We start from the raw sequence: 55,565 nt of genomic DNA, 5'->3' as shown, positions 1-55,565 counted from the left end.
CCGGTACCACCGGACACGACGATCCCAACGCCAGCCTGCCGTACGCATCCTCGCTGTGCGGCGCGTGCTTCGACGCCTGCCCCGTGAAGATCGACATCCCCTCGATTCTGGTGCACCTGCGGGCCGAGCAGGTCGATCAGGATCGCGGCGGGCTCCCCGGTGGCCAGGACCTGGCGATGAAGGCGGCGGGCTGGGCGATGTCCTCCCCCGGCCGATTCGCGCTGGCGGAGAAGGCACTCGGCGCGGGGCGGTTGATCGCGGGCAAGGATCACCGCATCGGCGCACTGCCCTGGCCGGCATCCAAATGGACCGGCAGCCGCGACCTCCCCGAGCCCCCGAAGGAGACCTTCCGGCAATGGTGGGAACGCACCCGCGGGAGCCAGAAATGACCGACCCCCGCACCGTGGTGCTCGGCCGGATCCGATCGGCACTGGCCGCTGCGCCACCCGAACCCGTTGTGGTGCCGCGGGATTACGCACACGGCCCGCTGAACGGCCCCGCCGACGTCGACCGCTTCGCCGAGGCGGTCGCCGAATACCGGGCGCGGGTGCACCGGGTCACCGACGTCGCCGCGGCGGTGCGTGAGTTGGTCGGCCAGGACGCCACCGTGGCGGTGCCGGCCGATCTTCCCGCCGACTGGACCGCCGGCCTCCGGACGCTGATCGACGAGCCACGGCTCAGCGTCGATGCGCTCGACCGCGCCGACGCCGTACTGACGGGCGCCGCGATCGGCATCGCCGCGACCGGCACCATCGTGCTGGACGCCGGTGTGGCACAGGGCAGGCGCGCGCTGACCCTGGTGCCCGATCACCACATCTGCGTGGTGCGCGCGGATCAGATCGTGGACACCGTGCCGCAGGGCTTCGCGGCGCTCGATCCCACCAGGCCGTTGACGTTCATCTCCGGGCCGAGTGCCACCAGCGACATCGAACTCCAGCGGGTCGAGGGCGTGCACGGCCCCCGCACGCTCGACGTGCTGATCGTGTCGTAGTCCCCAAGAGTTCGCCAAGCGCTCTGCCCCACGCTGAGCCACATGAACCTGTCACGCATCGCGACGACCGCCCTGATCGCCTGTGGCCTGGCCGCGGGCGGCTTCGGCCTGCCCACCGTCACCGCCCAGGCCCGACCCGCTGCGCCGGTGCCGCTGAGCGCCTGGCCCGGCTGCCCGGAAGACCATCCCGAAGGGCCGTGCCGCTGGTGCCCCGGGGACCCGCCGGTGCAGACCGGCAATCTCCGCGTCAATCCGGTGATCTGGGATGCCAACATCTGCCACACCTACTGGTACGTCTACCACGGGCAGGGCAACGTCGCGCAGAACATCTTCGAGGGCGAATTGCCGCCGCCTCCGCCCCCACCGCCACCGCCGGGTCTCATCACCCGGGAGAACTGCGCGCAGATTCTCGGGCCGTTCTGCCCCCGTTGACGGATTACCCGGTCGACGCCCGGATCACCAATTCAGGTTGGAACACCACATGTTTCGGCTCTCGGCCGCCGCCCTCCTCGGAGGCCGCCACCAGCAGATCTACCGCCCTGGAACCGATCTCGGTGGTGGGCTGGCGCACCGAGGTCAGCGGAACCACGGCCGACCGGGCGAAGTCGATGTCGTCATAGCCGACGAGCGCGATCTCCTCGGGTACCCGGACATCGCCCATCAACGTCAGCGCCTGCAGCACACCGATGGCCACCAGGTCGTTGGCGCAGAACACCGCGTCGGGCCGCCGAGCCGCCGGTCGTTCACGCAGCCGCTCTCCCACGGCGCGACCCGCGAGCACACTGAGCGCGGGGGTGTCGATGCTCTCCAGTTGCGCCCCAGGGGTTTCGGCGACCGCCTCGGCCGCGCCGCGGCGACGATCGCGGATCTGGCGCAGGGTGTCCGGGCCGCCCACGAACGCTATCCGGCGCCGACCCGTCGAACACAGATGGGCCACCGCCAGGCGCGCGCCCGCGACGTCGTCGACGGCGACGGAATCGAACGGCGTGCCGCTGCCGTCCCGGTCGACGAGCACCACCGGCGTACCCCGGTCACGCAGCGCGCGCAGGCGCGCCAGGTCCTCGCCGACCGGTGACACCAGGAGCCCGTAGACGCGCTGCTCGTCGAAGGCGTCGACATACGCCCGTTCGCGGCTGTCGTCGTCGTCGGAGGTGCCGAGCAGGACGGTGAGGTTGTGTTCCCCGGCGCGGCGTTCGGCCGCTCTGGCGATGTCGGTGAAGAACGGGTTGCCGATGTCGAGCACCACCAGACCGACGCTGCGGGACCGGCCCGCCTTGAGTTGGCGGGCCGCGTCGTTGCGCACGAAGCCGAGGTAGTCGATGGCCGCCTGAACGCGCGCCACCGTCGCGGGCGCCACCTTGTCCGGCGCGTTGAGGACGTTGGACACCGTGCCCACCGACACCGAGGCCGCGGCCGCGACTTCCCGCATGCTCACCACGAGACCATCACACCATCACGGCGGTCCGATCCGTGCGCGGAACGTACCGGCGCGGCGGAAACCACTGGGCGACCCGCTGCCGCAGCCCGTCGAGATCACCGCGCAGCAGGCCCTGCGCACGCGCGGTCAGCAGGATGTTCCCCAGTGCGGTCGCCTCGACGGGTCCAGCTAGCAGTGGCAGGCCGAGTCGGTCGGCGGTCAGTTGGCACAGCAGTTCGTTCTGCGATCCACCACCGACGATGTGCACCGCACGGACGTCGGTGCCGGACAGTTCGGCGGCCGTACGCACCGCGGAAGCGAAGGCGGCGGCCAGGCTTTCGAGGATGGCCCGCACCGTCGCGCCGGGACCGCCCGGTACCCGCAGGCCCCGCTCGCGATACCAGTCGCCGATCCGGCCGGGCATGTCGCCCGGCGCCAGGAACCGCGGGTCGTCGGTGTCGAAGACGTGCGCGGGCGCCGGCGCCTGCGCGGCCTGGGCCAGCAGCGCGGCGAGATCGGCGCGCACACCGTCGCGTTCATATTGACGCAGGGTCTCGGTGAGCAGCCACAGTCCCATCACGTTGTGCAGGAACCGGTTCCGGCCGTCCGCGCCCGCCTCGTTGGTGAAGTTCGCGGCCCGGCTCGCCTCGGTGACCACCGGGCCGGGTACTTCCAGTCCGACCAGGCCCCAGGTGCCGCAGGAGATGTAGGCGGCGTGTTCGGCGTCCATCGGGATGGCGGCGACGGCCGACGCGGTGTCGTGGGAGGCCACCGACACCACCTCGGCATCGAATCCCAGCCCGGGCAGCACCCGACCGCGGGTTGTCCCCGCCTCCACCACGTCGGGAAACAGGCTGGGCGACAACCCGAGCCGGGTCATCAGTTCGGTGTCCCAGGCGCCGTCGAGGCCCAGCAGGCCGGTGGTCGACGCGTTGGTGCGTTCGGCGACCCGCTGTCCGGTCAGCCAGTACGTCAGCAGATCGGGGATCAGCAGCACCGTGTCGGCCATGTCCAGCAGCGGCTCCACGGCCAGTTGGTACACCGTGTTGAACGGCAGGAATTGCAAGCCGTTACGGGCATACAGTTCGGCGGGGCCGATCTTCGCGTGCACCAATTCGGCCGCCCGTTCGGTGCGGGCATCGCGGTAGTGCTGCGGGACCGACAGCAGCCGGCCGTCGTGCAGCAGCCCGTAGTCCACCGCCCACGAATCCACCCCGATGCCGGCGAGGTGGTCGGATTCCTTTGCGGCGCGGGTCAACCCGTCGAGCACATGACCGTACAGTCCGGGCAGGTCCCAGTGCAGCGCGTGCCGCTCGCCGTTCCAGATGGTCACCGGGTCATTGCTGAACCGGGCCACCGTATGCATCTGAAACCGGTCCAGGTCCGCCACGATCACCCGGCCGCTGGTGGCGCCGAGGTCGACGGCCGCGACCTGACCGGACCCGCTCACCGGAGGAAAGCCGCGGCGACACCCGCGTCCACCGGCACGTGCAGACCGGTGGTGTGCGAGAAGTCCGACGTGCACAGAGCGAACGCGGCGTTGGCGATGTTCTCCGGCAACACTTCCCGCTTGAGCAGGGTGCGCTGCGCGTAGAACTCCCCGAGATCCTCCTCGGCCACGCCGTACACGGCGGCCCGCTTGGCACCCCAGCCGCCGGCGAAGATGCCGGAACCGCGCACCACGCCGTCGGGGTTGATGCCGTTGACCTTGACGCCGTGCTCGCCCAGTTCGGCGGCCAGCAGCCGGACCTGGTGCGCCTGATCGGCTTTCGTCGCGGAGTAGGCGATGTTGTTGGGACCGGCGAACACCGAGTTCTTCGACGAGATGTAGATGATGTCACCGCCGAGCTTCTGGTCGATCAACGCGCGCGCGGCGGCCTTGGACACCAGGAAGGACCCGCGGGCCATCACGTTGTGCTGCAGGTCCCAGTCGGCAACCGTGGTGTCCAGCAGCGATTTGGACAGCGACAGCCCGGCATTGTTGACGACGATGTCGACACCGCCGAAGGCCAGCACGCATGCATCCACCGCGGCCTGTACGGCGGCCTCGTCGGTGACGTCGGCGGCGATACCCACGGCCACATCGGAACCCCCGATCTCGGCAGCCGCTTCGGCAGCCTTCTCGGCATTGAGATCCGCGATCACCACGCACGCACCCTCGGCGGCCAGCCGGGTGGCGATGGCCTTGCCGATACCCGAGGCCGCGCCGGTGACCAGCGCGATGCGGGTGGCCAGCGGTTTGGGCCTGGGCATCCGGGCCAGCTTGGCTTCTTCCAGCGCCCAGTATTCGATGCGGAACTTCTCCGACTCGTCGATGGGCGCGTAGCTGGAGATGGCCTCGGCGCCGCGCATGACGTTGATGGCGTTGAGGTAGAACTCGCCCGCCACCCGCGCGGTCTGCTTGTCCTTGCCGTAGCTGAACATGCCGACGCCGGGGATCAGCACGATGGCCGGGTCCGCGCCGCGCAGGGCGGGGCTGTCGGGGCCGGCGTGCCGGTCGTAGTAGGCCTGGTAGTCGGCGCGGTAGGCCTGGTGCAGTTCGGCCAGCCGGGTCTTGCAGTCCTCCAGCGGTGCGTCGGTGGGCAGGTCCAGCACCATGGGCTTGACCTTGGTGCGCAGGAAGTGGTCCGGGCAGCTGGTGCCCAGCGCGGCGAGGCGCGGATGTTCGTCACCAGCAAGGAATTCCAGCACCCGCGGGTCATCGGTGAAGTGGCCCACCTGGGCCCGGTCGGCCGATGCCAGGCCGCGCAGGAACGGGGCCAGCGCGGCGGCCTTGGCCCGGCGCTCGTCGGCGGGTAGCGCACCGAAGCCCGGCAGCTCCCCGCCGAACGGGGCAGGCCGGCCGTTCTCGGCGATGTAGCGTTCGGCGGTCTCGATGATCTCCAGCGAATGTGCCTGCGCCTCGGCCGACGTGGCGCCCCACGCGGTGATTCCGTGGCCACCCAGGATGGTGCCGATGGCCTGCGGATTGCGCTTCTTGATCTCGGCGATGTCCAGTCCCAGCTGGAACCCGGGACGGCGCCACGGCACCCACACCACCCGGTCACCGAAGATCTGCTTGGTCAGTGCCTCGCCCTCGGCGGCGGTGGCCAGGGCGATCCCGGAGTCGGGGTGCAGGTGGTCGACGTGCTCGGCGTCGACGAGGCCGTGCATGGCGGTGTCGATCGACGGTGCCGCCCCGCCGCGCCCGTGCAGGCAGTAGTCGAAGGCCGCGACCATCTCGTCCTCGCGGTCGACGCCGGGGTACACGTCCACCAGCGCGCGCATCCGGTCCAGCCGCAACACGGCCAGTCCGTTCTCGGTCAGGGTACCCAGATCGCCACCGGAGCCCTTGACCCACAACAGTTCCACCGGCGCACCGGTGACAGGATCGGTCTCCGTGCCCTTGGCCGAGGTGTTCCCGCCCGCGTAGTTGGTGTTCTTCGGGTCCGAGCCCAACGCGTTGGAACGCGCGATCAGCTCGTTGACAGTCGTGTTCATCATGCTCCCCACGAGGATTGGGTGCCGCCGACGCGGGCGGCATTGATGGTGTCCTGATAGCCAGAGGCAGCGAACGCCGCCATCGGGTCACCGGGCAGGCCGCGGTCGGCGCGCCACTGCGCCAGGGCGGGCCGCACATCGGTGTAGAAGGCGTCCATGAAGATGGCGTTGGCGCCCAGCACGTCGCCGTCCTCCTGAGCGACGGCCAGCGCCTCGGTGTCGACGAGCAGTGCGCGGGCGGTCATCTCCTGCACGTTGAGGACCGACCGGATCTGGCCGGGGATCTTGGCTTCCACGTTGTGGCACTGGTCGAGCATCAGCGCGACGGGAGAATTCGAATCCAGGCCGCCGCCGCGGATCACCTCGAACATGATGCGGAACAACTGGAACGGGTCGGCCGCACCGACGATCAGATCGTCATCGGCGTAGAACCGGGAATTGAAATCGAAGGAGCCCAGCTTCCCCAGCCGCAGCAGTTGGGCGACGATGAACTCGATGTTGGTGCCCGGCGCGTGGTGCCCGGTGTCCAGGCAGACCATCGCCCGCTCCCCCAGCGCGCTCACCTGGGCGTAGGACGTGCCCCAGTCCGGCACATCGGTCATGTACATGGCTGGCTCGAAGAACTTGTATTCCAGCACCATTCGCTGGCCTTCGCCGATGTGCTGGTAGATGGTGGCCAGCGATTCGGCGAGCCGGTCCTGCCTGCCGCGGATGTCGCCCTGGCCGGGGTAGTTGGTGCCGTCGGCCAGCCAGATCTTCAGGTCGCGCGACCCGGTGGCACTCATGATCTCGATACACGTCAGGTGGTGGTCGATCGCCTTCTGCCGCACCGTCTTGTCGATGTGGGTGAGGCTGCCGAACTTGTAGTCGTCATCCTGGAAGGTGTTGGAGTTGACGGTGCCCAGCGCCACGCCGTGGTCGGCGGCATACGTGCCCAGCGCGGTGTAATCGTCGACGGTGTCCCACGGGATGTGCAGTGCCACCGCGGGTGCCAGGCCGGTCATCCGCTGCACCGTCGCGGCGTCGGCGATCTTCTCCTCGATGGTGCGCGGGGTGCCCGGCGTTCCGAACACCTTGAAGCGGGTACCGGAGTTGCCGAATGCCCAGGAGGGCAGTTCGATGGCCAGGTTGTCCAGCAGCGGGTGCAGGTTCATGCCGCGGTCCTCTCGACGGGGTTGGACGGGGAGATGGCTGCGCCGTAGCGCTCGACCTCGATCTGCTGCAGGGTCTTGCCCTGGGTCGACGGTGCCCAGACGGCGCCGATCACCAGGGCAATGGTCAGCAGGGCGACGAGCAGGATGCCCACGGTGGTCAGCCCGGTGGCCGCCAGCAGCGTCGGGAAGAAGTAGCTCAGCAGCCCGGTGGCCGTGCGCACCACGAAGAACATCACGCCTTGGGCGCTGGCCCGGTACGGGGTGGCGAAAAGCTCACTGGCCCAGAGGCTGTAGAAAGCCTGCGCACCGATACCCGCGGAGATCCCCCACAGCACGGCGAACACCAGCATGGTCGGGACGCCGCTGTCGGTGAAGGCCACCAGCACGATCCAGCCCAAGATGCCCAGTGCCGCACCGATGACGTACAGCAGACGCTGACTCATCCGGTCGGCGTAACGCATGAAGCCGAAGTAGGTGGCGGCCACGGTGCAGCCCCAGACCAGCACCTGCAGCAGGTTTTGGGCGACGGGGCTGTGCAGGCCTGCGGTGTCATAGACCCGGGGCATGAAGATGCCGGCCTGTCCGGCGACGGTGTTCCAGAACAGGTAGATGCCGCCGAGGAACAGCAGGGCGCTGATGTTGACCTTGCGGGAGAACAGGCCGCGCAGCCCGCGGTTGCCGACAGATGTTGTCAGCGAGGCTGATTCGTGCTGACCCTCGTCCTTCCAGATCTGCGATTCGGCCAGACCCTGCCGGACCCACCAGACCACCGCGGCCACGACGAACAGGTGCAGGAAGATCAGGCGTGAGCCGAGCAGACCCATCGGGGCGAGCGCGGCGGCCAGCGCGAACCCGATGAGGGGACCCACCGACCATGCGAGCTGGGCGGTGCCGACGTGCTTGGCGCGCTCCTGCGACGGCGCCTGTTCGGCGATATAGGTCCAGGAGGCGGGTACCCCGGCGCCGACCGCTATGCCGGTGATGATGAAGGCGGTCAGCAGCATCGCGAAGTTCACGGCGAAGGCGGCCAGCAGCACGCCGGCCATGTACACCAGCAGGTCGTAGGTGTAGATCGCCTTGCGGCCGAAGCGGTCACACAGCGGGCCACCCAGCATGGCGCCGATGGCCGCTCCGAAAGCGTTGGCGCTCAACGCCGCCAGCAGTCCGACGGCGAAATTGCTGATACCGAAGGCCGTCTGCCAGAAGCCCAGGCTGGTCGCGATGGCGATGATCGATCCGGCCTCGATGTAGTTGGACATGGCGACCGAGATGGTCGCGCGCCAGCCGGTGGTGGACCGTGCTCCGATTTTCATGTGACTCCTGTGTCAGACGAGGTGGAAGTAGTGGGTGAGCGGTGTGATGCCCGCGTCGGGCGTGCCGGCCTCGAAGTACTCGGCCATGCCGGCCTGCCAGCGCGCGTTGACATCGGTGCGGGCCATCTGCTCCTGGGCCGCCGCGAAATCGTCGGTCTCGAGGTAGCCGACCACCAGACCGTCCTCGGGACGGACGAACAGCGAGTAGTTGCGCCAGCCGGCCGCGCTGAGCGCTTCGAGCATCTCGGGCCACACCACCTGGTGGGCGTCGAGATAGTCGGCCACCCGGTCCTTGCGCAGCTGTAGCAGGAAGCACACCCGCTCCGGCACCGGCGCCGTCTCGCTCGTCGTCATCGTCCATCCCGTTTTGAAACGTTTCAATTTGTGATGGCGGCAACAATACGGTTGCCGCCGCCACCCCGTCAAGACATCTGTTCCGGCCAGCTGTTCGCGCGGATGATCTCGACGAAGTCCGCACGCACATATGCCGGGTCGTAGTGCGCCAGCACGTCGGCGTTCACGTTCCCGAAGGTGCTCGCCGGCCGGTGCACGTTGCCGTCGGCGAAGGCCTGCAAGATCCGGTTCTTGAAATCGGGGCGCGGATGCGCTGCGGTCACCGCAGCAATCTGTTTCTCCGACAACAGCTCCCGGCCGATTCCGAGCACGTCGGTCTCCACGCCCGCGGTGACGGAGGCGACCTCCGGGTCCAGGAACTCGGGCACCCCCGGCGTCGTGTGCAGGGCGATACCCAGCCACACCAGCTTCGCGGACGCCTCGTCGATGCCGCGTTGCAGCAGGAACTCGCGCGCGGCGTTGGCGCCGTCGACCTCGAAGCGCAGCTGGGAGTCCCGGTAGCCGTCGGTGAGTCCGATGTCGTGGAACATGGCGCCGGTGTAGAGCAGCTCGAGGTCGGGCGTCAGCCCGCGGCGACGGGCGTGCAGCGCGCCGAACAGGTACACCCGGCGCGAGTGGTGGTACAGCAGATCGTCCTCGGTGTCCCGGATGTAGGCCGTGACATCACGCACCAGCGCGGTGTCCGGGATGACGATGTCGGCGATCGACTCGGCGGTCGAACTGGTCATGATCGAAACTCCTTGGTCGGTAAGCCCTTTTGGCTCGCTGACACCAGTCTCGGCCTGCCGGCCGCGCACCGGCCATGGCCGATCGGCCGTCTTTCCCACAGAATGCGACACAATGAGGAGGTGGCAGTACGAGAGATCGTCATCGTCGTCTTCGACGGCGTGAAGCTGCTCGACGTCGCCGGCCCGGCGGAGGTGTTCGCCGAGGCGAACCGGTTCGGGGCGCAGTACCGGCTGCGGATCGCGTCGCCGGACGGACGCGATGTGCGTACCTCCATCGGGACCCCGTTCGCGGTCACCGACCGGCTCGCCGCCGTCGAGTCCGCCGATACCGTGCTCGTCGCGGGCGGGGACAACCTGACCGCCCATGCGATCGACCGCGCGCTCGTCGACGCGGTACGCGAGATGCCGCCCCGCACCGGCCGGCTGGCGTCCATCTGCACCGGTGCGTTCATCCTTGCCACCGCCGGACTGCTGAACGGCCGGCGGGCGACCACGCACTGGCGTCATGTCACCCTGCTCGCCCATGCATTCCCGGAGATCAGCGTCGAACCGGATGCGATCTACGTGCGCGACGGCGAGGTCTACACGTCCGCGGGCGTCACCGCGGGGATCGACCTGGCGCTCGCGCTGGTCGAACAGGACCACGGGGCCGACCTGGTGCGCTCGGTTGCGCGATCCCTGGTGGTCTACCTCAAACGCGCCGGCGGCCAGTCACAGTTCTCGGCGTTGGTCGAGGCCGACCCCCCGCAGGAGTCGGCGCTGCGTGCCGTTACCGCCGCCATCGCCGCTCACCCAGGTGCGGACCACAGCGTGAAACACCTTGCGGCAGTGGCGGCTTTGAGCACCCGGCAGTTGACCCGGTTGTTCCACACCGAGCTCGGTACCACCCCGGCCCGCTATGTGGAAAAGGTGCGCATCGACACCGCGCGGGGTGCGCTGGACGCCGGCCACAGCGTGGCCGACGCCGCACAGATCGCCGGGTTCGGCAGTGCCGAGACGCTGCGCCGGGTGTTCGTCACCCAACTCGGGCTGTCCCCCAAGGCGTATCGCGACAGGTTCCGCACTGCCGCACCCTCCTGACTGCGATAGTGAACCGGTGGAGCTGACCTACCCCGAGATCGGCGCGACCAGGGGCCCGCTGCCCGACGGATACCACCATGTACACGTGGTGGCGCCGATCGGGCACGGGCGGGCGCGGTTCGATGCCGCTGCCGACGCCGTCATGCACTGGGGCATGCAGCGCGGCGCCGGGGTGCTCATCCGTGCCGACGGCGATGTCGCGGCGGTGGGTCGCGAGGTCGTGGTCGGCTTCGGTCCGCTGCGCGCGCCGTGCCGGGTGGTGTATCTGCTCGAGGAGGACAACCGTCGCGGATTCGCCTACGGCACCCTGCCCGGGCACCCGGAGACCGGCGAGGAATTGTTCAGCGTCCGCTACGACCCGGCCACCGACATCGTGTACGCGGAGGTCATCGCGTTCTCCCGGCACGGCACGTGGTGGAGCAGGCTGGGGGCGCCGATCACCGCTGCGGCCCAACGCATCATCACCCGCCGCTATCTCAGGGCCGTGTGATCGTCAGGTACAGCCGCCCACGCTGACCCGCCCGCGCGGACCGCCCACGTTGCCGCAGACGCTGACGTTCGAGCCGATCGGCGGTGGCGGTGGCGGCGGCGCGAAGTCCTCGGGAAGCGGCGCGTAGTCGGACGGTGGCGGCACCCAGTCCGAGATCACCCCGGCGAGATCGGTACACCCGCCGACGCTGACATGACCGCGTCGTCCACCGACACTGCCGCAGACATCGGCGTGCGCCGGTACGGCGATCACCAACGGAGCCACGGTCATTCCCAGGACACCGGCGGCCACCGTCAACCACACTCTGCTGCTCATCGCGCGAGTATAGGTCTCGCCGAAAGCGCCCGGCGCTACTTGCTTTCCAGCAGTTTGGCGATGTTCGCCTTCAGCTCGGGGGTACCGAAGGTGAGCTCTTCCGCTGTGGTCGCGTAGTCCAGGGTGATCTGAACCTGGCTCTCCAGCTGCATGTTGAGGATGCGCTTGGTGCTCTCGACCGCTTTTTGCGGCAGTTCCAGGATCTTCTTGGCCGCGGCCAGCGCCTCGGCGAACGGGTCGGCCACCACGTGGTTGGCCAGTCCGAGTTCGACCGCCTTCTGCGCGGGGATGCGCGCGCCGGTGAGCGCGTACTCCTTGGCCTGCAGGATGCTCATCTGCATGGGCCACACCAGAGGTCCACCGTCCGCGGCCACCAATCCGACCTGGACGTGCGGGTCGGCCAGGAAGGCCTTCTCCCCCATGTACACGATGTCCGAGAGGGCGACCACGCTGCAGCCCAGACCCACCGCCGGGCCGTTCACCGCGGCGATCACCGGGATGCGGCACCGCACCATGCCCATCACGATCTCGCGACCGTCGATGATGGTCTTGGTGCGCAGGTCGACGTCCTCGCTGAGTTCCTTGATGTAGTTGAAGTCGCCGCCGGCGGAGAACGCCTTACCGGCACCGGTGATCACGGCGACGCGGGCGGTGGGATCGAGGCTCAGCCGGTTCCAGATCCGCGCCAGGCCGACATGCAGGTCGTCGTTGACGGCGTTGAGTTCCTCGGGCCGGTTCAGGGTGATGATGCGCAGCGGGCCGTCGGCCTCGACCTGGATCTCGTTGGGCATGTCGTACATGTCAAACCGCCATTCTCAGGATTCGGCCAGCGATGATGTTCTTCTGGATCTGGGAGGTGCCGCCCATGACACTCTGGGAGCGGCTGTACAGGTAGGTGCTGAAGAGGTCGGCGTCGGCGGTGCCGGTCTGCGCCAGCACGGCATGCCCCACCGACTGCTCGACCCAGGTCATGAGCAGTTTGTCGATGGATCCTTCCGGGCCGTGTGAGATGCCGTCCAGCTGTTCGGACAGCCGGCGGCGCACATGCTGGCGTAGCACCTGCACCTGCACCGTCGCCCAGGCCAATTCATCGCTGTGCTCGCCGGTTCCCTTGCGGGCCAGCTGATTCACGGTCTTCTCGTAGCGCGCCGCATATCCCAGCGTGGACGGCTCGCGTTCGTGGCCGACGACGGTCATCGCCAGCGCCCAGCCGTCGCCGGGGTTGCCGACCATCTGGCTGGCGGGCACCCGCGCGCCGTCGAAGAGGACCTGACCGAACTCGTTGCTGACACCGTTGATCATCTGCAGCGGCCGTTGTTCGATGCCGGGCTGGTGCATGTTGACCAGGAACGCCGAAATACCCTTGTGCCGCTTGACGTCTTTGTCGGTGCGGGCCAGCAGTAGGCACCAGTCGGCGACGTCGGAGTAGCTGGTCCAGATCTTGTGCCCGTTGATGACGTACTCGTCACCGTCCAGGGTGGCCGTGGTGGTCAGCGAGGCGAGGTCTGACCCGGCGCCGGGCTCGGAGAAGCCCTGGCACCACCGTTCGGTGCCGTCGATCATGCCGGGCAGGAAGCGCTGCTGCACCTCCTTGCTCGCGTGCCGTCCCAGTCCGGTCACCAGGTAGCCCAGGCTGGGCCGCGGCGGCGCGCCGGCGCGGGCCAGCTCCTCGTCGACTATCACGTCGTAGACCGGGGGCAGCTCGAGGCCGCCGAATTCCTTGGGCCAGGTGGCACCGAAAAAGCCTGCAGCATGCAGGGATTGGTGCCATTCGCCTTGGCGTGCCCAGTACTCCTGCGTCGACTTGGGGAAGTTCGGGGCCTGTTCGGTCAGCCAGGCCCGCAGCCGCTCACGGAACGCCGACTCCGGCGCCGAGTCACGAAAGTCCAACGGAGATCTCCTTCAACGACACCGGCCACAGGCCGGTGGACACCAGCACCCGGCGCAGGTAGACGTGCGCCAGGCATTCCCAGGTGTTGCCGATACCGCCGTGCACCTGGATGGAGGTCTCGCACACGGTGTGTGCGGATTTGGCGCAGTACACCTTGGCCACCCGGGCGGCCTCCAGTGCGACGGCCGGCTCTTCTTCGTCGACCGCCCAGGCGGCGTAGCGCAGGATGCTGATCGAGCCTTCGATGAGAACGAGGCTCTCGGCGAGCAGGTGCGCGATGGCCTGATATGACCCGATCGCCTTGCCGTACTGCTCGCGCATCTTCGCGTAGTCCGCCGCCAGATCGAGGGTGCCGCGAGCGGCGCCGAGGATGTCGGCGGCGGTGACCACCAGGGCCAGGGCGTGCGCGCGGGTGGCCCTGTCGGCGTCCAACTCGCCGGCCGCAGTGCTCGACCCGGCCACCGCGGCCTGCCGCCGGCTCAGGTCCACGCTCTCGACAGCCGCCTCAAGCTCGACGGTCGCCACGGCCGTCCCGTCCAGAACCGCACCGGCGGTGATGCCGCGGGCGTCGGGGGCGATGTCTCCGAAGACGATGGTGGCTCCCGAAACACCCAGATCGTCGGCCAGCACCGGACCCAGGAACGGCACGTCGACGAGCCTGCGGCCGAACTCCTCGGCCACCAGGGCGACCTCCACGCCGGAGGCGCCGTCGGAGCGCAGCGAACGCCAACCGGTGGCTGCGACCGTCTTCTCCAGGCGCGCGATCCGCGACGTGTCGTCGAGCTCACCGACCGCGCCAGGGCCGAGATCGTCGGCCAGTTTCGCGGCCGCGTCCCGCAGTTGTTGCTGCTCACTGGTCAGCCGAACGTCCATGAGAGGACCCTATCCTTTCTGGAGAATCCGATTCTCTTCAGGCCAGAACTTTACTACCAGGTGGTCCGATTTCACAGCCCGCCGGGCGCCGTTCCAGCCAGAGCCCATGCACGTTCGGCCAGGCCGCGGTAGCGGCTGCGGAACAGATCGGTGCCCGCCCTCGCGTCGGCGGCGTTGCCGTCCAGCCCGCGCCTCCACACCCCGGCCACGATCGAGGCCAGCCGGAACATCGAGAAGACGACATAGATGTTGAGGTCCTGCGGGACGTCCACGCCGGCGTGGCGGCAATAACTGGCGACGAACTCGCTCTCGGTCGGGATGCCGGTGCCGGTCAGATCCTCACCGGCCACCCCGGTCAGCGGATCACCGTCGCCGGGCAGGTGATAGGTCATGGCCGCATAGCCCAGATCGGCCAGCGGATGGCCGATGGTGGCCAGTTCCCAATCCAGCACCGCCACGATCCGCGGTTCGGTGGGGTGCAGCAGCACGTTGCCCAGTCGGTAGTCGCCGTGTGCGATCGTCGCCCGGCCGTCGGACGGCAGATGCGCGGGAAGCCAGGCCGCCAACCGCTCCATGTCCGGGCATTCCTCCACCTTGACCGCCGCCCAGGACCGGGTCCACAGCGCCACCTGACGGGCCAGGTAGCCGTCGGGCCTGCCGAAGTCCGCGAGTCCGGCCGCGCGCCAGTCCACGCCGTGCAATCGGGCCAGCACGCGGGCCAGGTCCTCATAGACCGCGGCCCGCTCGGCCGGCGTGCCGTCCCGCAGCACCCGGTCCGGGAAGATCCGGCCCTGCACGTGGTCCATCACGAAGAACGGCGTGCCGATGACGGTGTCGTCCTCGCACATCAATCGCATGCCCGGCACCGGTACCCCGGACCCGGCCAGCGCCGCCATCACCCGGTACTCGCGGCCGACGTCATGGGCGCGCGGCAACAAGACCCCGGGCGGCTTCTTGCGAAGCACGAATTCTCCTGCGCCCGTGCGCAAGTGGAAGGTCGGATTGCTCTGCCCGCCCTGGAACTGGTGGATGTCCAGCGGGCCGCCGATCCCGTGCGCATTCAGATACCGGCCGAGGGCGTCCTCGTCGATGCGGTGCTGCGGCAGGACGTCGACGAGCTCGGGTACACCGGACATGCCCGCAGCGTCTCATATCCGTTCACCCGTCCGACGCTCATTGCGCGCGCGATGTGCACGCTCCCCTGCGAGACTTCTTCCATGACCGATCTTGACGCGCCCTCCCCCACCTCCGAGCGTGCCCGCACCGGCCTGTCGTCCGATGCCCTGCGCCGCGCGATCATCGACCACGTGCGGTACTCGATCGGTCGTCCCGCCGCCGCGCTGCGTCCCGAGCACTACTACCGGGCGCTGGCGCTCGCCGTGCGGGACCGCATGCAGGACAATCGGGTTGCCTCCACCCAGACGTCCCTTGACCTGGGCAGCAAGGTCACCTGCTACCTGTCCGCGGAATTCCTGATGGGCCCGCAGCTGGGCGCCAATCTGCTCAACCTCGGCATCGAGAGCGCCGCCCGCGACGCACTCGCCGAACTCGGGCAGGACATCGACGAGGTCCTGGCATGTGAAGAGGAGCCCGGCCTGGGCAACGGCGGACTCGGCCGCCTGGCTGCCTGCTACCTGGACTCGCTGGCCACCCTGTCGCGCCCCGCCATCGGCTACGGCATCCGCTACGAGTTCGGCATCTTCGACCAGGAGATCCACGACGGCTGGCAGGTCGAGAAGACCGACAACTGGCTGGTCAACGGAAACCCTTGGGAGATCGCCAAACCCGATGTGCACTACCCGGTGTTGTGGGGCGGGCACAGCGAGCGCTACGCCGACGACGCCGGCGTGCAGCGCGTGCGCTGGATCCCCAGCCGCATCATCCAGGGCGTCGCCTACGACACCCCGATCCAGGGCTACGGCGTCAAGACGTGCAACGTGCTCACCCTCTGGAGCGCGCGGGCCGTGCAGTCGTTCGCGCTGGAAGCCTTCAACACCGGTGACTACTACAAGGCGGTCGAGGAGGAGGTCACCTCCGAGACCGTCACCAAGGTGCTGTACCCGAACGACGAGCCCGAGGTGGGCAAGCGGCTGCGCCTGCTGCAGCAGTACTTCTTCGTGTCCTGCTCGCTGCAGCATGTGCTGCACATCATGGACGACCTGGCCGATGCGTCGGTCCTGGACCTTCCCAAGCGGTTCGCCCTCCAGCTCAACGACACCCACCCCTCGATCGGTGTCGCCGAGCTGATGCGCCTGCTGGTCGACGAGCGCCGGCTGGACTGGGATCAGGCCTGGGCCATCACTGTCGCCACCTTCGGTTACACCAACCACACCCTGCTGCCCGAGGCGCTGGAGAAGTGGTCGCTGGGACTTTTCGGCGAGAGCCTGCCGCGCCATCTGGAGATCATCTACGAGATCAACCGCCGTTTCCTGGACGAGGTACGGGCGAAGTTCCCCGGCGACGAGGACCGGGTGCGCCGGATGTCGCTGATCGGCGAAGAGGGCGGCCAGACCGTCAAGATGGCCTACCTCGCCACCGTCGGCAGCCACGCGATCAACGGCGTCGCCGCGCTGCACTCCGAGCTGCTCAAGGAGAGCGTGCTCAAGGACTTCTTCGAGCTGTGGCCGGAGCGCTTCTCCAACAAGACCAACGGCGTCACGCCCCGGCGCTTCGTGGCACTGTCCAACCCGGGACTGCGTGCGCTGCTGGATCGCACCGTCGGTGACGGGTGGCTGACCCACCTGGACCGGCTGCGCGGCCTGGAGCCCTTCGCCGACGACGCCGGCTTCCGGCAGGAATGGCGCGATGTCAAGCGCGCCAACAAGGCTCGGCTCGCCGAGTTCGTCCTCGCCGAGACGGGCGTCGAGCTGGACCCAGCCTGGTTGTTCGACATCCAGGTCAAGCGGATCCACGAGTACAAGCGCCAGCACCTCAACGTGCTCAACATCGTCACCCAGTACCTGCGCCTCAAGAAGAATCCGGGGATGGAGATCGCGCCACGGGCATTCATCTTCGGGGGCAAGGCCGCGCCGGGCTACTTCCTGGCCAAGCGGATCATCAAGCTGATCACCGCCGTCGGCGACATGGTCAACTACGACCCGGACGTCAACCGCTACATGAAGGTGGTGTTCCTGCCCAACTTCAACGTGCAGAACGCCCACTTGATCTACCCGGCCGCCAACCTCTCCGAGCAGATCTCCACCGCCGGCAAGGAAGCCTCGGGCACCGGCAACATGAAGTTCATGATGAACGGCGCGCTGACCATCGGCACCCTCGACGGCGCCAACGTCGAGATCCGCGAAGAGGCGGGCGCGGAGAACTTCTTCCTGTTCGGGCTCACCGTGGATGAGGTCGAGGCGCTCCAGCGCGAGGGCTACCGGCCGTCGGACTACGTCGAGGGCAACCCGGAACTGGCCGCCGTGCTCGATCTGATTGCCGGGGGCCACTTCTCACACGGTGACGCCGAGGTGTTCCGCCCGCTGGTCGACAACCTGCGCTACGACGATCCTTTCCTCGTGCTCGCGGATTACGCGTCCTATGTCGAGTGCCAGGACCGCGTGAGTGCCGCGTGGAAGGACCGCGACGCGTGGTCACGCATGTCCATCCTGAACACCGCCCGCAGCGGTAAGTTCTCCTCGGACCGGGCCATCGAGGAATACTGCGACGACATCTGGGGTGTCCGTCCGGTCAACGTGGGGTAAGCCGGTATCCATGACCACCATCACCGCCCCACTCTCGGATGCCGAGCTCGCTCGGCTGGATGCGTACTGGCGGGCCGCCAACTACCTGTCGGTCGGCCAGATCTATCTGCTGGACAACCCGCTGCTGCGTGAACCCCTGCAGCCCGAACACGTCAAACCGCGACTGTTGGGGCATTGGGGCACCACCCCGGGGCTGAACCTGCTCTACGCGCACCTGAACCGGGTGATCCGGCACCGCGACTCCGATGTCGTGTTCATCACCGGGCCGGGGCACGGCGGTCCGGGTCTGGTGGCCAACACCTACCTGGAGGGCACCTACAGCGAGGTGTACACCAGCATCGGCCAGGACGCCGACGGGCTGCGAAAGCTGTTCCGCCAGTTCTCGTTTCCGGGTGGCATCCCGAGTCACGTCGCGGCCGAGACCCCGGGGTCGATCCACGAGGGCGGGGAGCTCGGCTACGCCCTGGTGCATGCGTTCGGGGCGGCCTTCGACAATCCCGATCTGGTGGTGGCGGCTGTGGTCGGCGACGGCGAGGCCGAGACGGGACCCCTGGCGGCCAGTTGGCATTCGAACAAGTTCCTCGATCCGGTCCGTGACGGCGCGGTGTTGCCGATTCTGCACCTCAACGGCTACAAGATCGCCAATCCCACTGTGCTGGCACGAATTCCACAGCAGGAGCTGGAGTCGCTGTTCACCGGCTACGGTTACATGCCGATCACCGTGTCCGGTGATGATCCGGCCGCCGTGCACCAGGAGTTGGCCGCGGCCCTGGACGACGCGTTCGACCAGATCGCCGCCATCCAGCGGGCCGCGCGGATCGACGGTGAGACCGGCCGGCCGCTGTGGCCGATGATCATCCTGCGCACCCCGAAAGGCTGGACCGGTCCGGCGACGGTGGACGGCGTCAAGGTGGAGGGCACCTGGCGGGCCCACCAGGTGCCGCTGGCCGAGACACGGACCAACGCCGAGCATCTGGCGGCCCTGGAAACCTGGTTGCGCAGTTACCGTCCCGAGGAACTGTTCGACGACGGCGGGGCGCTGCTACCCGAACTGCGCGCGCTGGCCCCCGAGGGAACCCGCCGGATGGGCGCCAACCCGCACGCCAACGGCGGCGTCCTGCTGCGTGATCTCGACCTGCCCTCGTTGCACGACTATGCGGTCGAGGTCGACGCGCCGGCCACCGAGTCCGCGGAGGCCACCCGGGTGCTCGGCACCTTCCTGCGGGATGTGATCGCGCGCAATCCGGACAACTTCCGCCTGATGGGGCCCGACGAGACCGCGTCCAATCGGTTGTCGGCGGTGTTCGAGACCACCGACAAGGCCTGGCTGGCGGAGATCTCGGAGGACGACGAGCACCTCGCGCCGAACGGGCGGGTCATGGAGGTGCTGTCCGAACATCTGTGCCAGGGTTGGCTGGAGGGCTACCTGCTCACCGGGCGGCACGGATTGTTCAGCTGCTACGAGGCCTTCGTGCACATCGTCGATTCGATGGTCAACCAGCACGCGAAGTGGCTGACCAGCAGCTCGCACCTGGAGTGGCGGCGGCCGGTCGCTTCGCTGAATTACCTTCTGACATCCCATGTCTGGCGCCAGGATCACAACGGGGCGTCGCATCAGGACCCCGGGTTCATCGACCATGTCGCCAACAAGCGACCCGAGGTGGTCCGGGTGTATCTGCCGCCGGACGCGAACACGCTGCTGTCCATCGGTGATCACTGCCTGCGCAGCCGCCACTATGTCAATGTCATCGTGGCGGGCAAGCAGCCCGCACCGACCTACCTGACCATGGACGAGGCAATCGCGCACTGCACGCGCGGGGCCGGTATCTGGGAGTGGGCCAGCACCTGCAGAACCGGGGCGCCGGACGTGGTGCTGGCCTGCGCCGGTGACGTGCCCACGCTGGAGACCCTGGCCGCCGCCGACATCCTGCGCCGCCGGTTGCCCGACCTCGGGGTGCGGGTGGTCAACGTCGTCGACATCATGCGGCTGCAGCCCGAATCCGAACATCCGCACGGGCTGCCGGATCACGAGTTCGACGCGCTGTTCACCACGGACAAGCCGATCATCTTCGCCTACCACGGTTATCCGTGGCTGATCCACCGCCTCACCTACCGGCACGCCAACCACGATCAGCTGCACGTACGCGGGTTCAAGGAGCGCGGCACCACCACCACGCCGTTCGACATGGTGATGCTCAACGACCTTGATCGCTTCCATCTTGTGATGGACGTCATAGACCGCGTTCCGGGGTTGGGCAGCTCGGCGGCTGGGCTGCGTCAGGAGATGGTCGACGCACGTCTGGCGGCGAAACGCTATACCCGCGAACACGGCGAGGACGACCCGGCGATCACCGGCTGGACCTGGGCACGCGACATCTGACGTTTCCCTCTCCGTGGGCCCGGGTAGTCGACTGTGGTCCGAACCCCCAAGGAGAGGAAAATTTATGCGTGCCAAAACGATCGCCGGGGCCGCCGGTACCACCTTCGCCACCGTGTCGCTGGCAGTACTGACAGCGGCGGCGGCAGGAGCCGCGCCGGCCAGCGAAAGTTACGGCAACCAGCAGAAGGTCGACGGTGCAGGCGGCGCAGTGACCGCGTGGACGGTCGACCAACTGCACCCGAGCACCGACACCCTGTCGGTCCCGGTCAGCGGCACCCTCTATGAGGCCACCGCCACCGTGCAGGCTGTCCAGGGCACCGCGACACCGGTGGTGACCGACTTCAATGCGCGCACCGCCGCCGGCGCCGATTACCGCGCCGTGCCCGCACCGACCGCGACAGGGGTCAACCCGACGCCGTTGCAGACCGGGGCGAGCAACACCGGCAAGATCTACTTCGACGTCACCGGACCCGCGCCCGAGAGCGTGGTCTACAACAACGGTGGCCAGGATCTGTTGATCTGGAAGTGATCTGAGTAATGAATAGGGAGGTTGCCATGGCGTCATCCGGTTCGTCGGCGTCGCACAGATCGGCGGTCGTGAACTGGGTGCTCGCCGTGGCAACCATCCCCGCTGCGGCCGCGGTGGTCGGGTTTGCCTACATGCAGGTACTCGGCACCGCGGGCTGCACCCAACCCGACTGCACCAGTCTCAACTCGCTCGGATTCAGCCTGATTCAGTACGGAGTGCCCGCCGTCGCGGGCTTGGCCGTGGTGTTGTCGTTCATCACCGCGCGCCGGCGCGGCGGTGTGCTGGTCCCCCTGGCAGCGTTCGCTGTCATCGCGGTCGCGGTGATCGTCCTGATCCTCACGTTCCCGCACTAGCGCCCGAACCGCTCAGATCGCCGACGTGCCACCGTCGACAACCAGTTCCACACCATTGACGTAGCTCGAGTCGTCCGAGGCCAGGAACAACGCTGTCGACGCGATCTCCTCTGGGCGGCCCATCTCGCCTCGTGGGATCAGCGCCTCGAACTGCGCCTTCGTCGCCTCGTCGAACAACTCCTCCTGCTTCTTCGTGGCGACCTGGCCCGGGGTCAGCACGTTGACCCGGATCTTCCTGTCCTTCAACTCGGACACCCACACCCGGGCGTAAGCGACCAGCACGGCCTTACTCGCCGCGTAGACGCTCCACTCGGGATACCCCTTGAGCGACGCGTTCGACCCGGTCATGAAGATCGAACCGCCGTCATTGAACAGCGGCAGCGCCTTCTGCACCGTGAACAGGGTGCCACGCGCGTTCAGCCCGAACGTGGCGTCGAAGTGTTCCTCGGTGATCTCGCCGAGCCTGCCCTGCTCACCGGTCCCCGCGCTTGCCCACAACACATCGATAGCCCCCTTATCCCGTCGGACCGTGTCGAACAAGCGATCCAGATCGTCCAGGTTGGCCGAATCACCCTGCACGCCAGTCGCATTCCGGCCGATCTGCGCGACGGCGTCGTCCACCGCATCAAGGCTGCGACCCGTGATGAAGACGTGGGCTCCCTCGTCGACGAACAACTTGGCACCAGCGAGCGCCAAACCACTTGTCGCTCCGGTGATCACCGCAACCTTGCCATCGAGCTTTCCCACGACTAACCCCATTCCATCGTCAGTTTTATGTACACCGCTCTGCGTACTTAACGTAACGGACGAATCCGGCGAGCACAAGCTATGCACACCGATCAGTACCCAACTCGGTTACGCTGAGCGCATGACGGAGTTGGCGAAGGGGCCCCGAGGGTTACGCCGGGGCCGGGGCGCACGCGAACGCATCCTGTGCGCGTCCCAACAGCTGTTCCGAGATCGAGGTATCAACAACACGGGCATGGACCAACTCTGCGCGGCAGCGCAGGTATCCAAGCGCACGTTCTACCAGCACTTCTCCGGCAAAGACGAGTTGATCACCGAGTACTTGCGCCAGTTCGATCCCGACGTGCTGCCCGAGGTGTTCGACCGCACCGACCTGACACCCCGCGAACGACTGCTCGCCGCCTTCGACCTTCACGGGACCCTGTGCCCGTTCATCGCCGCCGCCGTCGAGATCCCTGACCCCGACCACCCGGCACGCATCCAGGCCCGCGACTACAAGACGGCCTTCGCCGCACGGCTCACCGAGACCGCCCGCGAAGCCGGCGCGACCGACCCCGAACAGCTCGGCGAACAACTCGCCCTGCTCCTCGACGGCGTCTCGGCCCGCAACCGGGTGCTCAACACCGACAACTTCGCCACCGCCCCCGCGATCGCCGCCGTCCTCATCGACAACGCCATCCCGAGGGCAGCCCCATAGCCAGACCCGGTGTCAGTCGGCAGATTGACGGGCTTCGTGCGCACCGGATTCCGACGTAGCGTCGGAGTCCGGCTTCGGATCCGCGGTCGCGTCCGGAGCCTTCGCGGCCGGCGCGGATACGGCATCCGGTTCATGCCGCGGCTTGGGCGAAGTGGACCGCGTGCCCGGCCGGTGCCACCGGCGCGACGGAGTTTTTGCCGGTTCGGAGGATTCCGGCGCCGCGGTGTCGGTCGCCTCGGCGGCCGTCACGGGCGTTGTGTCGGCGGCGCGCGCGGAGGCCTTGGAGCTCACCTTCGAAGGCGAATCATTCTGTACTGCAGGCTTTCCGGTGTCCTCGGTGGTGGCGGCGGCTGCCGGCTCGTTTTCGGGCCCCGCATCCGGCGCGTCGACCCGGCCGGATTCGGACGGATACGCGGCCTTGACGAACGGTGTGAAAAAGGTGTTCAAGCCGTCGACGAATCGCTTGTCGACCCCCAGATTGCGAAGCGGCTGCAGCAGCGGCAGATTCGGTTGCCGCACCAGGTAATAACTGGTGACACCGCCCGCATCGTTCGGCACGCGCGTGATGTCGGACTCCGGGATGTCGTCGAGGTCCACCTTGCTGTACCCGCCGTGAAAATAGACGGCACCGAGAATGGCGTTCAGCCCCGCCAGCACGCGCAACGGATTCTTCGGGTAGCGCGCGATTCCGTCGTATTCGTAGGCGACGTCGATGACGTCGTACGGGCTGGCCGGCTGCAGGCCGCCGGTGTACGTGGTGCCCAGGATGTTGGTGCCATGAGGCAGCAAACTAAGGAAACCACCGGGCCTGCCCGGATTCGCGGTAAGGATGAAGGTGATCTGCCCCGGCCCCGGCGCGCCGGTCGTCGCCGCCAAGGACTGTGCCGCGAGACTCGCGATATAGGCGCTCTGCGAGTAGCCGAAGACGATGATCGAGCCATCGGTCGCGGCGATTGCGTCGAGGAGACTCTGCTCCCCCTCTGCGACCGAATCATCCCACGGCAGCGCTCCGACCAGCGGCCACCACTCCGCCGGAGTCGTGACCGGAACCAGCGTGCTGCCAGCAAGAATGCCGTCCAGCGCGTTCTCCATCTGCCACTCGCTCGGTGTCGACTGAGCGGTGCCGCCCATCACCAACGCTGTCGATTCGGCCTCGGCCGAAGGGAGATTCGCAGTTCCCAGGAGAGTCAGGGTGGCCAGCACCGCGGTCGCACGCCGGGCCTGAAGAATCCGCATAGGCGCAGTTTTTATTCACGCGCGTCAATTATGCAACCCCTGCCGCCGGAAATTCCGTCGCTCAACTGACGTCGACGTCCACATTCAGCAAGGATTCATCCGCCTGTGACTGAACTCACAGTTCTCGATCGGCCCGCGCCTCGGCGCCGGACTCCTCCGTGTCGATCGCGTCGTCGGGGGTGGTGCGCCCTACGTACGCGCCGTCGCAGTCGTCGCTCGCCCGACTCGTCGCGACATTCGGGTCCCCGGCGACGTCCTCCCCGGACCTGTCCTCTGCACGATGTCTACCCATCAGTCTTCTCCTCCGATTTCCCGGTGTCACACGACGTCAATGCGTGTGCCGCCACTTCCAGGTCCACCACCAACGGCCGGTGGTCCGATATCGCCAATTGCGGTGTACCGCAACGCCGTGCCCGCAGGTGCGGATGGTCGGTCAGCACGTGGTCGAGTTGTCGGGTCGGCCGGTGAGCCGGAAACGTCGGCGTGGCGGCCAGCGACCGCAAGCTCGACCAGCGCTGCGCCGCCCTGGATGCCATGTTGAGGTCGCCCAGCACCATGCGGGGGCCAGGGAACGCCGCCAGATCACCGGACAGCCGCCGCAACTGGTAGCGATTCCAGCCCGGGACGTAACTGAGATGGGTGCCGGCCATGGTCAGCGTGCCCATCGGGGTGTCGAAGCGACCGGCCAGTGCGACCCGCGGTTCTTCGCCCGGCACGAACGGGATCCGGGGCAGGTAGACGACATGCCAGTCGCGCACCGGATACCGGGACAGCAGCGCCACTCCATAGGCAGCCGACCCCGGTTGCTCGGCCCCGGTGGCCGCAGCCCACACCGCGCCGGGCGTGCCGGAGATGGTCGCGGCGAAGCGGTGCGTCACCGCGCCCATGGCGTCCGCGGCCACCGCCGTCAGATCCGCACGAGCGGATCGGGGCTGATCGACGTCGACCTCCTGCAGGGCCAGGAGGTCGGCATCGAGGGACCGGATGCAGTCGGCGAAGGCCTGTACGTCGACGCCGCGGCCGGGTGTTCGTCCATGGAGGATGTTGAAGGTGGCTACCCGCATGGGGTACCGCATACCCAATCAGCGCCCTCGATATTGCTTCGGCACGCTGACCTGCACCTAAGCGCCGTGCTTAGTGTGTCGATTCACACGCCGCGGCACCGGCCGCCAATTAGGCTTTGCCCCGTAGTTGCTGGCAAGGTGGCGCCCAGCTGTGCCGTGCGCGGCACGTGGCAAACACGGGAAGGGTGCGCAGCATGAGCCTGGGGGGCTTGTTCTCCGGTGGCCGGCAACTCGTCGGCGACGGGTTGCAGTTCGTCGGCGGCGGACTGCAGCTGGTCGGACGCACCGTCAACCAGGTGCCACTGGCCAACGAGGTGTTGCCGCTGCTCGCGGACGTGGAACGCACAGTGGTGCGGGCGGTCCGCCAGCACCTGGAAGACCTCGATCCGCCCACCGCCGCGCTCACCGAGCAGGCTGACGAGGACGCACCCGTCACCCCGACCACGCTGCTGCGTGCCTTGCTCGACCGGTCCATGTACACCAGCCCCGACGGCAGCAGAGACGTGCTGTATCTGAATTTGCTGCAGTCACTTGTGCCCGATGAGGCCCGGATCTTGGCCGCCCTGTCGGACGGATCGGCCTACCCGGTGCTGCACATCGCCGAGCCCGGAGTGGGCAACACCCCGTCGTTCGTGTTGAAGAACGCGTCGACCATCGGGCGGCAGTCGGGTGTGTCGCTGCCCATGCACACACCGCTGTACCTGACCCGGATGCTCGCCCTGGGCCTGGTGCGGCTCGGACCCGAAGCCCCGTCGATGTACGACGAATACGAAATGCTGCAGACCGACAACACGGTGGCCACCGCACTGGGCCTGGCCCGCCGCGGGATCCGTGGCGCGCGGGTGATCCGCAGAACCGTGCACATCAGCGACCTGGGACTGGAACTGTGGGAGGCAGCCAAATGAATGAGATGTTCGAGCACGCGTTCTCCTACCCGTGGTGGGTGTATGTCACCATTCCCCTCGGTGCCGCGTTCGTCGGCTGGGTCACCAAGATCCTCGCCTTGAAGATGATGTTTTATCCGGTCGAATTCAAGGGCATCAAGCCCTACCTCGGTTGGCAAGGGCAGATCCCCAAGCGCGCGCCCAAAATGGCTGCGGTGGCGGTGGATTCGCTCACCTCGGGCATCCTGAAACCCGAGGAACTGTTCGACAAGATCGACCCCGACGAACTGGTGGCCGAACTCGGCGAACCGCTGCGCGAGGCGGCCGACGAGCTTGTCAACGCGATGATGATGTCGTTCCAGCCTCAGGTCTGGCGGGCCACACCCGATCAGGTCAAGAACCTCATCGTCAAGAACGTGGAGGGCCGCATCCCGTCGGCGGCCCGGGACATGTTCGGCGAGTTCCGTGGCCAGGTCGACCAGATCTTCGACATCAAGCACATGGTCATCACCAACCTGGTGCGCGACAAGGCGACGCTCAACACCGTGTTTCAGGACATCGGCAAGCCGGCCTTCAAGTTCCTGATCAGATCCGGTCTGTATTTCGGGTTCATCATCGGCCTGGTGCAGATGCTGGTGTTCGGATTCACGGGCTGGCACCTGGCGTTGCCGCTGTTCGGTCTGCTGACCGGTGGTCTCACCGACTACGTTGCCCTGCAGATGATCTTCCGGCCGTTGGAGCGAAAGACCGTGTTCCCCGGCATCAAGTGGCAGGGAGTCTTCCAGGCCGAGCGCGAACAGGTCATCAAGGGCTACGCCTCGCTGATGGCCCGCGAGATCTTCACTCCGAAGGCCATCATGGAAAGCCTGCTCACCGGGCCGATGTCGGACAAATTCTTCGACATCATCCAGACCGAGATCAGCAAGACCATCGACAGTCAGATGGGCTTCGCCGGCCGGGTGATCAATGCCGTGGGCGGTCGCCAATACCAGGACATGAAGCAGCAGATCGCCGACTCCATCATCGAGAAGCTCCCCGAGACGTCGTCCTATATCGAGGCGTACGCGGCCGAGCGCCTCGACCTGGAGAACGTGATGGTCGAGAAGATGATGGTGCTCGATTCGCAGTCCTACGAGAATCTGCTGCGGCCGGCGTTCAAGGACGACGAGTGGATCATCGTCGTACTCGGCGCTGCGCTGGGCTTCATCTGCGGTGAGATCCAGTCCCAGCTCATCCTGCTGGTGGCCGGCTGACCGCGCGCAGGTAGTGCGCGGCGATCTCGTCGCTGGTCGTCAGCCACACATCTGGCGCGCCTGCCAGGAATTCCAGGGCCTGGTCGAAGTACTTGTGCCGGAACGCCTGCCCGATCACGAACGGATGCAGCGCCAGAGCCAGCACCCGCCCGCCGGCCCGCGCGTCCCGGTGCAACTGCTCGTACTGGTCGATCACCATCTGGACGAATTCGGCTCCGGTGAAACCCTTTCCGAAGATCAACAGGTCGTTGAGCTCCACCGAGTACGGCACGCTCAACATTTCGGGCACGGTCAGCGGGTAGGGCTGGTCATCGTTGGTCCAGTCCAGCACATACTGATAGCCCAGTTCAGCCAGTAACTGCGGGGTGTGGTGGGTCTCGGTGAGTCCGGGCCCCATCCACCCCCGCGGCGGCCGTCCCGTCGCGTCGGTGATGGTGCGGGTGATCTCCCCCAGCACCCGGCGCTCCTCATCGACGGCAAGCCCGGTGTGCAGCGCCGAGTTGGTGCGCCCATGCGCCAGCCAGGCCCAGTCGCGGGCCACCCCGGCCTCGACGATCTGCCGATGATGCTCCACGACATCGGAATTCAGCAGTGCGCTGGCCCGCACGCCGTGGCGGTCCAGCGCCTCGATGGTCCGCCAGATCCCGACCCGCGCACCGTAATCGCGCCAGCCGTGATTGAGCGCATCGGGCGTGAGATCGGCGGTACCCGGCCAGATGCTGGTGGAGGGGAGATCCGGATGGAAGTACTCGATGTTGAGGCCGAGGTACACCGCCACCCTGGCGCCCCCCGGCCAGGCCAGCGGCGGGCGTTCGGTGACGGGGCTGTATTCGAACGGAACTGTGGTCATGGCGGCACCGTAGGACCTGACACCGGTGTCAGGGGCAACTCGTTTCGGTATAACGGCCATATGCGAATTGGGGAGCTGGCCCGGCGCACCGGGGTGAGCGAGCGGTCGTTGCGCTACTACGAGCAACACGGCCTGCTGGCCCCCACCAGGACACCGACGGGGCAGCGGGAGTACACCGAGCGCGCGGTCGACCGGGTGATCCACATCCAGGAGCTCTATGCCGCGGGCCTGCGCAGCAGCACCATCGCCGGCCTGCTGCCGTGTATGCGGGACACCGACGGCGGTCCGGCACCCGAGTCCACTCCGCGTCTGGTCGCCGAGCTGAACGCCGAACGGGAGCGGCTGGACCACTCCATCCGTGACCTCGCCACCTCCCGAGCGGTCCTCGACGACGTGATCGCCGCCGCGTCGGAAACACCGGGTAGTCCCTTGGCATCACCGTGCGCCGATCTCTTGAACCCACAGGACAGCACCGGACACTTGGACGGGCCGGCAACAACGCCCCGGAATGGCCGTCCCGGCGCGCACGTTGTCGCTGAGGACGCATAGGAAAGCGAGAACTCCCCGTGGCTGATCCCGACCTCATCCATCTGGCCGTCGCCCTGGACGGCGCTGGTTGGCATCCCGCTGCTTGGCGCGAGCCCGAGGCCCGCCCCAACGACCTGTTCGCCCCCCGGTACTGGACCGCTCTGGTGGGCACCGCCGAACGGGGCCACCTCGATCTGGTGACCTTCGAGGACGGTCTGGCCCTGCAGTCCGACCATCCGTGGCGCTCCGACGAGCGCACCGACCGGGTGCGCGGGCGCCTCGACGCGGTGCTGATCGCATCCCGGGTGGCGCCCACCACCCGCCACATCGGCCTGATCCCCACGGCGATCGCCACCCATACCGAGCCGTTCCATCTGTCCAAAGCCATCGCCACGCTGGACTATGTGAGTTCCGGTCGCGCCGGCGTGCGGGTGCAGGTGTCGTCGAACCCCGAGAGCGCGAAGCATTTCGGACGCAACGGCACCGAGGATCTGATCGGCGAGGCCGCCGACTACATCGAGGTGCTGCGCCGGCTCTGGGACAGCTGGGAGGACGACGCCGAGATCCGCGATATCGCCACCGGCCGGTTCGTCGACCGGAACAAGCTGCACTACATCGATTTCGAGGGTGCCCACTTCTCGGTCAAGGGGCCGTCCATCACGCCGCGCCCGCCCCAGGGCCAGCCGATCGTGGCGGCACTGGGCCATGTGGACCCGGTGTATCAGCTGATCGCCGGCGGTACCGACCTCGGCTTCGTCACGCCGCACAGTCCAGCGGATACCACGGCCCTGGTGGACGCCATCGCCGCCCTGCGCTCCGACGGCCTGGCCCCGGTGCGCATATTCGCCGATCTCGTGGTCTTCCTCGGCGACACCGCCGATGCCGCGCGTGCCCGCAAAGCCCGTCTCGATGAGGGTCTGGGTGCCGAATATCGTAGTGATGCAGAAATATTCGTCGGTACCGCGACCGAGCTGGCCGACCTGTTGCAGGAGTGGCACGGCGCGGGTGCGGACGGATTCCGGCTACGTCCGGCCACCCTGCCACACGATCTGGTGCAGATCACCGATGCACTGGTCCCCGAACTGCGCCGCCGCGGACTGTTCCGCGAGCACTATCAGGGCAGCACGCTGCGCGACCTGCTGGGTCTGCCCCGTCCCGCCAACCGGTATGCAGGAGTGTCCCGATGACCAAGCCCGTCAAGCAGATTCACCTGGCCGCCCACTTCCCCGGGGTCAACAACACCACGGTATGGAGCGATCCCAGTTCCGGCAGTCACATCGAGTTCAGCTCGTTCGTGCACTTCGCGCAGACCGCCGAGCGCGGCAAGTTCGACTTCATGTTCCTGGCCGAGGGGCTGCGCCTGCGTGAGCAGAACGGGCTGATCTACGACCTCGACGTGGTCGGCAGGCCCGACACCTTCACGGTGCTCGCCGCGCTGGCCGCGGTGACCGAACACCTGGGGCTGACCGGCACCATCAACTCCACCTTCAACGAACCCTATGAAGTGGCGCGGCAATTCGCCTCGCTGGACCACCTGTCCGAGGGCCGCGCCGCGTGGAACGTGGTCACGTCCTGGGATGCCTTCACCGGTGAGAACTTCCGCCGCGGCGGCTATCTCGCCGAGGACCAGCGGTACTCCCGCGCGGAGAGTTTCCTGCACGCGGCGCAGACCTTGTTCGACTCCTGGCGAGGCGACGAGATCATCGCCGACAAGGACCGCGGCGTGTTCCTGTCCGACCCGAGGTCGGGCGCATTCTCTCTGCACGACGACCATTTCGACATCAGCGGCCGGTTCAACGTGCCGCGCAGCCCGCAGGGCCGACCGGTCATCTTCCAAGCCGGCGACTCCGACCACGGCCGCGAATTCGCCGCGTCGTCGGCGGATGCCATCTTCTCCCGGCACGGCACCCTGACCGACGGGCAGGCGTTCTACGCCGATGTGAAGGGCCGGCTGGCGAAGTACGGCAGGCGCCACGACCAGCTGCTCATCCTGCCCGCGGCGACCTTCGTCCTCGGTGACACCGACGCCGAGGCCGCCGACCTCGCCCACGAGGTGCGGCTGGCTCAGGTCTCGCCCGCCACCGCGATCAAATTCCTTGAGCAACTGTGGAATCGCGATCTGTCCGACCATGATCCGGACGGCCCGCTGCCCACGGTGGATCCGGTGGTCGGCGAGAACACCATCGCCAAGGGCCGGGCCAGTGTGCGGATCAATCGTGACCCCGTCGCCGTCGCGAATGAGTGGCGCGCCAAAGCCGAAGCCGAGAACCTCACCACCCGGGAGCTCATCGTCGAGGTGACGGGCCGGCAGAGTTTCATCGGATCGCCTGCGACCGTGGCCGAGTCGATCAACCATCTGGTGCAGTCCGATGCCAGCGACGGGTTCATCCTCGTCCCGCACGTGACGCCCACCGGGCTGGATCCGTTCGTCGATACGGTGGTGCCGCTGCTGCAGGAGCGCGGTGTGTTCCGCACCGACTATGCGGGCACCACGCTGCGCGATCACCTGGGTCTGGCCGAGCCTGCCCGGCAGTCCAGGGCAAGTTAGCGTCCCGGTGTAACGGTCGGCGCCTGCCGACACACTCCCTTTGCGTCACCGATTCACCACAAACGCAAAGGAACCCGATATGACCGTTCTGCAGGACAGTTCGCTCGCCAGGGCCCAATCCACCATCGCCACAGTCGCCGGCGTCCTGCTGCGCTACGGGCTGGTGCTCGTCATCGGCTGGATCGGGCTGCTGAAGTTCACCAGCTACGAGGCGCAGGGCATCCAACCGCTGGTGGCCAACAGCCCGCTGATGGGCTGGCTGTACGGCCTCTTCTCGGTGACCGCCTTCGGTGCGCTGCTGGGTGTGGTCGAAGTAGGGACCGCCGTGTTGCTGGCGCTCAAGCCCTGGCTGCCGCGCATCTCGGCGATCGGCAGTGTGGCGGCCATCGGCCTGTTCGTGGCGACGCTCAGTTTCCTGCTCACCACCCCCGGTATCGGCGAGGCTGCGGCAGGCGGCTTCCCCCTGCTGTCGATGACGGGCCAGTTCCTGATCAAAGACGTGGTGCTGCTGGGCGTCTCGGTGTGGACCCTCAGCGACGCCCTGGCCGCTACGATTCGTGCACGGTGACGGCGTCGACCACGGATGAGACCGCCCTCGTCGCCGCCCTGCGCAGCGGCGACGAGGCGGCCTTCGCCGGTCTCGTCGACCGGCACACCCCGGCCTTGCTGCGGGTGGCCCGCGGTTATGTGCCCAGTCACGAGATCGCCGAGGACGTCGTCCAGGAGACGTGGATCGCGCTGTTGAAGGGCATCGACACCTTCGAGGGCCGATCGTCCTTGCGCACATGGCTTTTCACGGTGCTGATCAATATCGCGAAGACTCGCGGCATGCGGGAGCGCCGCGACACCGACGTCGCGGTGCTGGCGTTCACAGGCGCCACGGTCGGCCCGGGCCGGTTCCGCGAAGCCGGCGATCGGTGGCCGGGCCATTGGAAGGACCTCGAGGCGCCGTCAGCCTTTCCGGACACGCCAGAGGGTTCGCTACTGGGCGCCGAACTCGTCGCGGTGACCCGCCGTGAGCTCGACAAGCTACCGGCACGCCAGCGCGAGGTGGTCACCCTTCGCGACGTCGCCGGATTCGACAGCCCCGAGGTGTGCACGCTGCTCGACATCAGCGCCGCGAACCAGCGGGTGCTGCTGCACCGCGGCCGGGCCGCGGTGCGCCAGGCGCTCGAGGACTATCTGAAGGAGACATCATGAGTGCGGACGATGCGATGGACTGCAACGAATTGGTGGAGCTCGTCACGGCCTACCTGGACGGCGCGCTCGACCTGGACACCAGGGCCCGTGTCGACACTCATCTGCTGGAGTGCGACGGCTGCCAGAACTACCTGCAGCAGTGGCAGGTCACCGTGCAGACCCTCGGCACGCCAGGTGGCGACGCATTGGATCCGGCGTTCCGCGACAAACTGCTCACGGCATTCCGGGACTGGCGCTGACCGACGGTGCGCCGCCCCCTCCTAAGGTGGCAGCCATGACCGAGGTACGGGAGATCGAGACACCGCAGGGGGTGCTGTGCTACTACGACAGCGGCAGCGGACCGGCGCTGCTGTTCCTGCACGGCTCCGGGCCCGGTGTCACCGGCTGGCGCAACTTCCGCGGGATCTTGCCGACGTTCGCGGCGCACCACCGCTGCCTGATCCTGGAGTTCCCGGGGTTCGGGGTGACGCCCGACATCCCCGGGCATCCGATGGTGACCGCGCAGACGGTGGTCGCACCCTTCCTGGACGCCCTGGGCGTGGACCGGGTCGACATCGTCGGCAACTCGATGGGCGGCGGGGTCGGCATCAACGTCGCGATCCGCCACCCGGACCGGGTCCGGAAGCTGGTCACCATCGGCGGTATCGGTACCAACATCTTCAGTCCAGGTCCCAGCGAGGGGATCCGGCTGTTGCAGGAGTTCACCGAGGACCCGACCCGTCAACGCCTGGTCGACTGGCTGCGCTCCATGGTCTTCGACGAGAGCCTGGTGACCGACGAATTGATCGAGGAGCGCTGGCACCTGGCCACCGACCCGGACACCCTGACCGCGGCGCGGCGGATGTACGGCAAGGCCGCCTTCGCCGGGATGATGACGGCCATGCGCGCCGCCGACGCGCCGATGCCGTGGGCACAGATGCACAAGGTGGCCGCGCCCACGCTCCTGACCTGGGGCCGCGACGACCGGGTCAGCCCCCTGGACATGGCCTTGATTCCGATGCGCACCATCCCGAACGCCGAACTGCACGTGTTCCCCAACTGCGGGCACTGGGCCATGATCGAGGCCAAGGCCGCATTCGAGAGCACCGTTCTGGCGTTCCTGTCCCGCTGATGGGCACCTACGCGTCGGTGTCCGGTACGGGATATCAAGCGGCAGCGTGGATTCTCCGCAAACCGGGTCCGACGATCCGCCGTGGCGGCGATGATGGATACAGACCCGAGCTCGACGAGGAGCGCATGACATGACAGCGATCGAGAACAACGTCACTTCCACCTCGGCATTCGACGACGACGTCGCGGCCACGCAGGCGTATTTCGACAGCCCCCGATTCGAGGGCATCACCCGGCTGTACTCGGCCCGCCAGGTCGCCGAGCAGCGCGGCACCATCCCGGCCGATTATCCGGTGGCCCGGGAGGCCGCGACGGCCTTCTTCCCGCGCCTGCGTGAACTGTTCGGCCAGAAGAAGAGCATCACCACCTTCGGCCCGTACTCCCCCGGCCAGGCCGTGACGATGAAGCGGATGGGCATCGAAGGCATCTATCTGGGTGGCTGGGCCACCTCGGCCAAGGGTTCGATCAACGAGGACCCGGGACCCGACCTGGCCAGCTATCCCCTGTCCCAGGTGCCCGACGAGGCGGCCGGGCTGGTGCGCGCCCTGCTGACCGCCGACCGCAACCAGCAGTACCTGCGGCTGCAGATGACCCCCGAACAACGCAGCACGACGCCCGAGGTCGACTACCGGCCGTTCATCATCGCCGACGCCGACACCGGACACGGCGGAGACCCGCACGTGCGCAACCTGATTCGCCGTTTCGTCGAGTCCGGCGTGCCCGGCTACCACATCGAGGACCAGCGTCCGGGCACCAAGAAGTGCGGCCACCAGGGTGGCAAGGTGCTGGTGCCCTCGGACGAACAGATCAAGCGGCTCAACACCGCCCGCTTCCAGCTCGACATCATGCGGGTGCCGGGCATCATCGTGGCCCGCACCGACGCCGAGGCGGCCAACCTCATCGACGGCCGCTCCGACGAGCGGGATCAGCCGTTCCTGCTGGGTGTCACCAACGTCAAGATTCCGCCGTACAAGTCCTGCTTCCTGGCGCTGACGCGGCGCTTCTATGACCTGGGCGTCACCGAGATCAACGGGCACAAGCTTTATGCCCTGCCCGACGGCGAGTACGCCTCTGCCGAAGCCTGGTTGGATGCCCAGGGCATCCTGCGACTGGTCGCCGACGCCGCCGCGTCGTGGAAGGACAACCCGCGCCAGTCCCTGGACAAGCTGTTCGACGGGGTCGAGTCCGCATTCGTCGACGCCTGGCAGGACGACGCCGGGCTGCAGACCTACGGCGACGCGGTGGCCGAACTGCTGGAGTTCCGGGAGCGCGAAGGCGAGCCACCGGCCACCAGCGCCAAGGAATGGCGAAAGTTCGCCAAGACCGCACCGATGTATGTGGCCCGCGAGAAGGCCAAGGAGCTCGGCGCCGACGTGGCGTGGGATCCCGAGCGGGTGAAGACGCCCGAGGGCTACTACCAGATCCGCGGCGGCATCCCGTATGCGATCGCCAAGTCGCTGGCCGCCGCGCCGTTCGCCGACATCCTCTGGATGGAGACCAAGACCGCCGACCTGGCCGACGCCCGCGAGTTCGCCACAGCCGTGCACGCGGTGTACCCGGACAAGATGCTGGCCTACAACCTGTCGCCGTCGTTCAACTGGGACACCACCGGCATGAGCGACGACGAGATGCGGGCGTTCCCCGAGGAGATCGGCAAGCTGGGCTTCGTCTTCAACTTCATGACCTACGGCGGCCATCAGATCGACGGCGTGGCCGCCGAGGAGTTCGCCACCGCCCTGCGCCAGGACGGCATGCTGGCGCTGGCCCGGTTACAGCGCAAGATGCGCCTGGTCGAATCTCCTTACCGCACACCGCAAACGCTCGTCGGCGGACCGCGCAGCGATGCCGCGCTGGCCGCGTCGTCGGGGCGCACCGCCACCACCAAGTCCATGGGCAAGGGCTCCACCCAGCATCAGCATCTGGTGCAGACCGAGGTGCCCAAGAAGCTGCTGGAGGAATGGCTGGCGCTGTGGGGCGAGCACTATCAGCTCGGCGAGACGCTGCGGGTGCAGCTGCGCCCCCGCCGCGCCGGTTCCGATGTGCTGGAGCTCGGTATCTACGGCGACGGCGATGAGAAGCTGGCCGACGTGGTCGTCGACCCGATCAAGGACCGGCACGGGCGCAACATCCTGACGGTGCGTGACCAGAACACCTACGCCGAGAAGCTGCGCAAGAAGCGGTTGATGGACGTCATCCACCTGTGGCTGATCCACCGGTTCAAGCCGGAGATCGTGTACTACGTGACGCCCACCGACGACAACGTCTACCAGACCGAGAAGATGAAGAAGCACGGCATCTTCAGCAACGTCTATCAGGAGGTCGGCGAGATCATCGTCGCCGACGTCAACCAGCCCCGCATCGACGAGCTGCTGAACTCCGACAAGGTCGCGCTGGTCAAGTTGATCCGCAAGGAGGACTGACCTCCGCCGTTCATCTCGCGGTGAGGAATTCGACGGCGGCGGTCAGCGCCGGGCGGTGCCGCAAGATGCGGTAGTGCGCCAGTCGCCCGAGTCCTTTCGTGGTCACCAGATTCGCCGCCGGCCAGGCGGCGGCGATGGCGGTGCTCGTCTCGTACGGGCTGTCCCGGTCGTCAGGATCGTGCACCAGCAGCAGCGGCGGATTGTCCGGCCGGGCCGCCATCGCCGAGATGTCGGTGTCGAACAGCGGCATGCCCAGGCGGCGGTCGAGGCGGCGGTGCAGCCGACGGCGAATCCGTGGGCCGAATCCGTGACGATCGGTGAAAAGGTCCAGATACAAAGAGAAGTCACCCATCGGGGCGAGGAACACCAGCCGCTCGGCCGCCATTCCCCTGGCCACTGCGAGCGCAGCGGCCTTGGCGCCCAGGGAGTGGGCGACGATCCCGCTGGCCGCGCCATGCTGGCGCACGACGGCGCTGACGGCCTCGGCGCACTCCAGGATGGTGGTGCGCCCCGGGGCGAGAGCGCCGGCCTCGGAGGCGTTGTGGCTGGGCAGGTCGAACGCGATGACCCGGTACCCGGCCGCGACGAGAGGTTTGACGAAGACGCCCATGTGCGCCCGGCAGCCGCCCCAGCCGTGCACCAGGTACACCGGCGGGCCGTCACCCCACACTTCGCCGGCGATGCGGTGCCCGTCCCACACGGCCTCCAGTGGCCGGCTCTCCGGAACCCCGGGCGGCATCCGCTGACTCAGCTCCACCATGGGCGGTGTGCACCACAGCTCGATCGCCCACCGCGCGCCCCAGCCCGGCGCCAACCGTTCCAGCACCCCGAATGCCTTGCGCACCTTCGGCTCGACGGGCGGCTCGACGCCCGAGCCTGCCTCGTCCGGGTCGAGTTCGGTAGTCACGGGCCTACAGCCCGAAGTGATCGTCGATGACACCCAGCCATACCTGGGCGGCGTCGATGGCTACTTTTTCACTGATGAACGCGTGTTGCGTCCCGGTGTAGATGTCGCGGAACCCGCGCTCCAGCCTGCTGCCCTCACGGATCGCGGTGGTTCCCGCGGCCAGATGCGCCCATTCCGCAGCCTCTTTGGCGACCGTGGTGGCGTACACCGCTGCCACCCGCATATCGGCGCGCATCGTCGGGGTCAGGTCGGCACCGGCGTCCACCCCGGACTCGACCGAGGTGAAGGTGTCCAGGATCAGCAGCCGGGCGGCCCGCCACGCCGCCACATGGTGGGCCAGCGCCTTCTGAAAGGTCTCTCGGCTGGCCAGGGAGGCCATGTCCGACATCCGGAATTTGGTGGCGGCCAGAGTCTGGACATCGTCGAGCATGCCCTTCGCCACGCCGAGTGCCCACGCCGCATGCCCGGCCGCAGTGACGGGCATCATGCCCATCCGGCCGGCAGCACTGTTGCCGCGCAACGGGTCCCGGCTGAACAACGCGAAGGTGCGCCGCTCCGGCACGAACAGGTCGGCGACGTTGTAGTCGTAGGAGCCCGTTCCCTTGAGCCCCTGCACGTGCCAGCCGTCGGTGAACGTCACCTCGTCTCGGGGCAGCACCGCGACCAGCAACTCGGGTACACCGTCACTGATCCAGCGGATCTCGCCATCCTGCATCGGGATGAATCCGGCGGCGATGTAGGGGGCGTGCCCGGTGCCGGATCCGAAGTTCCACGAGCCGGTCAGCCGGTACCCGCCGTCGACGACGACGCCTTGTCCGTTGGGGGCGAACTGTCCGCCCATGGTCACCCGGTTGTCGTGGTCGGTGAAGACCTCCGCGAAACCGTCGGCTGGCAGGTAGGTTGCCGCGGCGAACGACGAGGGCAGATTGGCGATGCCGACCCAGCCGAATGAGCCGTCCTGCCAAGCCATTTCCAGCCAGGTCTCGATCATGTCGGCAAAGGAGGGTTCGACGCCCCCAGCCTCGACGGGATTGAACGCCGTCATCAGCCCGCTGTCCCACATTGCGTCGACCACCGGCGCGCTCAGGGTGCGCAGTTGTTCCGAAGCGGCGGCCTCGCCGGCGACCAGGTCACGGAGCCCGACTACTGCCTCGATCGGTGTGGTGCTCATCGGCTGATCCTGTAGGTTCACCGGCCCGCTGGCAAGCATTCATCGCGACGGCGTCGCACCGACCAGGTCGGCGGGCTCGTCCCCCAACCCCACCAGGGGGCCACGGACCCGGGCGAGGACGGGACTGAGCGCGGCCAGGGTCGCCAGGGCCACCGACACGACGACGGCCCCCGCGAATCCGTGCGCATCGGTGGCCAGGCCCGCGGTGGCCGTGCCGACTGCTCCGCCGACGAGCGCACCGCTGTTGAGCCATCCGAACGCCTCCGTCGCCGCGTGCTCGTCGACCGCGCGGGACACCATCAGGTAGAGCGCAGACAGGGCGGGGGCGAATCCCAGACCCGAGGCGAACAGCACGGCGAGCGCCACCGCATGGTTGTCGATGGCACCGAACAGCGCGGTCCCGGCGGCGACCAGCGCCAACGCCGCGGCCAGGCCGCGCAGTCCGATGTTGCGGTGCCCCAGCGTGATACCGCCCACCAGTGAGCCGAGGCTCGCCACCGCGATCGCGGTTCCGGTCAGGTAGCTGCCCACGCCGTAGCGCGCGACGACACCCACTTCGAGTGCAGTGAACGACGCGACCAGCGGCAGGCTGGTGGCGATGGCCAGGGCGACGGCCCGGTTTCCCAGGATGGCTCCGAAACGGACGCCACCGTGGCTGGGCGCCGACGGCACTCGGCGGGCGCTGAACAGGAACCATCCGGTCCCCACCACCGTGACGACGGCCGCCGCCACCAAGGGCAGGGCGGTCGACAACAAGGCGGCCAGGGTCGTGACCGCGAGCGGGCCGACAACCCAGCACACCTCCTGCGCGGTGGTGTCGAGCGCAAACAGTGCGCGTAGTTTCGGGCCGGACACCAGGTAGGGGTACAACGACCGCACAACGGGTGCCAGCGGCGGCACCGAGACGCCGATCAGGATGCCCAGCGCCAGCAGTGCCGCCGGCGACGATCCGGCCACCGCCAGGGAACCCAGCGACAGACCGTTCACCACCGCCGCCAGCATCAGGATTGCCGTCCTGCTCGTCTTCCCGGCGAGCCGCGCGGTCAGCGGCATGGCGATCGCCTCGGCGACACTCATCCCTGCCACCACCGCACCCGCGAGCGCGTAGGACCCCGTCCTGGATTGAACATGCAGCAGGATCGCGAGCGACAGCATGCCCATCGGCAAACGCGCGAACGTCTGCGAGACGACGACGCCGAGAAGCGCCGGGGTTCGGAGCAGTCCGACATACACCTTCACCAGGCCGACTGTACCGTCCAGACGGTACAGTTCGAAAACCGATTATCGTAAACTCTGCCGATGACCTCGGCACGCGACCGCATCCTCGACGCGTATGAGGAGTTACTGGCCCGCGAAGGTGAGCGCTACGCCACCCTCGACGCCGTCGCGGCCAAGGCGGGCGTGTCCAAAGGTGGTCTGCTCTACCACTTTCCGGCCAAAGAACAACTCAGCGACGCCCTCTGTGAACGACTGACCGCCCTGGCCGCCGAGGATGTCGACGAAATGCGCAGTGCGGCAGAGGGTCCGGCTCGCTACTACGTTCGCACGTCCCGCTACGAGGGCACCGCCCTCGACCGGGTACTCGTCGCGGTGTCCCGGCTGCAGCAGGCGGGCAATCCACGGGCCCGCGCCGTGATGGAGGTGGTGTCCGACACGTGGCTCGACATCCTGCACGACACACTGGGCGACCTCGCCATGGCCCGCGCCATCAAGCTGATCGGCGACGGGCTGTACTACAACGCACTCTCTCGCGCCCTCGCCGGAACCCCGGACCCGGCCACCGGCGACGACGAACTCCTGGCCGTCATCGACCGGATCACCAGGAAGTCGGCTACCTGACGCCGACCTCCTCGGCAGGTTCGTTGTGCAAGAGTTGCTCGTGGCGGGCACCGGATCCACGCCCCAGCGCAATGGTGGCGATGGCCATCGTGACCACCGACGCCAGCAGGATCGCTGCGGCGGCACCGTGCGCCGTCAACCGCTCGTCGAGCACCAGGAACCCGATGCCGACGGCGACCAACGGTTCGCCCACGAGCATCGTCGGCACCGACGCCTGCAGCGCACCGGCATTGAAGGCCGACTGCTGCAACACGGTGACCGCCACCGCGAGGGCGACCAGAAGGTAGGGAGCGGGCGCGGTCAGCACGGCATGCCAGCCGCCGTCGGCGAAGCGCTGCGTACAGACCTTGGTGAGCACGGCGATCAAGCCGAGGAGCACCGCCACCGACACCGCCAGCAGCATGGCCCGCATCCTGCCGCGGAGGCGCGTGGCGGCCGCGATGCAGCCGGTCACCAGCACCGCCGAAGCCGTCAACGAGAGGACCCACGGCCAGATCGACGGCTCGTAGGCACCTTCCTCGGGGCGTCCGGCAAGAACAAAGACGGTCAGACTCGCCGTCAACACCACCGACCACCACCAGTCGGACGGCCGGACGTGCTGTCGCGAGAACCGGGCACCCAGTGGCAGCACGAACAGCAACGACGACACGATCAGCGGTTGCACCACCAGCAGCGAGCCGTACGAAAGTGCCACGGCCTGAAGGGCGTAACCCGCGAACGCCGCAAGTGTTCCCGCCCACCACAGCGGTTCCTTCACCCAGGAGGTGACCACGGTGTCGTCGTCAGCCGACCGGTGATCGGACTGGTCCTGAATGGCGCGTTGGCGAACCACCATGCCCACGGCGGCGCTGAAGGCAGCCAACAACGCGAACACCACCGTCACCGTGCCGGTGTTTCCCGCCACGACAATCGCCAAACGTCGGCGTGATCAACGCAACGCGGTCAGCACAGACGGGTGATGCGGCAGAACGGGGAGTCGTGGCGAGGGTGGGGTCCGGACCTGGGTGCACTGCCCGGGTCGTCGGGAGCAGGTGCCGGTGGGGTGACCACCGGCGCCGGCGCCGGACTCGGCAAGGTGGCCGGCATGGTCCAGATGGCCAGCGGTTGACCGGACGGCCCGTAGTAACTGGCCGCCGCGGGGGCGATCAACCGCAACTCGGTGGGCTGCGCGCCGGGCTTGAGGTGGAAATACACCCAGCCGTCCGCATCGGCGCTCACCGGAGCCGGCAGCGGCGGCATCGTCAGCACCGTCGCCGGGACGGTCCGAAGCTCCTCGCCGGTGCTGGTGCTCAGCCGCAGACCGGCGTTGAAACCGGTGGCGTCGATGGCCGCGGTGACTCCGGTGAACGACACCTCGATGCCGAGTTCCAGCTCATCGCTCTGCGACAGATGGGTCAGGGCCACGTTCTCCGCCCGCGCCGTCACGGTCATTCCCCGTGCGGATTCGCCGGTGCCCAGCGGCTCCGCGACGGGGGCCGCGACCGCAGGGGTGGGCGTGGTGCTGCTCGAACTTGGGTTGGCGAGCACGTCCATGATCGACGCCTGGTGGTCCGGCTCCACCGAGCAACCGGTAGCCAGCAACATCGTGGCGACCGCCACCGCTGCCCGTCGTACCGACATGTCCATAGGGTCGGTACTTTCGCACACGCAGCTGTCAGACCGCGAGCATCGGCCGAACCTCGGCGCCCACAAACCGGACGAAGGCTTCGATGTCCGCTCCGGCGGCCGGTTGCAGCACCACGGTGTCCGCACCCGCCTCGGCCCAGCGCCGCACACCCGCGGCCACCTCGCCGGCATCACCGGCCACGCCGACATCGTCGGCGGGATCGAGTTCCCAATGCTCGATCTCGGCCCGCAGGTCCGCTTGTGCCGTCGGACCCGTCGCGCACAGCACATAGGCGACGACGGAGTGGGCGGCCGGCTCGGGCCGGAGGTCGCCGCCCGCGCGGATATGGGCGACCGCCGCGCGCAGGTCATCGGGTGTGGTGCCGCCGGCCAGCACGGTGCCCGCCGCCAGTTCGCCGCTCAGCCGCAAGGTCTTCGGGCCGGTCGCCGCGGCCAGCACCTCGGTGCCCGCCGGGGGCGGCCAGTCCAGTGCGACGCCGTCAAGGCTGACGTAGCGTCCGACGAAGGTCACCCTTTCGCCGCGCAGCAGCGCGGTGAGGCACGTCAGATATTCGCGCAGCAGCGTCATCGGGGAATCCACCCGCTGACCGATCTGCGCCATCCAGTCCTGCACGCCGTGGCCGACACCGATCCGTACGCGGCCCGGGAAGGCCCGCGCCAAGGTCGCGATCTCCATCGCGGTCAGCGCCACATTGCGCATCGGTACGGGTAGCACCCCGACGCCGACGGTCAGTTCGGTGCTGTGCGACAACGCGATCGCGGCGGCGGACACTCCCCCGGCCAGAAAGCAGTCCTCCCACAGCCACAGCTCGTCGAGGCCCGCGTCATCGGCCGCGCGGGCGGCGGCAGCCAGCCGCTCCGGTGGGATCTGTGGCCGGAAGACAACTCCGACCTGTGTCGTCGTCCGCAGTGTCTGCACCTTCCCTTTCTACCCAGCGGTGGGGATCTGTGGCGGCGAGCACAGATTATTTCTGCCAGGAGTGGGTAATAAGAATGCCGTGAGCGACAATCACAGCGCGAACACGAACAGCGCCCGGGGCGTGTACGGCATGTCGGTGGCTTCGGAATTGTCCGGGTTGGATCCCCAGACGCTGCGTCTCTACGACCAGCGCGGCCTGCTGACACCCGCTCGCACCGGCGGCGGGACGCGGCGCTATAGCGACGACGATCTGAGCAGACTCCGGCGCATCACCTCCCTCGTCGGCGACGGGGTCAACCTGGCCGGCGTGGCCATGATCCTGGCGCTGCAGGACAGCAACACCCGACTGCAGGACGAAGTGACGCAGTTGCGCAAGAACAACTCTCACCGAAATCCAGGAAGGAATGTCTGATGACTGGCCCCACCCGTGATGACTCGCTGCGCTCCGCGATGAACGAACTGACGCGCCAGCATCTGGATTCGGCGCCGGCCATCGAAGACACCTTGGCCGCGGTGACGGCCGCGGCAGTGGAATTCATCGACGGCGTCGACTATGCCGACGTGATGCTGGTACGCGGCGAGGAATTCGTTTCCAGAGCCCCGACCGCGCCGCTGGTGATCGACCTGGACGCCGAGCAACTGCGCCTCGGCGAGGGGCCGTGCCTGCACGCCGCGATGACCGATACGGTGGTGCACTGCCCGGACCTCGCCTCCGATTCGCGCTGGCCCTCCTTTGCCGCGGCGGCGGTCGAAGCCGGTGTCCGGCGGATGATGTCGTTTCCGTTGTATCGGAACCGGAACAGCGGCGGGGCATTGAACTTGATGGGGCGCGGCACGGTGCCGATGGACCGCGAAGGCCAGGCGGTCGCCGCGATGCTCGCCACCCATGCCGCCGTCGCCCTCATTGCGGCCGATCGGTTGCACCAATTCGAAACCGCTTTGGCCAGCCGGGATCTCATCGGCCAAGCCAAGGGCATCGTGATGGAACGCTTCAACATCGACGCCGTCGATGCGTTCAACCTGATCACCCGGCTCTCGCAGGAGACCAACACCCCGGTGCGCACCGTCGCCGGCTCGATCGCCAGGGACCGGGAACGGTCGGCTGAAGAAGGGTGACGGCCGAACCCGAAGGTCTGCGAATAGCCAGCAGTACAGGTCGTTGGGTGCTGACCGCGACGGTGCTCGGGTCAGGGATGGCGATGATCGACGGCACCGTGGTCAACGTTGCGCTTCCGCACATCAGCCGCGAGTTGGGGGGCGGATTCGCGGCTCTGCAATGGGTGATCAACGGCTACGCCCTGACGCTGGCGTCGCTGATCCTGTTGGGTGGCTCGCTCGGCGACAAGTTCGGCCGACGGCGCGTCTTTCTCATCGGGGTTGCCTGGTTCGCGCTGGCGTCGGTGGGCTGCGGTCTGGCGCCCAACATGGAAACGCTGATCGCGGCACGGGCCCTCCAAGGTGTCGGGGGCGCGTTGCTGACCCCCGGCAGCCTGGCCCTGATCTCCAGCTCATTTCGGCGCGAGGACCGAGGTGCCGCGATCGGCGCGTGGTCGGGGCTGGGTGGACTGGCTGCCGCGCTGGGCCCACTCCTCGGCGGATTCCTCGCCGAGCAGACCTGGCGCGCAGTGTTTCTCATCAATGTGCCCATCGCAGTCCTCGTCGCGGTGGTGACCGTGCTGAAGGTGCCCGAAAGCCGTAATCAGTACGCGCCCCCAGGGCTGGACGTGACGGGTACTTCGTTGGCCGTGATCGGGCTCGCCGCCACGACATTCGGCCTGACCGATCTCAGCAACAACGGCATGTCGCCCGGGGCCTTGATCGCCGTCGCCGCAGGCATTGCGGCGTTTGTCGGGCTGATCGCCGTCGAGCGCCGCTCATCCGCGCCCCTGGTTCCCCCGGCGCTGTTCACCGACAACATCTTTCGGATCGCGAATCTGATCACGCTGCTCGTTTACGGTGCGCTCGGCGTGGTGTTCCTGTTGCTCGTACTGCAACTACAGACGGTGGCCGGGTTCAGTCCCGTCGCGGCCGGCAGCGCACTTCTTCCTTTCACCGCTGTCATGTTGTTGTTCTCGGCCAAGGCGGGTGCGCTCGCCGGCCGCCTGGGACCGCGACTCCCCCTTGCGGTCGGAGCTGCGATTGCCGCCATCGGGGTGCTGTTGATGCAGCGCGTCGGAGCCGATGCGTCCTGGTTGGCCCATGTGTTCCCGGCGGCCATCACCTTCGGCATGGGCATGACACTGATCGTCGCGCCGCTGACATCAGCGGTGCTCGGGGCGGCCCCTGATGACCTGGCCGGCGCGGCGTCGGGAGTGAACAACGCGGTGGCCCGGGCGGGCGGGCTGATCGCCGTGGCAGTGGTGCCCGGCCTGGCCGGCATCGCGCACGCCGAGCATGTCGATCCGGGCACGTTCGACGCGGGCTTTCGCACGGCCATCATGATCGCCGCCGGTCTGTTGCTGGCGAGTTCGTTGCTCGCGATCTTGGGGATCCGCCCGCGGACGGCCCCCGCAACGCGCTCGGACGGGTTCCGCATCGAAGACTGCCCGCGCTGCGATGTCACCGGGCCGGCGGTGGAGCCTAGTGAGACAGTTGTGCGGCCACCTTGATGGCGGCGAGCGTGACGCCGGACCCGCGAAGGAGAATCAGCGCGCGGTGTGCCGATCCATCCGTCGCAGTTTCTCCACGATCAGCTCCTGCGCTCGCCGGCCTGCGGACGTGGGAAACAGTGGGTAGTCGTGGGCGAGACGGTGCCCCTCGTGGTAGTCGACCGTGACCCCGCTCCGGTTGGCTTTGTCCACGAGCACACGGGCGTCCGCGTTGAGAATGTCGCGGGTGCCGCTGAACACCGTCATGGGCCCGAGTCCGGCGAGGTCGGCGTGTAGCGGGCTGACGCGAGGATCGTCGTCGGCAAGCTCACCCTGCCACCACCTGCCGTACTCGCGCAGACTGTCGCGGTCGATCCAGGGGTCATCGACCGAAGCGATCGCGGGATTGCCCAGGGCGATGTCGAGTGCCGGTGAGATGAGGACAGTGGAGGCGATCCAGCCGTCGTCGCGCAGCGCCAGCGCCGTCGACAGGGCGATCTGACCACCGGCGGAGTCACCGACGAGGCCGTCGGCCGAAGATTCCATGGCGAGGTCGGTGACCTTCGGAACCACGTCGGCGGCGGTGCCGAACGGAACCAAGGGATACAGCGGGACCACGACCCGAACCCGGGCTTGCGCGGCCATCCGCTCGACGAGACGCCAGTGGGGTTTCGCGATCTGGTGCACCCATGCACCACCGTGCAGGTAGAGCACCGTCGTCCGTGGGTCCGCGGCCGCCGGCTCGAAAGTGTAGACGGCCCACCCGTCCCATCGCCCGACCGTTACGGACAGGTCGGACCGGATACGACGTGGCGGACCGAACCGGACCGGGCGCAACGCGCTTTCACGGATGTGCCCGTCGATGTCGGCACGTGGCCGATCACGGCGCGCCATCCTCCGCGCCGACGTGAATCGTGCCAACTTCATCGGTGCCGCGCGTCGCGACACCGAGGGCTGCGTGAGGGTGAGGCCGATTCCGTCATCTGCGACGGTTACCCCGGCGTCAATAGGACGAAACAGGACAACAGCCGCGTGCGGCGGGATCGACGAAACACCCTGTCAGGCAGAGTAAGTCACAAGAGATCCGATCACCGGACCCGCGGCGGGATCGTCCCACCAGCACGCGCGGCACTGCGGGCTCCTGCCCCATGCGGGTCACGTCGGACACCAGCGCGTAGATCTCCTCGCGCCCTCGGTCGATCACAACGGAGTCGGAGAATTCCAGTGGGGTCACGGTTGGCGAGTCTCGCCGCGCATGGTTATATAGCGATCACCACAGAATGGAGATTGTCGTGAAGTACGCCATCATCGGCTCAGGTGCCATCGGTTCCGCCCTGGCGCAACAATTCGCCAGAATCGGCGTCGAAGTCGCGGTCGCCACCTCCAAAGGCCCCGCCGCGGTGGCAGGCCTGGCCGAGCGGATCGGTCCTCAGATCGTGCCGACGGAGGTCACCGCCGCACTCCAGGCCGACGTCGTCCTTCTCGCCGTACCGTTCGAGGCAGTGCAGACGCTCGTCCAACAGATACCGGACTGGCAAGCACGCATCATCATCGACGCCACCAATGCCATTGACTACAGCGATTTTTCGCCGGCAGACCTGGGTGGGCGCACGTCGACCGACCTCATCGCGGAGTGGGCCGGCAATGCCCGTGTCGTCAAAGCGTTCGGCAATACGTGGGCCAAAGTGCTGGCCCGTGATCCCGACGACGGCCACGGCGGCCGTCGCATCGCCTTCCTGTCGGGCAACGACGCCGCCGCCAACGCCGAAGTGGCCGACTTGGCAGCACAATTCGGGTTCGAGCCCATCGACCTCGGCCGAAACGATGCGGGCGGGCGGTTGTTGTCCTTCGGCGGACCGCTGACCGGGCACAGCTTCATCTCCCAGCGGCTGGTCGGCGACAGTCCGCCCGAGATGGACCTGGCCGAGCCGGTGTGATGGCGCGCCCGCGCGAATTCGACCGCGAGAGCGCCCTGGAGTCGGCGATGATTGCCTTCTGGGAGTGTGGCGGATACGACCAGACCTCCATCGCCCAGTTGACGAAAGCGATGGGCATCGGCTCGCCCAGCCTGTACGCCGCCTTCGGCAGCAAGCGGGATCTCTACACCGAAGCCGTCGAGCGCTACGCTCAGCGACCCGGAACCCCACTGACGTTGGCACTTGACGAACCGACCGCCCATGCTTTCGCGGCGCGTCTCCTCGACGCCGCGATCGTGGACTGCACCAAGAGGGGTCAGCCCAAAGGCTGCCTGGTGAACACCGACCCGCTGCTGGTCGACCGGCGCGACGGCGGCCGCGATGTCATCGCCGCCCGACTGGCCCGGGCGAAAGCCGACGGCGACCTACCGGCAGCCGCAGATCCGAGCACGCTGGCCGAACTGCTCATCATCGTGATCAACGGGCTGTCCACCCGGGCCCGCGACGGAGCCTCCCGCGGCGAGCTGCGTGCCGTCGCCGCCACCGTTGTCGGTTCGATGTTCCCGGGCTGATTCCCCGACTGCGTCAAGCGGCTGATGTTTCATCGTGCTGCCACTCACGCACCTTCAGCCTCGGTGACGCCGCCAGAACCGGGCAGCGCCGAAAGGTAGTCGGCGAAGCCTGCGGGCGCCCGCCCCACCGGCCGGCTGCTGGTCCATACGGGGACTTGCCCGGTACGCAAGATGCGAACTGTCTTCGAGCTTTCGGCCCGTGCGACACGTTCGGCATCCTCACCGGTTCGCAACGGACTCCACCCACCGATCGCCTCGTAAACGTCTGCACGAATACCCAGGTTTGCACCGTGCACGTGCGGATGGCCTTCGACACGCGCAGTCAGCGAAATACCCACTACATGAACAGAATTTGAGTCCGAGCCGCCGGCGAACGTTCGCACGTCGTCGGTCAGTGCGCTCAGGACGTGCCAGCTGAAGCTCCCCCCGGTGACGGGCTGCTCGTCGCTTTGCGATGTCGTCGAGGTGCGCAGGATCGCGAGGTTCTCCACCGCCGCTGCGACTTCCACTGTCACTGAGCGGTCCGCACCACTCAGTACACTGTCGTTGCTGCCCAATGTCTCAGTCACCTAGCCTCCCTCGACTCGGCTGGCAAGCCCACCCTTCTCCCCTGCGACCACTGATACGGCGCCGCTGACCGTTGGCTAGCGCCGCGGACTGCGTTCAGCGCACCCTCGCTTCTATGACCCCGCGACTCGCACCGTTCGTCCCATTCAATCCTGTGCGCCGCGACTGTCGTCAAGTGCGCTTCCCACGCCGTCGCTCACTGGATCGGTGATGTCGCTGGACGGCTTGCCCGCCGCCAAAGGCGGGGCCCACGCTCGTGAATACCCCACATGCCCAACCGCGTTCGACGCGAATGACTCGCATCGTCGGCGTCACCCCGGGCGGATCACCGCGCCTAGGAGGACATGCTGTGCTGCAAGGCATCTCAGCGGATCGGCAAGCTGGGAAGACGGTCGTCCGTCCGACAGACCCGCAGTGATCCGCCGGGGGCGGGTCAGTGGCGCCGCCCCCGGCGGTTCGTCACTACGCGTCGACGGTGGTCGGCTGGATCGATTTCTGCGTTGCGCCGTGCGCGATGTCGATCTTGCGCGGCTTGGCGCGTTCGGCCAACGGAATCGTCACGGTCAGCACACCGTTCTCGTAGGTCGCCGAGATGGCCGCGGTGTCAACGCCTTCACCCAAGGAAAGTTGGCGCCGGTAGCTGCCGAAAAACCTCTCATTGGTCAGCCATTGCACCGACTCCTCGGTACGCGCTGTGCGGTGTGCAGAGATGGTCAACGTGCCGCCGTCCACGTCGACGTCCACCGAACCAGGATCGATGCCCGGAAGGTCGGCAGTCAGCACGTAGTGGTCGGCGATCTTGCACAGGTCCATCGGCATGAACCGCGGAGTGCGAGATGATCCGGATTGGCCGGTCAGCAAGCCCCGGGTCACGGCATCAAGGTCACTGAAAGGATCGAAACGCAGCACAGTAATCCACCTCCTCATTCAGTCGCGGCCCGCCCCGGCGGCGGGCTTCAATCACTGTGCAACTCTGTTTTAGCACTCTCCCGCCGTGAGTGCCAGTATCAAAAACGTGCACTTTCGCCCAGGGGGCCGACAACCCATCGCACTCCGATCGCGGATCTCAGTTCAGGTCAAGGAGATTCGTGCTCGCGCCGGGCCGCTACTAGATGGTCGGATCGATGGGCCGCGTCGGTGCGGCCGGCGACGATGCGGCCGATGGAGAGCTTCTTCAGTCGGTTGCAGAAGCACGTTCTGGATCGCCGTCGCTGGGACACCCGGGAAGAACTGTGGATCGCGATCGTCACATGGATCGAACGGACCTACCACCGGCGCCGCCGGCAGTCCGGCCTCGGGCGGTTGACCCCGATCGAATTCGAAGCAATCATGACCACACCGGCCAGTCGGGGCGCGTGACCGAAACTGTCACCTGATCGTGCTGCAGATCCGACCGTCGAGAGCCGCTGGCGGATTGCATGAGATTGCTCGCAAGATAAGAGGTTCCACCAATCCGATTGTTTTGAGAAACAACGATCAACCCGCATGCAAGCATGTCCGTCCCGACTGCGATCAGCCCGCTGCAAAGGATGCGACACGAAACCAACTTGGAATTGTGCACCGACCGCGGCCACCCGTCAGGGAGGCCAAATTGCATAGGAATGCTATGCACATCCCAGTCGAAACGTCGGTTCCGACAGGTTCCGACTTTTCATTCTGGAATCCGACACAAGAATCTGGAACCTACAACTCTCGGCCTCGGCGCCTTCCACGCATGACTCCCAAACCGACGACAACACACAGACCCCATCTTGTATGGTCAGAAAATGGCCGACCCCCGCGTCCTGGACTTCGACCTGCCCCGTCTGCGCATGTCCGCTCTGGAGTGGGGACCCGCTGACGGCCGCGTGGCCCTGTGCGTGCACGGATTCCCGGACAGCGCCCACAGCTGGCGGCACATCGCTCCGGCGCTGGGCGCCAGGGGTTTTCGCGTCATCGCCCCGTTCACCAGGGGCTACGGCCCGACCGGGCCCGCACCCGACGGGGACTATCACCTGGGCGCCCTCATGTCGGATCTGATCGACCTGCATGCCGCGCTCGGCTCCCCCGACGATGCCGTCCTGATCGGTCATGACTGGGGTGGGTGGACCACCAACGCCTTGGCCGCCTACCCGGACTCACCGTTCGCCGCGCACATCTCCATGGCACTCCCACCGATCAAGGCCATCTCCGAGTCGAAGTTCAGTCCGGCGCGCACCGCCAAGATGGCCGCAATCCAGCTGCGGATGAGTTGGTACATCCTGTTCTTCCAGACTCCGCTCGTCCCGGAACGCGTCCTGCACCGCGTGATCCCCCGGCTGTGGAAGGACTGGTCACCCCGGGACGTGGACGTCGACGGCGACGTGGCGCGGACGCTGGCGGCGCTGCCCACCCCCGCGCACCGCAAGGCTGCCGTCGCGTACTACCGGGACGCCGTCCGCTTCACGCCGGCGTCGCCGCCCTACGAGCATCTGCACCGGTACTGGCTGGACCTGCCCCGCAAGCCGATGCTGGTGTTACACGGGGACCAGGACGGCGCCATGCAGGTCGGCTACGTCGAGCAGGCCCTGGACTTCCTGCCTGCCGGCAGCACGGTTCAGATCATCGCAGGCGCAGGGCATTTCCTACAGGTCGACCAGCCCGACGCCGTGGCAGCGGCAATCCTGGACCACCTCGGTCAGGTCTGACGAACCCGCCCGGTCAGCGACTGGATGGTCTGGATCTCACTGTCCCGGTAGGCGCGGCCGTCGGGGTACAGCAGGTCGTGAAACCACAGCTTGGGCTCGGCGGGATCCGGGTGGTCCCAGGAATCCCACGGGAAGTACGTCTGCGTCTTGCCCGCCACGAAGCCCCAGTTGTACATCCCGATGTTGCGGCGCTTCGCGATGGGCAGGATGGCTTCGATGGTGCTGCCTTCCGGGCGGGCCAGGTACTCGGTGCACAGCAGCGGCCGGCCCAGCGGCGCGATCTCGTTGACGCGGGCCTCGAAGTCGACAGGCTTGCCGTACGAGTGGAAGCTGATCACATCGGAGTTGTCCAGCTGCAGGCGCGCCATGTCGCTGAGCTTGTCGGGCGCCCAACTGTCCTGCCAGACAGCGCTTGTCAACGGCTGGACGGCATTGACGGTACGCGCCCACCCGAACACCTGCGGGAGCAGCGCCGTCACCAGGGCGACCTTGTCGGACCGTTCCGTCTTGCGGTAGACCTTCGCGGGGTTGTCGGGTTCGTTCCACAGGTCCCAGCCCAACACCCTACTGTCGTTGCGGAACAGTCCGATCACGCCGGTGACGTAGTCGTACAACACATTCCGATAACGCTGGTCGCCCAGCAGGGCCGCGCCCGGGCTCTGCACCCAGCCCGAATTGTGCACACCGGGCACCAGGGCGTGCTGCGGTCCGAGCTTCGGGTTCGGATCCCAGCAGGAGTCGAACAAAACGAACAGCGGTTTGATGCCGTGGCTCGCCGCGATGGCGACGAACTGCGCGAGCTTGCGCTGGAATCCGACGCGGTCCTGCACCCACAGCTGATCGTGCAGGAACACCCGCATGGTGTTGAAGCCGATCTGCTGAGCGACCCGGAGTTCGCCGTCGATGCGGCGCGGGTCATAGGTGCCTGACTGCCACATCTCCAGCTGGTTGATGGCGTTTGCCGGGATGTAGTTGGCCCCTACCAGCCAATCCTGAGCTTTGTACCAGGCATTGGCACGATCGGCGGTCCATCGCGCGGAATCTGCCGAGGCAAAAGGTAATTGGGTCAGCGCAGCGCCGGCCGCCAGAAAGAGGGGCAGTTTGAGGGCGGTACGACGATCCACTTGGCGACCATAGTTTGCCAACACTCTGTAATCAGTCTCGCTTATCGAATAGCAACCATTGGGCGTGGGAATCGTTATAACCGGACGCCGCCCCCCGGGAACGTCCGTAAGATGCACCCCGTGCGGTACCCCGCTCGCCGTGACATCCTCCGGTACTTACTCGCTGCGCCGGCCCTCGCCGTTACGCCCGCCGTACTGGCACGCGCGGATGCTGCGACGATGATCGATTTCGCGCAACGACTGGTCCCGGCCGACCAGATCGCCGCCGCAGGTTACGCCGGCGCGGTGGTCTTCGTATCCGAGTCCCGGCCAGGTGCGAACTTCGATTTCAAGCCGGTCACCCGAGCCTATGCCGATTCCCTGCGCGCGGCAGGCCTGCACGTCGTGAGCAATTTCCAGTACGGCAAGCCGGATTGGCCGGACCCGTCGGACTACACCCGCGGATTCGACGGGGGCGTCGCTGACGCCCAGAGCGCGTTGAGCCTGCATGCGGCCGCGGGCGGCCCAGCCTCGGCGCCGATCTTCTTCAGCGTCGACGAGGACATCGACGCCGCGACCTGGAAAAGCACTGCACTGCAGTGGTTCCGCGGCATCAATTCGGTGCTGGGCGCGGCCCGTACCGGCATCTACGGGCACGCCCGCGCCTGCACGTGGGCGGCCGACGACGACGTGATCGGGCACTCGTCGGCCGCCGGTTACCGTTGGGCCTGGCAGACCCGGGCGTGGTCGCGCAGCGAGCGGGCCCCGGCCGCGGTGCTGTACCAGTCGGTGATCTTCGCGGGCTCCGATCCCGGGGCGGTGCTCAACGACACCCATGTCGACGAGGATCAGGTGCTGGCACCCGACTTCGGTCAGTGGGACCTGGCTCGATGAGAGTGAAAGGGGATTCACATGATTGAGGTATTGCAGGACGTTCCCGACGGCGTGACGGGCATCCGGGTGTCCGGCCGGATCAGGGGCGAGGACCTGCGCGCGTTCGCGCCGACGATGGAACAGCTCGGCAGCGCAGGCGAGATCCGGATCGTCGAGGTCATCGCACCCGACTACGAGGGCTTCGGTCCGGGCGGGCTGGCCCAGGATCTGAAGCTGGGCTTCGGCGCGCTGCTGCAGCACCACTCCGCGTTCAAGCGAATCGCGGTGGTGTCGGACAAGGAGTGGGTCAAGCACACCCTGCACGCGCTGGCGTGGATGGTGCCCGGCGAGCTCGCGATCTTCGGCCTCGACGAGTTGGAAAAGGCGAAGGAGTGGGCCGCCGGTTAGTCGTCGGCGAGCTCACGCATCTGGCCCAGCACCCGGGACGCGACCTGGGCGGCCAGCCACAGCGCTGTGCGGTCCTCATCGGACAAACCGTTCAGCATCTGGGTGATGCGCTCAAGCCGTAGCTCCTTACGCCCGGCCCACAGTTCTTGCCCGGCAGTGCCGACCTTCACCAGCGAGACGCGGCCATCCTCGGGATCGCTCCAGCGTTCCACCAGGCCCTGGCGTTCCATCCGCTGCACCAGCTGCGTCATCCCGGATTGGCTGGAGCCCTCGGCCTCGGCCAGCGCGGTCAACCGCATCGGGCCCTCGCGGTGCAGCCGGTTGAGCACCAAGGTGGCGCTGGCGCTGAGGCTGTCGCGGTCCACCAGGTAGCGCCACATCAGGTCGGTGCTGGTCTCGATCATCGCCGACACCGTTGCCGCGTCATCGCCCGTGGCCGCCACCAGGAATTTATATCACGTGCAGGATTGAATTGACGCTCCAGAAACCGGTTAGGACGGGGCACTTACCTGCCAATGGCCTGTGAATCCCCGCGCTCACGTTGCCGAGCGGAATGATTTTAGATCCCATATGCGATATAGATTTCGACGCGCGTGGACCGACCACGGCTTGGATCGGGGTGTGTGAGTGAGCCAGCGTTCCGCAGGCAGGGTGTTCCTGGAACGGGCCTGGCTACCGTTGGTCGCCGTCGTCGCGGTCACCGTCGGGGCGGTGTGCATGTGGAAGGTGCACCAGGCCTCCGCTCCGGGACCGGTGATCGCGGTCAACGGCCCGCAGGCACCCGAGGAGTTCACCCCCAAACAGCTCACCTACGAGCTGTTCGGAGATCTGGGCAACGGTGGCATGTTGGTCTACGTGGATCTCGACGCCCACCCGCACCGGGTGGAGATCAGCGAGCTGCCCTGGTCGCACAGCGAGACCACCACCCTCACCGTGGTGTCCGGCAGCATCTCGGCGCAGGTCAAAGGCGGCCAGATCGGATGCCGGATGCTGGTGAACGGCGTGGTGCGCGACGAGCAGTCGGCCACCCGGTCGAATGCGGACGTCACCTGCCGGGTCAAGTCCGCGTGAGCGCGCATCAGGCCAAGCGCCCGTTCTTCGCCAGAACGGTTCGCCTGCTGGCCCTTCCGATCATCGTCTTCTGGGGTCTGGTGGCCGTCACCACCAACACCTTCATTCCGAAGGTCGAGGACGTGGCCGCCGAACTGGCCGGTCCGATGATCCCGACCTACGCCCCGTCCCAGGTGGCGATGCTGCACATCGGCGAGAAGTTCCAGGAGTCGACGTCCACCAGCCTGACCATGGTGGTGCTCGAAGCCGACCATCCGCTCGACGATCAGGACCACCGCTTTTACGACGACCTGATGCAGCGCCTGCAGCACGACACCACGCATGTGCAGTACGTGATGGACCTGTGGGGCAAGCCGATCACCGCGGCCGGCGCCCAGAGCGTCGACGGCAAGGCCACTTACGTGTTGTTGCGCCTCGCCGGCGACATCGGCCAGATCCAGGCCAACCAATCCGTGGCGGCGGTCCGCGATATCGTCGCCAAGGACACCCCGCCGCCCGGCCTCAAGGTCTACGTCAGCGGAGCGGCGCCGCTCGCCAGCGACACCCTGTCCATTGCGAATTCCAGCTTGAACAACATCACCATCGTGACGATCTTCCTGATCATCGCGATGCTGCTCATCGTCTATCGCGCACCCAGCACCGTGCTGGTGCCGCTGGGCAGTGTGTTGTTCGAGATGCTCATCGCCAAGGGCGTGGTGTCCACGCTCGGCCACTATGGCGTCATTCCGCTGTCATCCTTCGCGGTGAACATGGTCGTCTCGCTGACGCTGGGCGCCGGAACCGATTACGGCATCTTCTTGTTGGGCCGCTACCACGAGGCACGGCAGGCCGGCGAGACCCGCGAGGAGGCCTACTACACCGCCTACAAGGGCGTCTCCCCCATCATCATCGGCTCCGGTCTGACGATTGCCGGGGCCGGTTTCTGCCTCAGCTTCGCCCGCCTGGACTACTTCCACACCATGGGTCCCGCGGTCGCCATCGCCATGCTGCTGACCGTCTCCGCTGCGTTGACGCTGGGCCCGGCGATCCTGACGATGGGCAGCCTCTTCGGCTTGTTCGATCCGAAACGAGTTGTCAGAGGCCACTTTTACCGGCGCATCGCGGCCAGCGTCGTCCGCTGGCCGGTGCCGATCCTGGCCGCCAGCTGCGCGGTAGTCATGCTCGGGGCAATTTTCGTCCCCACCTACCGGGTGAGCTACGACGACCGCACCTACCAACCGACGGACGCACCCGCCAATCAGGGCTTCGCCGCCTCGGATAGGCACTTCTCGCAGAGCAAGCTGTTCACCGAGATGCTGATGGTCGAGTCCGACCACGACCTGCGCAACTCGGCGGATTTCATTTCCCTGGACCGGGTGGCCAAAGCCCTCATCAGGCTGCCTGGGGTGGCGATGGTGCAGAGCATCACCCGCCCCCTGGGCCGGCCGTTGGACCACGCCAGCATTCCCTACCTGTTCACCACGCAGGGCAGCGGCAGCGGACAGCAACTGCCGTTCAACCAGCAGGCCAACGGCGACACCGACAAGCAGGCCCAGATCCAGGCGGATACCGTTGCCACCCTGGGCAAGACGATCGACCTCACCCAGAAGATGGCCGATGACCTGCACAGCACGGTGCTGACCTTCGAGAACCTGCAGCAGGTCACCGACGAGGTCAATTCCGATATCGCCAACCTGGACGACTTCATGCGGCCCCTGAAGAACTACTTCTACTGGGAGCCACACTGTTTCGACATTCCGGTGTGCTTCGCCTT

58 protein-coding genes and 2 pseudogenes (2 of these 60 running past the window's edge) are annotated in these 55,565 nt (G+C 67.3%); 32 read left to right on the top strand and 28 right to left on the bottom strand.

The genetic code is table 11. The annotated features are described in order from the left end of the window. The 3 genes in view from AC1DY7_RS11440 to AC1DY7_RS11430 are tightly spaced (at most 42 nt apart) and all read left to right on the top strand, a layout consistent with a single transcriptional unit that may run on beyond the window. Positions 1-389 carry the end of a LutB/LldF family L-lactate oxidation iron-sulfur protein gene (locus AC1DY7_RS11440; RefSeq protein ID WP_477493783.1) on the top strand. 1,072 nt of this gene lie to the left of the window's left edge, so 389 of the gene's 1,461 nt are visible here — the last part of the coding sequence; its start codon lies beyond the left edge, outside the window; it ends in the stop codon at positions 387-389. Next, positions 386-991: a LutC/YkgG family protein gene (locus AC1DY7_RS11435; protein ID WP_477493782.1), complete on the top strand. Its 606-nt coding sequence runs from the start codon at positions 386-388 to the stop codon at positions 989-991. Before AC1DY7_RS11440 ends, AC1DY7_RS11435 begins: the two co-directional genes overlap by 4 nt. A gap of 42 nt (positions 992-1,033) precedes the next feature. Continuing rightward, positions 1,034-1,423: a hypothetical protein gene (locus AC1DY7_RS11430; RefSeq protein WP_477493781.1), complete on the top strand. Its 390-nt coding sequence runs from the start codon at positions 1,034-1,036 to the stop codon at positions 1,421-1,423. Between the two features lie 4 nt (positions 1,424-1,427). Here the strand turns inward: AC1DY7_RS11430 and AC1DY7_RS11425 are convergent, their stop codons facing one another. The 7 genes from AC1DY7_RS11425 to AC1DY7_RS11395 form a co-directional block, all read right to left on the bottom strand. Next, positions 1,428-2,420, bottom strand: a complete 993-nt coding sequence (locus tag AC1DY7_RS11425) for a LacI family DNA-binding transcriptional regulator (protein WP_477493819.1) — start codon at positions 2,418-2,420, stop codon at positions 1,428-1,430. 16 nt (positions 2,421-2,436) lie between these two features. Continuing rightward, positions 2,437-3,858: a rhamnulokinase gene (locus AC1DY7_RS11420; protein WP_477493780.1), complete on the bottom strand. Its 1,422-nt coding sequence runs from the start codon at positions 3,856-3,858 to the stop codon at positions 2,437-2,439. After that, entirely contained in the window at positions 3,855-5,888 is a 2,034-nt protein-coding gene (locus AC1DY7_RS11415; RefSeq protein ID WP_477493818.1) for a bifunctional aldolase/short-chain dehydrogenase, read from the bottom strand. Before AC1DY7_RS11415 ends, AC1DY7_RS11420 begins: the two co-directional genes overlap by 4 nt. After that, a complete protein-coding gene (gene rhaI, locus AC1DY7_RS11410; RefSeq protein WP_477493779.1) occupies positions 5,888-7,042 on the bottom strand; it encodes an L-rhamnose isomerase in 1,155 nt (384 codons plus the stop codon). Before rhaI ends, AC1DY7_RS11415 begins: the two co-directional genes overlap by 1 nt. After that, positions 7,039-8,355: an MFS transporter gene (locus AC1DY7_RS11405; RefSeq protein WP_477493778.1), complete on the bottom strand. Its 1,317-nt coding sequence runs from the start codon at positions 8,353-8,355 to the stop codon at positions 7,039-7,041. The genes rhaI and AC1DY7_RS11405 overlap by 4 nt, the downstream gene beginning before the upstream one ends. Before the next feature lie 12 nt (positions 8,356-8,367). Beyond that, a complete protein-coding gene (locus AC1DY7_RS11400; RefSeq protein WP_477493777.1) occupies positions 8,368-8,709 on the bottom strand; it encodes an L-rhamnose mutarotase in 342 nt (113 codons plus the stop codon). Between the two features lie 68 nt (positions 8,710-8,777). Further along, a complete protein-coding gene (locus AC1DY7_RS11395) occupies positions 8,778-9,437 on the bottom strand; it encodes an HD domain-containing protein (RefSeq protein WP_477493776.1) in 660 nt (219 codons plus the stop codon). A gap of 102 nt (positions 9,438-9,539) precedes the next feature. Between AC1DY7_RS11395 and AC1DY7_RS11390 the strand changes: the two genes are divergently transcribed. Together AC1DY7_RS11390 and AC1DY7_RS11385 are read left to right on the top strand one after the other, a co-directional pair. Continuing rightward, positions 9,540-10,517: a GlxA family transcriptional regulator gene (locus AC1DY7_RS11390; RefSeq protein WP_477493775.1), complete on the top strand. Its 978-nt coding sequence runs from the start codon at positions 9,540-9,542 to the stop codon at positions 10,515-10,517. Positions 10,518-10,533: 16 nt separating this feature from the next. Then, entirely contained in the window at positions 10,534-11,007 is a 474-nt protein-coding gene (locus AC1DY7_RS11385; RefSeq protein WP_477493774.1) for a DUF1990 domain-containing protein, read from the top strand. A 3-nt stretch (positions 11,008-11,010) separates the two neighbouring features. On the opposite strand, the gene AC1DY7_RS11380 is transcribed toward AC1DY7_RS11385, so the two are convergent. From AC1DY7_RS11380 to AC1DY7_RS11360, 5 genes are all read right to left on the bottom strand, one after another. Beyond that, positions 11,011-11,322: a hypothetical protein gene (locus AC1DY7_RS11380; RefSeq protein WP_477493773.1), complete on the bottom strand. Its 312-nt coding sequence runs from the start codon at positions 11,320-11,322 to the stop codon at positions 11,011-11,013. A 35-nt stretch (positions 11,323-11,357) separates the two neighbouring features. Then, on the bottom strand, positions 11,358-12,122 hold the full coding sequence (locus tag AC1DY7_RS11375; RefSeq protein ID WP_477493772.1) for an enoyl-CoA hydratase/isomerase family protein: 765 nt from the start codon (positions 12,120-12,122) through the stop codon (positions 11,358-11,360). Between the two features lies 1 nt (position 12,123). After that, positions 12,124-13,212 (bottom strand): acyl-CoA dehydrogenase family protein, encoded by a 1,089-nt coding sequence (locus AC1DY7_RS11370; RefSeq protein ID WP_477493771.1) that lies wholly within the window; start codon positions 13,210-13,212, stop codon positions 12,124-12,126. Further along, positions 13,199-14,086 carry an acyl-CoA dehydrogenase family protein gene (locus tag AC1DY7_RS11365; protein WP_477493770.1) on the bottom strand — a complete coding sequence of 296 codons (888 nt, stop codon included), beginning with the start codon at positions 14,084-14,086 and terminating at the stop codon, positions 13,199-13,201. The genes AC1DY7_RS11370 and AC1DY7_RS11365 overlap by 14 nt, the downstream gene beginning before the upstream one ends. Before the next feature lie 71 nt (positions 14,087-14,157). Beyond that, positions 14,158-15,222 (bottom strand): phosphotransferase family protein, encoded by a 1,065-nt coding sequence (locus AC1DY7_RS11360; RefSeq protein WP_477493769.1) that lies wholly within the window; start codon positions 15,220-15,222, stop codon positions 14,158-14,160. A gap of 81 nt (positions 15,223-15,303) precedes the next feature. On the opposite strand from AC1DY7_RS11360, the gene AC1DY7_RS11355 reads away from it, so the two are divergent. The 4 genes from AC1DY7_RS11355 to AC1DY7_RS11340 all read left to right on the top strand — a co-directional run bounded on the left by AC1DY7_RS11355 (position 15,304) and on the right by AC1DY7_RS11340 (position 21,049). Beyond that, positions 15,304-17,787, top strand: coding sequence for a glycogen/starch/alpha-glucan phosphorylase (locus AC1DY7_RS11355; RefSeq protein ID WP_477493768.1), 2,484 nt, complete (start codon positions 15,304-15,306; stop codon positions 17,785-17,787). A 10-nt stretch (positions 17,788-17,797) separates the two neighbouring features. Next, positions 17,798-20,167 carry a phosphoketolase family protein gene (locus AC1DY7_RS11350; protein ID WP_477493767.1) on the top strand — a complete coding sequence of 790 codons (2,370 nt, stop codon included), beginning with the start codon at positions 17,798-17,800 and terminating at the stop codon, positions 20,165-20,167. A 64-nt stretch (positions 20,168-20,231) separates the two neighbouring features. Further along, positions 20,232-20,696 (top strand): DUF1942 domain-containing protein, encoded by a 465-nt coding sequence (locus AC1DY7_RS11345; RefSeq protein ID WP_477493766.1) that lies wholly within the window; start codon positions 20,232-20,234, stop codon positions 20,694-20,696. Between the two features lie 26 nt (positions 20,697-20,722). Next, complete coding sequence (locus tag AC1DY7_RS11340; RefSeq protein WP_477493765.1) at positions 20,723-21,049, top strand: hypothetical protein; 327 nt, start codon at positions 20,723-20,725, stop codon at positions 21,047-21,049. Between the two features lie 12 nt (positions 21,050-21,061). Here the strand turns inward: AC1DY7_RS11340 and AC1DY7_RS11335 are convergent, their stop codons facing one another. Continuing rightward, the gene (locus tag AC1DY7_RS11335) at positions 21,062-21,796 is read right to left on the bottom strand and encodes an SDR family NAD(P)-dependent oxidoreductase (protein WP_477493764.1); all 735 of its coding nucleotides are present in this window, start codon (positions 21,794-21,796) and stop codon (positions 21,062-21,064) included. A gap of 121 nt (positions 21,797-21,917) precedes the next feature. On the opposite strand from AC1DY7_RS11335, the gene AC1DY7_RS11330 reads away from it, so the two are divergent. After that, on the top strand, positions 21,918-22,493 hold the full coding sequence (locus AC1DY7_RS11330; RefSeq protein ID WP_477493763.1) for a TetR/AcrR family transcriptional regulator: 576 nt from the start codon (positions 21,918-21,920) through the stop codon (positions 22,491-22,493). A 12-nt stretch (positions 22,494-22,505) separates the two neighbouring features. On the opposite strand, the gene AC1DY7_RS11325 is transcribed toward AC1DY7_RS11330, so the two are convergent. From AC1DY7_RS11325 to AC1DY7_RS11315, 3 genes are all read right to left on the bottom strand, one after another. Continuing rightward, entirely contained in the window at positions 22,506-23,585 is a 1,080-nt protein-coding gene (locus AC1DY7_RS11325) for a PE-PPE domain-containing protein (RefSeq protein WP_477493762.1), read from the bottom strand. Between the two features lie 259 nt (positions 23,586-23,844). Then, on the bottom strand, positions 23,845-24,021 hold the full coding sequence (locus tag AC1DY7_RS11320; RefSeq protein WP_477493761.1) for a hypothetical protein: 177 nt from the start codon (positions 24,019-24,021) through the stop codon (positions 23,845-23,847). Continuing rightward, on the bottom strand, positions 24,014-24,793 hold the full coding sequence (locus AC1DY7_RS11315) for an endonuclease/exonuclease/phosphatase family protein (protein WP_477493760.1): 780 nt from the start codon (positions 24,791-24,793) through the stop codon (positions 24,014-24,016). The genes AC1DY7_RS11320 and AC1DY7_RS11315 overlap by 8 nt, the downstream gene beginning before the upstream one ends. 194 nt (positions 24,794-24,987) lie before the next feature. On the opposite strand from AC1DY7_RS11315, the gene AC1DY7_RS11310 reads away from it, so the two are divergent. Together AC1DY7_RS11310 and AC1DY7_RS11305 are read left to right on the top strand one after the other, a co-directional pair. Next, positions 24,988-25,698 carry an Abi-alpha family protein gene (locus AC1DY7_RS11310; RefSeq protein ID WP_477493759.1) on the top strand — a complete coding sequence of 237 codons (711 nt, stop codon included), beginning with the start codon at positions 24,988-24,990 and terminating at the stop codon, positions 25,696-25,698. Then, positions 25,695-26,930 (top strand): DUF445 domain-containing protein, encoded by a 1,236-nt coding sequence (locus AC1DY7_RS11305; protein ID WP_477493758.1) that lies wholly within the window; start codon positions 25,695-25,697, stop codon positions 26,928-26,930. Before AC1DY7_RS11310 ends, AC1DY7_RS11305 begins: the two co-directional genes overlap by 4 nt. Here the strand turns inward: AC1DY7_RS11305 and AC1DY7_RS11300 are convergent. After that, a complete protein-coding gene (locus AC1DY7_RS11300) occupies positions 26,908-27,780 on the bottom strand; it encodes a polysaccharide deacetylase family protein (RefSeq protein WP_477493757.1) in 873 nt (290 codons plus the stop codon). The genes AC1DY7_RS11305 and AC1DY7_RS11300 overlap by 23 nt on opposite strands. 60 nt (positions 27,781-27,840) lie before the next feature. Between AC1DY7_RS11300 and AC1DY7_RS11295 the strand changes: the two are divergent. From AC1DY7_RS11295 to aceA, 8 genes and pseudogenes are all read left to right on the top strand, one after another. Further along, a pseudogene (locus tag AC1DY7_RS11295) lies at positions 27,841-28,194 on the top strand (MerR family transcriptional regulator); the annotation flags it as partial. A gap of 152 nt (positions 28,195-28,346) precedes the next feature. Continuing rightward, positions 28,347-29,495 (top strand): LLM class flavin-dependent oxidoreductase, encoded by a 1,149-nt coding sequence (locus AC1DY7_RS11290; protein ID WP_477493756.1) that lies wholly within the window; start codon positions 28,347-28,349, stop codon positions 29,493-29,495. Further along, complete coding sequence (locus tag AC1DY7_RS11285; RefSeq protein ID WP_477493755.1) at positions 29,492-30,856, top strand: NtaA/DmoA family FMN-dependent monooxygenase; 1,365 nt, start codon at positions 29,492-29,494, stop codon at positions 30,854-30,856. Before AC1DY7_RS11290 ends, AC1DY7_RS11285 begins: the two co-directional genes overlap by 4 nt. Positions 30,857-31,001: 145 nt before the next feature. Beyond that, positions 31,002-31,424: a YkgB family protein gene (locus AC1DY7_RS11280; protein ID WP_477493817.1), complete on the top strand. Its 423-nt coding sequence runs from the start codon at positions 31,002-31,004 to the stop codon at positions 31,422-31,424. Further along, positions 31,421-32,056, top strand: coding sequence for an RNA polymerase sigma factor (locus AC1DY7_RS11275; RefSeq protein ID WP_477493754.1), 636 nt, complete (start codon positions 31,421-31,423; stop codon positions 32,054-32,056). Before AC1DY7_RS11280 ends, AC1DY7_RS11275 begins: the two co-directional genes overlap by 4 nt. Positions 32,057-32,070: 14 nt before the next feature. After that, positions 32,071-32,295 (top strand): anti-sigma factor family protein, encoded by a 225-nt coding sequence (locus tag AC1DY7_RS11270; protein WP_477493816.1) that lies wholly within the window; start codon positions 32,071-32,073, stop codon positions 32,293-32,295. A 35-nt stretch (positions 32,296-32,330) separates the two neighbouring features. Further along, positions 32,331-33,167: an alpha/beta fold hydrolase gene (locus AC1DY7_RS11265; protein ID WP_477493753.1), complete on the top strand. Its 837-nt coding sequence runs from the start codon at positions 32,331-32,333 to the stop codon at positions 33,165-33,167. Positions 33,168-33,297: 130 nt separating this feature from the next. Further along, the gene (gene aceA, locus AC1DY7_RS11260) at positions 33,298-35,586 is read left to right on the top strand and encodes an isocitrate lyase ICL2 (RefSeq protein ID WP_477493752.1); all 2,289 of its coding nucleotides are present in this window, start codon (positions 33,298-33,300) and stop codon (positions 35,584-35,586) included. Positions 35,587-35,596: 10 nt separating this feature from the next. On the opposite strand, the gene AC1DY7_RS11255 is transcribed toward aceA, so the two are convergent. The 3 genes from AC1DY7_RS11255 to AC1DY7_RS11245 are packed head-to-tail and all read right to left on the bottom strand — an operon-like array spanning position 35,597 to position 38,903. Next, positions 35,597-36,493, bottom strand: a complete 897-nt coding sequence (locus AC1DY7_RS11255) for an alpha/beta hydrolase (protein ID WP_477493751.1) — start codon at positions 36,491-36,493, stop codon at positions 35,597-35,599. A gap of 4 nt (positions 36,494-36,497) precedes the next feature. Further along, positions 36,498-37,664 (bottom strand): acyl-CoA dehydrogenase family protein, encoded by a 1,167-nt coding sequence (locus AC1DY7_RS11250; RefSeq protein WP_477493750.1) that lies wholly within the window; start codon positions 37,662-37,664, stop codon positions 36,498-36,500. 39 nt (positions 37,665-37,703) lie between these two features. Continuing rightward, positions 37,704-38,903, bottom strand: a complete 1,200-nt coding sequence (locus AC1DY7_RS11245; RefSeq protein WP_477493749.1) for an MFS transporter — start codon at positions 38,901-38,903, stop codon at positions 37,704-37,706. A gap of 60 nt (positions 38,904-38,963) precedes the next feature. On the opposite strand from AC1DY7_RS11245, the gene AC1DY7_RS11240 reads away from it, so the two are divergent. Continuing rightward, the gene (locus tag AC1DY7_RS11240; RefSeq protein WP_477493748.1) at positions 38,964-39,503 is read left to right on the top strand and encodes a TetR/AcrR family transcriptional regulator; all 540 of its coding nucleotides are present in this window, start codon (positions 38,964-38,966) and stop codon (positions 39,501-39,503) included. On the opposite strand, the gene AC1DY7_RS11235 is transcribed toward AC1DY7_RS11240, so the two are convergent. From AC1DY7_RS11235 to AC1DY7_RS11225, 3 genes are read right to left on the bottom strand one after another with little or no spacing between them, the layout of a single operon-like run. Next, positions 39,496-40,407 carry a DMT family transporter gene (locus AC1DY7_RS11235; RefSeq protein WP_477493747.1) on the bottom strand — a complete coding sequence of 304 codons (912 nt, stop codon included), beginning with the start codon at positions 40,405-40,407 and terminating at the stop codon, positions 39,496-39,498. The genes AC1DY7_RS11240 and AC1DY7_RS11235 overlap by 8 nt on opposite strands. Positions 40,408-40,445: 38 nt before the next feature. Then, a complete protein-coding gene (locus AC1DY7_RS11230) occupies positions 40,446-41,123 on the bottom strand; it encodes a hypothetical protein (RefSeq protein WP_477493746.1) in 678 nt (225 codons plus the stop codon). A 34-nt stretch (positions 41,124-41,157) separates the two neighbouring features. Next, positions 41,158-42,048: an LLM class flavin-dependent oxidoreductase gene (locus tag AC1DY7_RS11225; protein WP_477493745.1), complete on the bottom strand. Its 891-nt coding sequence runs from the start codon at positions 42,046-42,048 to the stop codon at positions 41,158-41,160. A gap of 130 nt (positions 42,049-42,178) precedes the next feature. On the opposite strand from AC1DY7_RS11225, the gene AC1DY7_RS11220 reads away from it, so the two are divergent. The 3 genes from AC1DY7_RS11220 to AC1DY7_RS11210 are packed head-to-tail and all read left to right on the top strand — an operon-like array spanning position 42,179 to position 44,657. Further along, positions 42,179-42,460 carry a MerR family transcriptional regulator gene (locus AC1DY7_RS11220; protein WP_477493815.1) on the top strand — a complete coding sequence of 94 codons (282 nt, stop codon included), beginning with the start codon at positions 42,179-42,181 and terminating at the stop codon, positions 42,458-42,460. Further along, positions 42,460-43,164, top strand: a complete 705-nt coding sequence (locus tag AC1DY7_RS11215) for an ANTAR domain-containing protein (protein ID WP_477493744.1) — start codon at positions 42,460-42,462, stop codon at positions 43,162-43,164. Before AC1DY7_RS11220 ends, AC1DY7_RS11215 begins: the two co-directional genes overlap by 1 nt. A gap of 47 nt (positions 43,165-43,211) precedes the next feature. Beyond that, positions 43,212-44,657 carry an MFS transporter gene (locus AC1DY7_RS11210; RefSeq protein WP_477493743.1) on the top strand — a complete coding sequence of 482 codons (1,446 nt, stop codon included), beginning with the start codon at positions 43,212-43,214 and terminating at the stop codon, positions 44,655-44,657. Positions 44,658-44,693: 36 nt separating this feature from the next. Here the strand turns inward: AC1DY7_RS11210 and AC1DY7_RS11205 are convergent, their stop codons facing one another. After that, positions 44,694-45,584 (bottom strand): alpha/beta hydrolase fold domain-containing protein, encoded by an 891-nt coding sequence (locus tag AC1DY7_RS11205; RefSeq protein ID WP_477493742.1) that lies wholly within the window; start codon positions 45,582-45,584, stop codon positions 44,694-44,696. Positions 45,585-45,928: 344 nt separating this feature from the next. Between AC1DY7_RS11205 and AC1DY7_RS11200 the strand changes: the two genes are divergently transcribed. Then, positions 45,929-46,573 (top strand): NADPH-dependent F420 reductase, encoded by a 645-nt coding sequence (locus tag AC1DY7_RS11200; RefSeq protein ID WP_477493741.1) that lies wholly within the window; start codon positions 45,929-45,931, stop codon positions 46,571-46,573. After that, positions 46,573-47,124 (top strand): TetR/AcrR family transcriptional regulator, encoded by a 552-nt coding sequence (locus tag AC1DY7_RS11195; protein ID WP_477493740.1) that lies wholly within the window; start codon positions 46,573-46,575, stop codon positions 47,122-47,124. Before AC1DY7_RS11200 ends, AC1DY7_RS11195 begins: the two co-directional genes overlap by 1 nt. Before the next feature lie 44 nt (positions 47,125-47,168). On the opposite strand, the gene AC1DY7_RS11190 is transcribed toward AC1DY7_RS11195, so the two are convergent. Further along, positions 47,169-47,693 carry a hypothetical protein gene (locus AC1DY7_RS11190; protein ID WP_477493739.1) on the bottom strand — a complete coding sequence of 175 codons (525 nt, stop codon included), beginning with the start codon at positions 47,691-47,693 and terminating at the stop codon, positions 47,169-47,171. Between the two features lie 460 nt (positions 47,694-48,153). Then, positions 48,154-48,600, bottom strand: coding sequence for an Hsp20/alpha crystallin family protein (locus tag AC1DY7_RS11185; RefSeq protein WP_477493738.1), 447 nt, complete (start codon positions 48,598-48,600; stop codon positions 48,154-48,156). A 140-nt stretch (positions 48,601-48,740) separates the two neighbouring features. Between AC1DY7_RS11185 and AC1DY7_RS11180 the strand changes: the two are divergent. Together AC1DY7_RS11180 and AC1DY7_RS11175 are read left to right on the top strand one after the other, a co-directional pair. Continuing rightward, positions 48,741-49,050, top strand: a pseudogene (locus tag AC1DY7_RS11180) (integrase core domain-containing protein); the annotation flags it as partial. 407 nt (positions 49,051-49,457) lie between these two features. Next, positions 49,458-50,357 carry an alpha/beta fold hydrolase gene (locus AC1DY7_RS11175; RefSeq protein WP_477493737.1) on the top strand — a complete coding sequence of 300 codons (900 nt, stop codon included), beginning with the start codon at positions 49,458-49,460 and terminating at the stop codon, positions 50,355-50,357. On the opposite strand, the gene AC1DY7_RS11170 is transcribed toward AC1DY7_RS11175, so the two are convergent. Then, positions 50,348-51,481: a glycoside hydrolase 5 family protein gene (locus tag AC1DY7_RS11170; protein WP_477493736.1), complete on the bottom strand. Its 1,134-nt coding sequence runs from the start codon at positions 51,479-51,481 to the stop codon at positions 50,348-50,350. The two genes, AC1DY7_RS11175 and AC1DY7_RS11170, sit on opposite strands and share 10 nt — an antisense overlap. A 111-nt stretch (positions 51,482-51,592) precedes the next feature. Between AC1DY7_RS11170 and AC1DY7_RS11165 the strand changes: the two genes are divergently transcribed. Continuing rightward, complete coding sequence (locus tag AC1DY7_RS11165) at positions 51,593-52,354, top strand: DUF1906 domain-containing protein (RefSeq protein WP_477493735.1); 762 nt, start codon at positions 51,593-51,595, stop codon at positions 52,352-52,354. A gap of 18 nt (positions 52,355-52,372) precedes the next feature. Then, positions 52,373-52,741, top strand: a complete 369-nt coding sequence (locus tag AC1DY7_RS11160; protein WP_477493734.1) for a SpoIIAA family protein — start codon at positions 52,373-52,375, stop codon at positions 52,739-52,741. Here AC1DY7_RS11160 and AC1DY7_RS11155 read toward each other — a convergent pair. Continuing rightward, positions 52,738-53,184 carry a MarR family transcriptional regulator gene (locus AC1DY7_RS11155; RefSeq protein WP_477493733.1) on the bottom strand — a complete coding sequence of 149 codons (447 nt, stop codon included), beginning with the start codon at positions 53,182-53,184 and terminating at the stop codon, positions 52,738-52,740. The genes AC1DY7_RS11160 and AC1DY7_RS11155 overlap by 4 nt on opposite strands. Before the next feature lie 184 nt (positions 53,185-53,368). Here AC1DY7_RS11155 and AC1DY7_RS11150 point away from each other — a divergent pair, with 184 nt between their 5' ends. Both AC1DY7_RS11150 and AC1DY7_RS11145 read left to right on the top strand, forming a co-directional pair. After that, on the top strand, positions 53,369-53,812 hold the full coding sequence (locus AC1DY7_RS11150; RefSeq protein WP_477493732.1) for an MmpS family transport accessory protein: 444 nt from the start codon (positions 53,369-53,371) through the stop codon (positions 53,810-53,812). After that, a protein-coding gene (locus AC1DY7_RS11145) for an MMPL/RND family transporter (RefSeq protein ID WP_477493731.1) crosses the window boundary here: on the top strand, positions 53,809-55,565 show its 5' portion. Its footprint extends 1,081 nt past the window's final position; the window shows 1,757 of its 2,838 coding nt (coding positions 1-1,757); it begins with the start codon at positions 53,809-53,811; the stop codon falls past the right edge of the window. The genes AC1DY7_RS11150 and AC1DY7_RS11145 overlap by 4 nt, the downstream gene beginning before the upstream one ends.

The sequence above is a fragment of the Mycobacterium sp. P2_H7 genome (assembly GCF_056403275.1).
The sequence above is the reverse complement of the archived record's forward strand: the minus strand, read 5'-3'. Positions and strand labels throughout refer to the sequence as shown.

Bases quoted from the DNA above. Each gene is read 5' to 3' on its own strand.
- rhaI (WP_477493779.1), bottom strand. From the start codon at position 7,042: ATGAACCTGCACCCGCTGCTGGACAACCTGGCCATCGAACTGCCCTCC.
- AC1DY7_RS11160 (WP_477493734.1), top strand. From the start codon at position 52,373: ATGATTGAGGTATTGCAGGACGTTCCCGACGGCGTGACGGGCATCCGG.
- AC1DY7_RS11355 (WP_477493768.1), top strand. From the start codon at position 15,304: ATGACCGATCTTGACGCGCCCTCCCCCACCTCCGAGCGTGCCCGCACC.
- AC1DY7_RS11265 (WP_477493753.1), top strand. From the start codon at position 32,331: ATGACCGAGGTACGGGAGATCGAGACACCGCAGGGGGTGCTGTGCTAC.
- AC1DY7_RS11220 (WP_477493815.1), top strand. From the start codon at position 42,179: ATGTCGGTGGCTTCGGAATTGTCCGGGTTGGATCCCCAGACGCTGCGT.
- AC1DY7_RS11340 (WP_477493765.1), top strand. From the start codon at position 20,723: ATGGCGTCATCCGGTTCGTCGGCGTCGCACAGATCGGCGGTCGTGAAC.
- AC1DY7_RS11230 (WP_477493746.1), bottom strand. From the start codon at position 41,123: ATGTCGGTACGACGGGCAGCGGTGGCGGTCGCCACGATGTTGCTGGCT.
- AC1DY7_RS11165 (WP_477493735.1), top strand. From the start codon at position 51,593: ATGCACCCCGTGCGGTACCCCGCTCGCCGTGACATCCTCCGGTACTTA.
- AC1DY7_RS11310 (WP_477493759.1), top strand. From the start codon at position 24,988: ATGAGCCTGGGGGGCTTGTTCTCCGGTGGCCGGCAACTCGTCGGCGAC.
- AC1DY7_RS11405 (WP_477493778.1), bottom strand. From the start codon at position 8,355: ATGAAAATCGGAGCACGGTCCACCACCGGCTGGCGCGCGACCATCTCG.
- AC1DY7_RS11400 (WP_477493777.1), bottom strand. From the start codon at position 8,709: ATGACGACGAGCGAGACGGCGCCGGTGCCGGAGCGGGTGTGCTTCCTG.
- AC1DY7_RS11380 (WP_477493773.1), bottom strand. From the start codon at position 11,322: ATGAGCAGCAGAGTGTGGTTGACGGTGGCCGCCGGTGTCCTGGGAATG.
- AC1DY7_RS11270 (WP_477493816.1), top strand. From the start codon at position 32,071: ATGGACTGCAACGAATTGGTGGAGCTCGTCACGGCCTACCTGGACGGC.
- AC1DY7_RS11345 (WP_477493766.1), top strand. From the start codon at position 20,232: ATGCGTGCCAAAACGATCGCCGGGGCCGCCGGTACCACCTTCGCCACC.
- AC1DY7_RS11175 (WP_477493737.1), top strand. From the start codon at position 49,458: ATGGCCGACCCCCGCGTCCTGGACTTCGACCTGCCCCGTCTGCGCATG.
- AC1DY7_RS11435 (WP_477493782.1), top strand. From the start codon at position 386: ATGACCGACCCCCGCACCGTGGTGCTCGGCCGGATCCGATCGGCACTG.
- AC1DY7_RS11250 (WP_477493750.1), bottom strand. From the start codon at position 37,664: ATGAGCACCACACCGATCGAGGCAGTAGTCGGGCTCCGTGACCTGGTC.
- aceA (WP_477493752.1), top strand. From the start codon at position 33,298: ATGACAGCGATCGAGAACAACGTCACTTCCACCTCGGCATTCGACGAC.
- AC1DY7_RS11395 (WP_477493776.1), bottom strand. From the start codon at position 9,437: ATGACCAGTTCGACCGCCGAGTCGATCGCCGACATCGTCATCCCGGAC.
- AC1DY7_RS11425 (WP_477493819.1), bottom strand. From the start codon at position 2,420: ATGCGGGAAGTCGCGGCCGCGGCCTCGGTGTCGGTGGGCACGGTGTCC.
- AC1DY7_RS11350 (WP_477493767.1), top strand. From the start codon at position 17,798: ATGACCACCATCACCGCCCCACTCTCGGATGCCGAGCTCGCTCGGCTG.
- AC1DY7_RS11390 (WP_477493775.1), top strand. From the start codon at position 9,540: ATGCGACACAATGAGGAGGTGGCAGTACGAGAGATCGTCATCGTCGTC.
- AC1DY7_RS11330 (WP_477493763.1), top strand. From the start codon at position 21,918: ATGACGGAGTTGGCGAAGGGGCCCCGAGGGTTACGCCGGGGCCGGGGC.
- AC1DY7_RS11300 (WP_477493757.1), bottom strand. From the start codon at position 27,780: ATGACCACAGTTCCGTTCGAATACAGCCCCGTCACCGAACGCCCGCCG.
- AC1DY7_RS11415 (WP_477493818.1), bottom strand. From the start codon at position 5,888: ATGAACACGACTGTCAACGAGCTGATCGCGCGTTCCAACGCGTTGGGC.
- AC1DY7_RS11285 (WP_477493755.1), top strand. From the start codon at position 29,492: ATGACCAAGCCCGTCAAGCAGATTCACCTGGCCGCCCACTTCCCCGGG.
- AC1DY7_RS11360 (WP_477493769.1), bottom strand. From the start codon at position 15,222: ATGTCCGGTGTACCCGAGCTCGTCGACGTCCTGCCGCAGCACCGCATC.
- AC1DY7_RS11315 (WP_477493760.1), bottom strand. From the start codon at position 24,793: ATGCGGGTAGCCACCTTCAACATCCTCCATGGACGAACACCCGGCCGC.
- AC1DY7_RS11305 (WP_477493758.1), top strand. From the start codon at position 25,695: ATGAATGAGATGTTCGAGCACGCGTTCTCCTACCCGTGGTGGGTGTAT.
- AC1DY7_RS11320 (WP_477493761.1), bottom strand. From the start codon at position 24,021: ATGGGTAGACATCGTGCAGAGGACAGGTCCGGGGAGGACGTCGCCGGG.
- AC1DY7_RS11240 (WP_477493748.1), top strand. From the start codon at position 38,964: ATGACCTCGGCACGCGACCGCATCCTCGACGCGTATGAGGAGTTACTG.
- AC1DY7_RS11365 (WP_477493770.1), bottom strand. From the start codon at position 14,086: ATGGACGTTCGGCTGACCAGTGAGCAGCAACAACTGCGGGACGCGGCC.
- AC1DY7_RS11195 (WP_477493740.1), top strand. From the start codon at position 46,573: ATGGCGCGCCCGCGCGAATTCGACCGCGAGAGCGCCCTGGAGTCGGCG.
- AC1DY7_RS11325 (WP_477493762.1), bottom strand. From the start codon at position 23,585: ATGGAGAACGCGCTGGACGGCATTCTTGCTGGCAGCACGCTGGTTCCG.
- AC1DY7_RS11375 (WP_477493772.1), bottom strand. From the start codon at position 12,122: ATGTACGACATGCCCAACGAGATCCAGGTCGAGGCCGACGGCCCGCTG.
- AC1DY7_RS11430 (WP_477493781.1), top strand. From the start codon at position 1,034: ATGAACCTGTCACGCATCGCGACGACCGCCCTGATCGCCTGTGGCCTG.
- AC1DY7_RS11215 (WP_477493744.1), top strand. From the start codon at position 42,460: ATGACTGGCCCCACCCGTGATGACTCGCTGCGCTCCGCGATGAACGAA.